Here is a 57,671-nt window from a genome sequence, read left to right on the forward strand (position 1 = left end):
CACCATCGTCAGCGTCGGACTCGACCGCCTCACCGAGGAGTTCGACGCCTCGGTCGCCGAGATCCAGTGGGTCTCCACCGCGTACCTGCTGGCGATCGTCGCCGCCGTCCCCGCGTCCGGCTGGCTGGCCGGCCGGTTCGGCGGCCGGCGGACCTGGATCGCGGCCGTGGGCCTGTTCCTGCTCGGTTCGCTGCTGTGCGCCTCGGCCTGGTCGGCGACCAGCCTCATCGTGTTCCGCGTGATCCAGGGCCTCGGCGGCGGACTGCTGCCCGCGACCGGGCAGGCGTTGCTGGCCCGGGTCGCGGGCCCCGGCCGCACCGGCAAGGTGATCAGTGTCGTCGCCGTGGTCCCGCTGCTCTCACCGGTGTTCGGGCCGCTGGCCGGGGGCTCGGTGCTCGCCGTGGCGTCCTGGCCCTGGCTGTTCCTGATCAACCTGCCGATCGGCATCGCGGCGGTGCTGCTGGCCCGCCGCTATGTCCCGGTGGTGCCGCCGGCGTCGCAGCGCACGGCCTTCGACCTTCGCGGGGCCCTGCTCCTGTCACCCGGCCTGGCGATGCTGGTGTACGGGCTGACCGAGGTCGCCCACCACCGCACGCTGCCGGCCACGGCCGGGGTGTCGGCCGGGGTCGTGATGCTCGCCGCCTTCACCGTGCACGGGCTGCGGACACGGAGCACCCCGCTCGTCGACCCCCGGCTGTTCGCCCGGCCGCCCTTCGGCGCCGCCGCCCTCGCGCTGTTGGTGCTCGGGGCCTCGGTGTTCGGCACGATGTTCCTGCTGCCGCTCTACTTCCAGTCGGGCCGGTCCATGTCGGCGTGGGAGGCCGGGCTGATGCTCGCCCCCCAGGGGCTGGGCGCGGCGGCGGGGTCGGTGCTCGTCAACCGGACGATCAGCAAGGTCGCCCCGAGGACCCTGGTGGTGGCCGGCATCGTGCTGATCCTCGCCGGGACGGCACCGTTCACCTTGCTCGGCCACGGCGTCCCGGACGCGGTGATCGTCGCGGCCCTGGTGGTCCGGGGCTTCGGGATGTCGATGATCGGCGCGCCGGTGATGAACATCGTCTACAGCCGGATCGAGCCGGAACAGCTGCCCCGGGCGGCCGGAGCGCTCAACCTGCTGAACACCGTGGGCGGTTCGGTCGGCACCGCGGCCCTGGCCGTGATCCTGCAGACCCGGCTCGCCGCCCGGGGCACGGACATCTCCGCGGCTTTCGGCGACACCTTCTGGTGGGTCCTGGGCTTCTGCCTGTTCGCCGCGGCGGCGGCGACGCGGCTTCCCCGTACCCAGCCGAAGACGGCATAGCGCGCGGTACGCGACGGAGCGGGGGCGGCCCAAGTGGCCGCTTCCGCTCCGTCGTTGCGCCCGCCGACGTACGTGTGCCCCGGCCGGAGCCGGGGCACACGTACGTCCGGGTCAGGGACGGCTGGTCAGGTAACCGCCCATGGAGGTGAAGTACTCCGTCGCGGGCAGCTCGCGGCCGTCCTCGGTACGGACCCGGGTGATGGCCAGGCCGTGGTTGCGGCCGGTGCGGGCGTCGGCGCCGGCGACGATCACCACACCCTCGCCCTCGCGGTAGAAGATCCGGCCGGGCGTCCCGCCGTAGCGGCCCTCGGACACCACGGCGGCGACCACCTCGATGCGCTTGCCGCGGTGGAAGGCGTAGGCGCTCGGGTACGGGGCCGACTGGGCGCGTACCAGGCGTTCCAGGTCCTCGGCAGGCCAGTTCCAGTCGATCCGGATGTCCTCCTCGGACCGCTTGTGGAAGAAGGTGGCCTGCGAGCGGTCCTGCGGGGTGAACTCGGTCTGCCCGTCCGCGATCAGCGCGAGCGCCTTCGTGGTGACGGGGGCGATGAGGTCGACGGTCTTGTGGAACAGGTCGGTGGCGGTGTCCTTCGGGCCGACCGGGACGGACTCCTGCCGGACGATGTCGCCGGCGTCGAGCTCGTCGTTCATCATGTGCGCGGTGACGCCGACTTCGGTCTCACCGTTGATGAGCGCCCAGATCAGCGGCGAGAAGCCCGCGTACTTCGGCAGCAGCGAGTCGTGCACGTTCAGGGTGCCCCGGCGCGGGAGCGCGAAGATCCGCGGCGGAATCCAGGTGCGCCAGTTGTTGGCGACGATGACGTCGGCGTCGGCGGCCTTGAGGCGCTCGTACAGCTCGTCGTCGTCGGGCCGGTTGCGGATGAGGACCGGGACGCCGTGCTCCTCGGCGAGATCGGCGACGGAGTCGCTCCAGATCTTCTCGTACGCGTGCTCGCTCCTGGGATGCGTCACGACCAGCACCACGTCGTGCTCGGAGTCCAGGAGGGCTTGCAGGGTGCGGTGCCCCCAGGTCTGGTAACCGAACATGACGACCCGCATGGGGTTCCTCCTCAAACCGAAAACAGAGCGGCCCCAGTAAAGCAAGGCTTACCTTATCTCGCAACGCGCTCGCGGAGTGCCGCAGTTGGAGCGCCCTGCCCGGGGGCTGTCCGGATCGCGCCGGTCGACAGCGCCGGAGGATTAGCTTAGGCTCACCTAAGTTATCGGGTCGCTCCGTCTGCGTGCCCGTATGACGCCCCTTCCCCACATCCGACAGGCGGCTTCCCCGCACGATGGGAGTGACATGTCACAGGCTCGTCCTGGCGACGCACCACCGGTCCACGACCTCATAGGCATCGGCTTCGGGCCGTCCAACGTGGCCATGGCCATCGCGATCAGTGAGCACAACGCGCGCTCCGGGACGCAGGAAGCGGTGACCGCACGGTTCTTCGAGCAGCAACCGCGCTTCGGCTGGCACCGGGGCATGCTGATCGACGACGCCACCATGCAGGTGTCCTTCCTGAAGGACCTGGTGACACTCAGGAATCCGGCCAGTGAGTTCAGCTTCCTCTGCTACCTGAAGAGCAAGGGACGCCTGATCGACTTCATCAATCACAAGAACCTCTTCCCGCTGCGGGTGGAGTTCCACGAGTACTTCGAGTGGGCCGCCGCCCAGGTCGCCGACCTGGTCTCCTACGACCACGAGGTGGTCGGCGTCACCCAGGTCGTCCGGGACGGCACCGTCGAGTTCCTGGACGTCACTGTCCGGTCGGGGGAGGGGCTCACGGTCCACCGCGCCCGCAACCTCGTCATCGGCACCGGACTGCGCCCGCTCGTGCCCGAGGGCGTCGAGCGTGGCGACCGCGTCTGGCACAACTCCGAACTGCTGACCCGGGTCGGCGAGCTGGACGGCACCTCGCCCACCCGCTTCGTCGTCGTGGGCGCCGGCCAGAGCGCCGCCGAGAACGTCGCCTATCTCCACCGCCGCTTCCCCGGCGCCGAGATCTGCGCGGTCTTCTCCCGCTACGGCTACAGCCCCGCCGACGACAGCAGCTTCGCCAACAAGATCTTCGACCCGGACGCGGTCGACGAGTTCTACGCGGCGCCCGAGAGCGTCAAGCGCCGGCTGATGGACTACCACGGCAACACCAACTACTCGGTCGTCGACATCGACCTGATCGACGACCTGTACCGGCAGATGTACCAGGAGAAGGTCCTCGGCACCGAGCGGCTGCGCTTCCTCAACGTGTCCCGGCTCACCGAGGTCAAGGAGACGCAGGACAAGGTACGCGCCACCGTCACGTCCCTCGTCACCGGCGAGGAGACCCTGCTCGACGCCGACGTCGTGGTGTTCGCCACCGGCTACAGCCCCGCCGACCCCCTGGGCCTCCTGGGCGAGGCGGCCGAGCTGTGCCTGCGCGACGAGGAGGGCCGGGTCCGCGTCGAGCGGGACTACCGCATCGCCGCGGACACCGCGCTCAACTGCGGCATCTACCTCCAGGGCGGTACGGAGCACACCCACGGCATCACCTCGGCCCTGCTGTCCAACACCGCGATCAGGGTCGGCGAGATCCTGGACTCGCTGCTGGACCGGAGCGTCAAGTCCGCCCCCGACGCCGCCCGTCCGGTCATCGACAAGAGTGGCGGCACCGCCCGCTAGGACGGCCGGTCGCGGGCACCGTCCCCCTCCCACGGAGGCGGTGCCCGACCGCTGTCCCGGCCCGGTGGATCAGAGAGATAACGTACGTCGACATGAGCACGACTGCAGTGGAGCGCCCCCTGCCCAAGGAATCGGCGCCGGCCCGCCGACGACGGGTCATGGGTCTGGGCGCGCTCGCGGTGACCGTCCTGGTCGTGGCCGCCCTGTCCCTGGCCGTCGGGGCGCGCGCGCTGACACCCTCCGAGGTGTGGCACGGCCTGTTCGCGGGCCCGGAGTCCGATCAGCGGCTCTCCGAGATCCGGCTCATCGTGCAGACCGTGCGCGTACCCCGCACGGTCCTCGGGATCGTGGCGGGTGTGGCGCTCGGGGTCGGCGGTGCGCTGATCCAGGGGTACACGCGCAACCCGATCGCCGACACCGGGCTTGTGGGGGTCAACGCCGGCGCCTCGTTCGCCGTGGTGTCGGTGATCGCCCTGTTCGGGTTCACCGACCCGCTCCAGTACGTCTGGTTCGGCTTCCTCGGATCGGCGGTCGCCGGCGTCGTCGTGTTCGGCCTCGCCAGCATCGGCCGCGGCGCGGGCAACCCGCTGACCCTTGCTCTGGCCGGACAGGGGGTCACGGTCTTCCTGGCGGCCATGACCACGGCCGTCGCCCTGTCCGACGTGAAATCGCTGAACGCGCTGAGGTTCTGGAACGCGGGCTCGGTGGCGGGCATCGGCTTCGACGTCATCTGGCCCGTCACCGCGTTCGTCGCGGTCGGGCTGGTACTGGCCCTGGTCATGCTGCCCTCGCTGAATCTGCTCAACCTCGGTGACGACGTGGCACGCGGACTCGGTGTCAACATCGCGCTGAGCCGGACGATCGGCATCGTCGCCATCACGCTGCTGGCCGGCGCGGCCACCGCTGCCTGCGGCCCCATCGCGTTCCTCGGACTGATGGTGGCCCACGTCGCGCGGTATCTGACCGGGCCCGACTACCGCTGGCTGGTGCCGTACGCGGGTCTGCTCGGCGCGGTCGTCCTGCTGGTGTGCGACATCGTCGGGCGCCTGGTGGTACGGCCGGGGGAGCTGGACGCGGGGGTCGTCGTCTCGCTGCTCGGCGCGCCGTTCTTCGCGGGCCTGGTGTGGCGAGGAAAGTTCAGGAGCGCATGAACGGCACGGAGTTGAAAGCATCGGTCACGGGGGGCGTCCGCGTCGGCGGTGTCTCGTTCGTCTGGCGGCCCTGGCTCGTCCTGGTCACCCTGCTGCTCGCCGCGGCGGCGTTCCTGGTGTTCTGCCTGTCCATCGGCGTCGGCGACTTCCCGATAGGCCTGTCCCGGGTGGTCGCCACCATCCTCGGCCGGGGCGAACAGGTCGACGAGTTCGTCATCATGGACCTGCGGATGCCGCGCGCCCTGGCCGGCGTCGTCGTGGGCGTCGCGCTCGGGGTGTCCGGTGCCATCACCCAGTCCGTCGCGCGCAACCCCCTCGCAAGCCCCGACATCCTCGGCATCACCGGGGGCGCCAGTGCGGTCGCCGTGTTCCTGGTGACGGTCTCGGGCGGGGCCGCCACGGCGGTCACGAACTCCGTGGGTCTGTCGGCGGCGGCGCTCCTGGGCGGTCTCGGCACGGGGCTGATGGTGTACTTCCTGGCCTGGCGGCGCGGGATCGACGGCTTCCGGCTCATCCTCATCGGCATCTCGGTGAGCGCGGCGATGGAGGCGATCACGACCTGGCTCCTGACGTCGGCCGACATCCGGGACGTGGCACGGGCCCAGGCCTGGCTGGTCGGTTCCCTGGACAACCGGTCGTGGGGCGAGGTCCGGGTGGCGCTCTGGTGCACCCTCGTCCTGCTGGCCTTGGTGGTCTGCCTCGCCTTCCAGTTCAAGCCGTTGCACCTCGGGGACGAGGTCGCGGCGGGGCTCGGCGTCCGGTTCAACAGGGTGCGGGCCGTCATGCTGCTGTGCGCGGTCCTGCTGGCCGCCTCCGCGGTGAGCGCGGCGGGCCCCGTGCCCTTCGTCGCGCTCGTCGCGCCGCAGGTGGCGATGCGTATCGCGAGACACCCGACGCCGCCGATGGCCGCCTCCGGCCTGGTGGGCGCGCTGCTGCTGACCGGTTCCGACCTGATCGCGCGCACGGCCCTGCCCGACGGCCTGCCGGTCGGTGTGGTGACCGCCGCGATCGGCGGACCCTTCCTGGTGTACCTGCTGGTCCGGGCGAACCTCAGCAAATGACAGACGAGTCGGACAACCCGAGCAGAGGGGGGCCAGTGGCCGCGCATCTCACCACCACCGGAACCAAGGCGGTGGGCGGCGACGCCCCACGGCTTGCCGCCAGGGGCATCAGGGTCGGCTACGGCGGCCGGACGGTCATCGACGGCCTCGACGTCGAGATCCCGTCCGGGGTGGTCACCACCATCATCGGCCCCAACGGCTGCGGTAAGTCGACGCTGTTGCGCACCCTGACCCGGCTGCTGAAGCCGGCCGGCGGCGCCGTCGTGCTGGACGGCGAGGACATCGCCTCGCTCCGGACCAGGGACGTGGCGAAGAAGCTCGGCCTGCTGCCCCAGACGCCCGTCGCGCCCGAGGGGCTGACGGTCTCGGACCTGGTCGCCCGGGGACGCCACCCGCACCAGAGCTGGCTGCGGCAGTGGTCGTCGGACGACGCCGACATCGTACGGCGCTCGCTCGCTCTGACCGGGGTCGCCGATCTCGCGGACCGGCCCGTCGACTCGCTCTCCGGCGGACAGCGCCAGCGCGTGTGGATATCGATGACCCTGGCTCAGGGCACCGACCTGCTGCTGCTGGACGAACCCACCACCTATCTGGATCTGGCGCACGCGATCGACGTGCTCGACCTGGTGGACGACCTGCACGAGTCCGGGTGCACGGTGGTGATGGTCCTGCACGACCTCAACCTGGCCACCCGTTACAGCGACAACCTGGTGGTGATGCGGGAGGGTTCGGTCCTGGCGCAGGGCCACCCGCGCGATGTGATCACCGCGGAGCTGCTGGACGAGGCGTTCGGGCTGCGGGCCATGGTGATCGACGACCCGGTGGGGGACCGGCCGCTCATCGTGCCCATCGGGCGTACCCACGTACAACTGAAGTAGTTTTGAGATCAATCAAACGGCAAGTAAGGCTAGGCTGCCCTCAGTGAGGCGGGGTAAGGTTTGCCTGCCCTTTGATCGGGCCTCAATGGACAGTGTGAAAGCAAGGGATTCGGATGCTCCTCGACAGAACCACGCCCACCAGGTCGCGGCGGCGGCTCGCAGCGGTCATCACCGCGGCGGCCCTCGGCGTCGGCCTCCTCGCGGGCTGCGGCTCCGACTCCGAGGACAAGGCGGCCGACAAGGCCCCGTCCGCCTCGGCGGGCGGCGCCTTCCCTGTCACCGTGGAGCACGCCTTCGGGTCCACGAAGATCACCAAGGCCCCGCAGCGGGTGGTCTCCGTCGGCTACACGGACGACCAGGACGTCCTGGCGTTCGGCATCAAGCCGGTCGGCATGGTCGACCAGTACCCGAACCCCGAGGGCAAGACCCCCGACATCAACACCCAGTGGCCCTGGACCAAGGACAAGTGGGGGGACGCCCGCCCCGAGGTCATCATGAAGAACGGTGACTCCGGCCCCAACTACGAGAAGATCGCGAGCCTTCGGCCCGACCTGATCGTCGCCGTCTACTCCGAGATCGACAAGGCCGCCTACGACAAGCTGTCGAAGATCGCCCCCACGGTCGCCCGCACCAAGGGCGAGAAGGAGCCCTTCAGCGCCCCGTGGCAGGACAACGCGGTGCACATCGCCAAGGCCCTCGGCAAGGAGAAGGAGGGCAAGGAGATGGTGGCCGGCATCCAGGAGAAGCTGGACGCCGCCAAGAAGGCGCACCTCGAGTTCGCGAAGCAGACCGCTGTCGCGCTGTCCTGGTACGACAACTCGGTGGCGCCGTTCACCACCACCGACGTACGCGGCCGACTGCTGACGGGCATCGGCTACCAGGGCGACACCGAGATCGACAAGATCGCCGGCGGCAAGTTCTACACCAAGCTGTCCCCGGAACGCATGGACCTCGTCGACGTCGACCGCGTCTTCGTCATCAACGACAAGGCCGACACGGAAGCCCTGAAGAAGTCCGAACTCTTCCGCAACCTGAAGGTGTTCAAGGAGGGCCGCGTGACCTACCTCCTCGACAGCGAGGGCCCTGCGGTCGGCGCCGCCATCTCGCAGGGCACGCTGCTGTCCATGCCGTACGCGGTCGACGAGCTGGTGAAGGCGGCGGCAGCCAAGTGACCGACGCCGCCCCCGCCCTCCACCGGCACGCCCCGGCGTCCGAGTGAGTACGACCGGCATCCGTGCCGCCTCCCCGTCGACGCTCCGTACGGCGACGGGCGGTGAGGCCACCCGCTGGCTCACCGCCCACTGCCGCGCGATGCCCTGGCTGACGGCCGCGACCCTCCTCACGACCGTGGCGGGCGCGGCGCTCCAGGTACTCCCTGTGCTGCTGCTCGGCCAGGTGGTCGACGGGGTTGTGGACGGCGAGTCGCGCACGGTGCTGGTCAGGGTCGGGGCGCTGATGGTCGCCGCCGCGCTGCTCGGCGCGGCGGCCACCGCGGCATCGACGTATCTGATCGGGCGTCTCGGCGCCGACCTGCTGGCGACGCTGCGGGAAGGCGCCGTCCGTGCGGTGCTGGGCATGCCGAGCGCCCGGCTGGAACAGGTCGGCCGCGGTGATGTGCTCTCCCGGGTCGGCGACGACGTCGCCGTGCTCTCCCGGGGCATCAGGAGCGCGATCCCCACCGTGTTCTCGGCGGGGGTGCTCGTCGCCATCGCCACCGTCGGCATGTTCGGCCTGGACTGGCGGCTCGGGCTCGCGGGCGCCGGGGCGCTGCCGGCGTACGCACTGGCGCTGCGCTGGTACCTGCCGCGCTCCGCCCCGCTCTACCGCGAACAGCGCACGGCCCAGGCCGACCGCGCCCAGGCGCTGATCAGCGGCCTCAACGGGATCGACACGGTCCGGGCGTACCGCCTGGAGGGCGCGTTCCGGGAGAAGGTCACCACCGAGTCCTGGCGGGTACGCGATCTGGGCGTCGACGTCTTCCGCTTCTTCGGCCGGTTCGTCGGCCGGGAGAACCGCGCCGAGTTCATCGGTCTGGTCCTCATCCTCCTGGTCGGCTACGCCCTGCTGGAGGGCGACGCGGCCACCCTCGGCGAGGTCGCGGCCGCACCGCTGATGTTCCACCGGCTGTTCACCCCGCTCGGCGCGATCATGTTCACCTTCGACGAGGCGCAGAAGTCGGGCGCGAGCCTGACCCGTCTGGTCGGGGTGCTGGGGGAGGACACCGACGACCGGCTCGTGGGAGACCCCTCCGTGGCACCCGCTCCCGACGTGCCGTATCCGGTGACGGTGGAGGGGCTGACGTATCGCTACCCCGGTTCCGACGAGCCGGTCCTGCGCGACGTGAGCCTGGCCATCCCGGCCGGCGGCTCCCTCGCGCTGGTCGGGGCCACCGGCGCCGGCAAGTCGACCCTGGCCGCGCTGATCGCCGGCATCGGCAGCCCCCAGTCGGGATCGGTGCGCATCGGCACGACCGATCTCGCGGACGTGGACGAGGCGGGCGCGCGGGCCCTGGTGAGCATCCTGACCCAGGAGACCCATGTGTTCTCGGGTCCGCTCGCCGACGACCTGCGGCTGTCCGCGCCGGGGTCGAGCGACGCCCAACTGCTGGACGCCCTGCGCACGGTCGGCGCCGCCGACTGGGTGGAGGCGCTTCCCGAGGGGCTCGACACCGCGGTCGGGGAGGGCGGTGAGCGGCTGGACGTCACCAAGGTGGCCCAGGTCGCCCTGGCCCGTCTGGTGCTGGCCCGTTCACCGGTCGTGGTGCTCGACGAGTCCACCGCCGAGGCGGGCAGCGAGGGCGCCGCGGAGCTGGAACGCGCCGTGCTGGCGGCCTGTGCGGGACGCACCACGCTGTTCGTGGCGCACCGGCTGACCCAGGCGATGGCGGCGGACCGCATCGCCGTCCTGGACGCCGGGCGTGTGGTCGAACAGGGCTCCCACCAGGAGCTGGTCGCTCTCGGCGGCCGTTACGCGCGTCTGTGGCGAGCGTGGCGGGAAGGAAGTTAGGCATGCCTGGTTAGGTTAGGCTCAGCTAACCATCTCGGAGAGAAGCGGAGTCCTCGATGTCGGAACCGAGCGGTCACCACGTACGGCTTTCTCCCCGGGGGCTGGCCGACCTGCGCCGGCGGACCGGCGACCGCGACGACCGGACCCTCACCGAAGCGTGCGCCATCGGCCTGGCGTACTGGGCGAGCGGCCGGAGCCCGGAGGGAATCGACCTGACTCCCGCCACCCTCTTCGCCGATGTGCTCGCCTGGGCCGACAACGGCGGTACGGCGCCCGCCGGCTGGCAGGTCGGCGCGGACGGCCGGAGCATCGCGCTCCCCGACGGTGTGGCGCGGGAGGACGCGCAGCTCGCCCTGGACGACCTCGCCGACTTCCCCGGCCGGCCGCTGGGCACCATCGCCCCGTCCGGGCCCGCCACCCGGACCGAGGAACTGGCCCGCTGGAACGACACCGGGGCGGACCGGGACCGCCCCACGATCGTGGAGATGTTCCGCGAGCAGGCGCGGTCGAGGCCGGACGCCGTCGCGATCGTCGACGAGCACCGCACCCTGACGTACCGCCAGGCAGCCGGACTCAGCGCCCAGCTGGCCCATCACCTCGTCGCGCGCGGCCTGACCGCCGAGCAGGTCGTCGGGATATCCCTCGGACGGTCCGCCGAGATGGTCATCGGCCTGCTCGGAGTGCTGCAGGCCGGGTGCGCGTTCGTCCCGCTGGATCCGCTGTGGCCCGCGGCCCGGCGTGCCGTCGTCGCGGAGGACGCCAGGATCGCGCTCCAGCTCAACACGTCGGGCGAGCAGACCACGGGAGAGCCCGAGGCCGTGGGCGTCGACCTCGACGACTGGGCCTTCGCCGCCCACCCCGCCGACCCGCCCGCCGTGGCCGTCGCCGGCGAAGCCCTCGCCTATGTGATCTTCACCTCCGGCTCGACCGGCCGGCCCAAGGGCGCCATGATCCGTCACGAGGCCATCAGCGAACGCCTGTTGTGGCAGTCCCGCGAGATCCTGGGCTTCGGCCACGACGACGCCTCGCTCTTCAAGGCCCCGCTCTCCTTCGACATCTCCGTCAACGAGATCTTCCTGCCGCTGGTCACCGGCGCCCGGCTGGTGGTCCTGCGGCCGGGCGGCGAGCGCGACCCGCACCACCTGCTGAGTGTGATCGCCGAACACCGCGTCACCTTCACCTACCTGGTCTCCTCCATGCTCGACGTCCTGCTGGAGATGACCGGGGAATCCGGCCGGCTCGACAGCCTGCGGCATGTGTGGTGCGGCGGTGAACTGCTGACCCCCGAGCTGTACGAGCGGTTCCGCACCCGCCTCGACATCCCGCTCTACCACGGCTACGGCCCCGCCGAGACGACGATCGGCGTCTCGCACGTCATCTACCGGGGCGAGGCGGAGCGCCTGTCCACCTCCATCGGCAGGGCCAACCCCAACACCCAGCTCTACGTTCTCGACGACGAACTGCGCCCGGTGCCCGTCGGAGTCGGCGGCGAACTGTACGCGGGCGGGCTCCTGCTGGGCCGGGGTTACGTCAACGCTCCGGGACTGACCGCGTCCCGCTTCGTGGCCAACCCCTTCGCGCAGGACGGCTCCCGGCTCTACCGCACGGGCGACCTCGCCCGGTTCCTGCCGGACGGCTCGCTGGACTTCCTCGGCCGCGCCGACAACCAGATCAAGATCCGCGGTATGCGGCTGGAGATCGAGGACGTGGAGGCCGGTCTCGCCGAGCACCCCCGCGTACGCCACACCTGCGTCGTCGCCCGGAAGAACACGGCCGGCGGGACCTACCTGGTGGCGTACGTGATCCCCGCCGCCGGACACGAGGAGCTGACCCCGGACGACGTCCGGGTGTGGGCCGAGGCGCACCTGGTGGAGTACATGGTGCCCACCCACACCGTCGTGCTGGACGCCTTCCCGCTCACCGCGAACGGCAAGACCGACCGGGCCGCGCTGCCCGAGCCGGTGCTCGCCGGCGGTCCGCTCACCGAGCCCGCCACCGACGACGAGCGCACCGTGTGCGCGGCGGCGGCGGAGGTGCTGCGGCTGGACGCGGTCGGTGTCGACCAGGACTTCTTCCGCCTCGGCGGGGACAGCATCCTGGCGATCTCCCTGCTCAGCGCCCTGCGCAGGTCCGGCCTCCACGTCACCGCGCGCCAGATCTTCACCCACAGCGTCATCGGCGAACTCGCGGCGGTGGCGAGCCGCGAGGACGTCCTCACGGCCCGCGACGACGACGAGCCCACCGGACCCGTCGTGGGCACGCCCATCGTGCGGTGGCTCGGCGAAACCACCGACGCGATCGACGGATTCGTGCAGTCCGTGGTGCTGAACACCCCCGCGGACCTGACCGCCGGAGCGCTGGACGACATCCTCACCGCCGTCGTCCGCCGGCACGACATGCTGCGCGCCCGGCTCGTACGCGGCGAGCACTGGGGCTTCGACATACCCGCGGCGAACGGCGCCGTCGCCGCCTGGGAGGAGAGCGACGAACCGCTCGACGCCTGTGTCGCCCGCGCCACCGCCGGTCTCGACCCGGACCACGGTGTGATGCTGCGCTCCGTCTGGCGCCGCGAGGCCCGCCAACTGGTCCTGGTCGCCCACCACGTGGTCGTCGACGGCGTCTCGTGGCGCGTCCTGACGGAGGACCTGGCCACCGCCTGGGAGCAGTCCGCCGCGGGCGCCCCGGTCCTGCTGCCCCGTGAGGGCACCTCGTTCCGCCGCTGGGCCGGACTGCTCGACCGCACCGGCTTCGACGCCGACCGGGACCACTACGCGCGCCCCCTGCCGGGCCCCGACGGACCGCTGGGCCGCCGGCCCCTGTCCGAGGACGACACGGTCGCCCGGGAGCACGAGCGGACCTTCACGCTCGGCCCCGCCACCACCTCCGCCCTGCTGGGCGAGATCCCCGCCAGGTTCCACGCCGGCGTCAACGACGTCCTGCTCACCGGTCTCGCCGTCGCCCTCGCCCGGTGGCGGCGCGACCGGGGCCGGGACCAGACCTTCGCGCACATCGAACTCGAAGGACACGGCCGCGAGGGCCAGGCGGTCGCGGACACCGCCGGATTCGAGCCCGACCTGTCGCGGACCGTGGGCTGGTTCACCACCCTCTTCCCCGTCACCGTGGATCCCGGCGCGGCGGCCGACCTCACCGACCCCCGCTACCTGGCCGCCGCGCTCAAGGCGGTGAAGGAAGACCTCGCCCGCGTCCCGCACAACGGCCTGTCCTACGGCACCCTGCGCCACCTGCACGGCACCGTCGCGTCCGCGCCCGCACCCCAGGTGCTCTTCAACTACCTGGGCCGGTTCGACGCGGGCACCGGCGGGGACTGGCAGTTTGCCGGAACCACCGGGCAGCTGGGCGAGAAGCGCGACCCGCGTATGCGGCTGCCGCGCGCCCTGGAGTTCAACGCCATCGCCGAACCCGACGCGAGCGGTGCCTACGGCCTCGCCACCACCGTCTCCTGGCCCGAAGGTGTGTTCACCGACGAGGACATCGACACCCTCGGCGGATACTTCCAGGACGCCCTGACCGCCCTGGCCGCGCTCGACGGCGGCGGGCACTCGCCCAGCGACTTCGCGCCCGTCCCGCTCACCCAGGCCGACGTCGACGCCCTGGACGGCCCCGCCCTGCGGGACATCCTGCCGCTGACCCCGCTGCAGGAGGGCCTGTACTTCCACTCGGTCTTCGACGACGACTCGGCGGGCAGCTACGTCGAGCAGCAACTCCTCACCCTGGAAGGCGAGGTGGACCCCGGACGGCTGGCGGCGGCCGCCACCCGGCTGCTTGCCCTGTACCCGAACCTGGCCGCACGCTTCGTGGCCCTCGCCGACGGCCGCGTCGTCTCCGTGCTGGAGAGCGGCACCGAAGCCCCCTTCACCGTCCTGGACCGGCCCGGCATCACCGACGAGGAGATCCGCGGCCTCGCCGAGCGCGACCGCCGCGCCGGCTTCGACCTGGCCGCGGGCCCGCTCATGCGGTACACGCTCGTCCGGGGCGGCCCCGGCCGCACCGTGCTCGTGCAGACCGTGCACCACATCGTCGCCGACGGCTGGTCCGTGCCGCCGATGCTCCGCGCGCTGCTGGCCGAGTACCACCGGCCCGGCGCCGCCTACCGGGCGGGCGGCTTCCCCGACTACGTACGCCTGCTCGCCGGACTCGACGACGAGGAGAGCGACCGGGTCTGGGGCGAACAACTCGCCGGGCTGCCCGGTCCGTCCCTGGTCGCCGAGGGCCACACCCCGTCGGACGGGTTCGCCGACACCGCCGTGGAACCCGCCCACGACATCGACTCGGCCGCCCGCGCGGCCGGGGTGCCGCTGAGCGTGGCCGTCCACAGCGCCTGGGCGGTGACGCTGGGCGGTCTGCTGCACCGCGACGACGTGGTCTTCGGCTCCACGGTCTCCGGCCGTGACGCCGAGGTGCCCGGCATCGCGGACATGGTGGGCCTCCTCATCAACACCATTCCGGTACGCGCCCGTTGGGACGCGTCCAGCACCGCCGGTGATCTGCTCGCCTCCGTACGCGATCACCAGAGCGCGGTCCTGGCGCACCAGCACGTCTCCCTGGCGCGGATCGGCCGGCTGGCGGGCGCCGCCGCCCGCTTCGACACCCTGGTGGTGTTCGACATCGCCACCGATGTGGCCGCCTTGCGCGGCCCCGACGACGAGCTGGTCGTCGCCGGCATCGTGAACGAGGGCGCCCCCCACTACCCGCTGACCCTGGTGGTGGAGCGCGCGTCCGACGGCCGCCCCCGCTTCAACCTGATCTACGACGGCGCACTCCTGCGGGAACCCGGCGCCCGGCGCATCCTCGACACGTTCACCCGCACCCTCACCGGCCTCCTCACCCGGCCCGGCACCCCGGTCGTTGAACTGGCGACCGAGGACACCGCGCCCCTCGCACCGTCCACCCCCACCACGCTGAGCGCCCTGTTCGACGCCGCCGCCCGACGCGACCCGGCCGCCACCGCCGTCACCCGGTGCGGCCTCGACGGCACCACCGATTCGCTGACCTACGGCGAACTCGCCGCCGCCAAGGACCGGTTGGCCGCGACCCTGCGCGCCGCCGGTGTCCGGCCGGGGCTGCGCGTCGCCGTCGCCGTCCCGCGCTCGCTGGAGCAGGTCACCGCGCTGATCGCCATCGTCTCGGCGGGCGGCGCCTACGTGCCGCTCGACCAGGCGTACCCGGACGAGCGGCTTGAGTACATCCTCGGCGACGCCGCCCCGCAGGCCGTCCTGGTCGGCCCCGACGAGCGTGAGCGCTTCACCGGGCTGCTCGAGCGGGCGGGCGTCCCGGCCCGGGTGCTCGTCCTCGGCGACGAGCCGGCCGAGACCGGCGGGACGCCGGAGGCCTCCGCCGGCCCCGCCCCGCACGATCCCGCGTACGTCATCTACACCTCGGGATCGACCGGCCGGCCCAAGGGCGTCGTCGTCCCCCACCTGAGCGTGGTCGCACTCCTCGCCCACACCCGCGCCGACATGGACTTCGGCCCCGACGACGTGTGGGTGCAGTTCCACTCGTACTCCTTCGACTTCGCCGTCTGGGAGCTGTGGGGCGCGCTGGCGCACGGCGGGCAGCTGCTGGTCCCGGACTACGGGCTGACCCGCTCCCCGGTCGACTTCCACCGGCTGGTGTGCGAGCGCGGGGTGACCGTGCTGAACCAGACCCCGTCGGCCTTCTACCAGTTCATCGAGGCCGACCGGCACGCCGGGGAACGGGCCACCGCGCTGCGCCGGATCATCTTCGGCGGCGAGGCGCTTGACCCCGTACGGCTGCGCGGCTGGGTGGAGCGGTACGGCACCGGGTCCCCCGAGCTGGTCAACATGTACGGGATCACCGAGACCACCGTCCACGTCACCCACCGGGTGCTCACCGATGAGGACTTCGGCGCCGACGTCAGCCCGATCGGCGGCCCGGTCCCGGGCCTGACCACGTATCTGCTCGACGACCGGCTCCGCCCTGTTCCGCCGGGCACGGTGGGCGCGATCTACGTGGCCGGCGACCAGGTGTCCCTCGGCTACCTGGGCCGGCCCGGTCTCACCGCCGGGCGCTTCGTCGCCAACCCCTTCGCCGACGACGGCTCCCGGATGTACCACACGGGCGATCTGGCCCGCCGCACGCTCGACGGCGAGCTGGAGTTCGCGGGCCGCGCCGACGACCAGGTGCAGCTCAAGGGTTTCCGGATCGAGCTGGGCGAGGTCGAGGCGGCGGTCCGCGAGCTGGACGGTGTGGTCGACGTGGCCGTCACCCCGTCGGCCGACGGCGACCAGCTCATCGCGCATGTCGTGGGCCGGGTCCCCGGCGACCTCGGCGCACTGCTCGCCGCGAAGCTGCCCGTGCACATGGTGCCCGGCCGGGTGCTGACGGTCGACGCGCTGCCGCTCACGGTCAACGGCAAGCTCGACCGCAAGGCGCTGACCGCACAGGCCGCCACGCAGCCGGACAGCGTCCCCGCGCCCGCGGCCGACTCCGCGGTCGCCGCGCTGACCGCGGTCTTCGCCGAGGTACTGCCGGGCGCCGCCGTCGACGAGGACACCGACTTCTTCATGGCGGGCGGTGACAGCATCGTCGCGATCACCGTCATCAACCGCGCCAGGGCGCTCGGACTGGCCATCGCGCCCCGGGACGTGTTCCTGTGCAAGACCCCGCGCGCCCTCGCCGAAGAGCTGCGCTCGCGCGCCCCGCGGACCGGCGCGCCCGATCGGTCCCGCCCGCAGGAGGGGCCGTTCGCACCGACGCCGATCATCCTGCGCCGACGCGAACTCGGCGGCACCCTCGACCGGTTCGCCCAGGCCCGGACGCTGGTGACGGACGAGGGGACCACGTTCGCCGGCATCGAGCGCGCCGCGAACGCCGTTGTGGCCGCCCACCCGGCCCTGCGCATGCGTCTGGACACCGCGCACGGCGTCTGGACACCGCACATCGGGCCTGCCCGCGAGATCACCGTCGTCCACGCGGACATCGGCGACGCCACACTCGCCGCCCACGACGCCGCCGCACACCTGAACGCCGAAACCGGCGAGGTCGTCGCGTTCACCTGGCCGGCCGCCACCCGGACCCTCGTCGTCACCGCGCACCACCTCGCGGTCGACACGGTGTCCTGGCTGATCCTCCTCGACGACCTGGCCACCGCTCTGCGCGGCGAGGACCTGCCGCCCGCGACCACCTCCTACGCCGAGTACGCCGACGCGCTCACCGCGCAAGCCGCGCACTCCACCGAGGGCCTGGGCGACTGGATCACCGTGCTCGAAGCCCCCGCCGCCCTGCCCGCCGCCGGGGAGCTGCGCGAGACGACCGTGGTCCTCGACCCCGAGGTGAGCGACCGGGTGACCCGTACCGCGCCCGCCGCACTGGGCATCGGCCTGACCGAACTGCTCTGCGGCGCCCTGCGTACGGCCCTGACGCACATCCAGCCCGAGCCCACCGACCTGGCGGTCGACCTGGAGCGCCACGGCCGGGTCCCGGCCCTCGACCACCACGACTACACCCGTACCGTCGGCTGGTTCACCTCCATCGCGCCCGTACGGCTCACCCCGCACACCGACCCCGTCGCGGCTGCCCGTGAGGTCGTGGCGCGCCAGCCCGACGAGCACGGGCACGTCGCCTACGGCCGGCTCCGGTACCTCAACCCGCAGACCGCGCCACTCCTGACCGCCCGCCCGCAGGTGCTGTTCAACTACCTCGGCCGGGGCGGCGAGTCCGACGCCCCGCAGATCACCGGCGGCGAGGGCGACAGCCCGTACGCCGTCGAGGTCAACGCCTGGACCGACGCCGCCACCGGCAGCCTGCACGCCGCGTTCATCCTCGCCGACGGCATCCCCGACGAGATCACCGGGCACTGGCGCGCCGCCCTGGAGCGCCTCGCGGACACCGCCGCGACCGCCGAACGCACGGCACCGGTCACCCCGCTCCAGCGCGGCCTGTACTTCCAGGCCCAGCTGACCGGCGCGACCGGGCACTACGTCGCCCAGAGCTACTTCACCCTCGACCGGCGCCTCGACACCGACGCACTGGCCGACGCGATGGCGTACGTCATCGCGCGGCACCCGGTCGTCGGCGCCGGGTTCACCACCGACGACGACGGCAACCCGGTCCAGATCCTCCGGGCCGGCACCCGCGTCGGCGTCCGCACGGTCGACGCCGGGTCCGAGGCGGAGGCCGACGCGCTGCGCGCCCGGGACCGCGACACCGGGTTCGACCCCGGTGAGCCGCCCCTGATCCGGCTCACCGTGCTCCGCCTGCCCGACGGCCGCGACGGGCTGCTGCTCAGCTACCACCTGCTGCTGTGGGACGGCTGGTCGCGGGAGATCCTGCTGCGGGACCTCTTCGACGCCTACGCGACCCTCGTCGCGGGCGAACCCCTGACCGACGCCACGCCCCGTACGCCCGGCTTCGAGGACTATGCCCGCGCGCTGGCCGCCAAGGACCCCGCCGTGTCGGAGCGGTTCTGGGCGGAGCACCTGAGCGGCCTCACCGGCCCGACGCTGCTCGCCGGCGCCCGGCCGCCCCGCACGGACGAGCTGCCGCACGCGCTCCTGCACACCCTGTCCGCCGAACTGTCCGACTTGCTGCGGGACTCCGCCAAGGCGCACGGCGTCACCCTCAACACCCTGCTCACCGGGGCGTTCGGCCTGCTGCTCGGGGCACACACCGGCCGCGGCGACGCGGTGTTCGGCGTGACCGTCTCCGGACGCGACGGCGACGAGGACCTGTCCGGCATCGTCGGGGTCCTCCTCAACACCGTCCCCATGTGGACCCGCGCCCGGCCGCAGGACACGGCGGGCGAGTACCTGGCGAGCGTCCAGGCCGCCCGGGTCGAGGCCATGGAGCACGAGCACCTGGGACTCGGCGAGATCCAGCGCGCCGGCGGCCACGACACCCTGTTCGACAACCTCTTCGTGCTCCAGAACTTCCTGGACCTGGACGCCCTCGCCGGGATCAACGCCCGGCACGGCATCACCTCGGTACGGGCCGACGACTCGACGCACTTCCCGTTCACCTGGGTCGTCACGCCCGGCGACCGGCTCACCGTCAAGTTGGAGCACCGCGACGACGACTCCGCCGGCGCCCGCCGCCTCCTGGACGGCTACGTACGGTTGCTTGAGGACCTGGCACGGGCCACCGGCCCGCTCGGCGCCCTGCCGGGACTCGAACCGGCGCCCGAGCCCGCCGCCCGCACGGACGTCGGCACGGACACCGTCGTCGACCGCTTCGACCGGGCGGCCGACCGCCACCCCGACCGCGTCGCGCTCGTCGCCGGCGGTGCGGCCATGACGTTCGGGCAGCTCCGGGACCGCAGCCGTGAGGTGGCCGGGGTTCTCGCGGGACGGGGCATCGGACCGGAGAAGGCGGTGGGCATCGCCGTCCCGCGCTCCCTGGACTCCATCGTGGCGCTGTTCGCCGTGCTGCGCACCGGCGCCGCTTACGTGCCGCTGGAACTGGACCACCCGGACGAGCGGATCGCGGCGATCGTCGCGGACGCCAGGCCCGAGGTGACCCTCACCGTGAGCGCCGTCGCGCCCCGCCTCACCGGCGAACTGATCGAGCTGGACCGCCCGTTGCCCGCCGCCGAGCCGTACACCACCTTCGCCCCCGGCGACCCGGACCGGCTGCGGCACCCCGCGTACACGATCTACACCTCCGGCTCGACCGGCCGGCCCAAGGGTGTGGTGACCGAGTACGCCGGGCTCACCAACATGCTGGTCAACCACCAGCGCCGGATCTTCGAACCGGTCCTGGCGGAGCACGGGCACCGCACCTTCCGGATCGCGCACACCGTGTCGTTCGCGTTCGACATGTCGTGGGAGGAACTGCTCTGGCTCGCCGACGGGCACGAGGTGCACATCTGCGACGAGGAACTGCGCCGCGACGCGCCCCGGCTCGTCGCGTACTGCCTCGGCCACGGCATCGACGTCATCAACGTGACCCCGACCTACGCGCAGCAACTGGTCGCCGAGGGGCTGCTCGACGACCCCGGGCGGCGGCCCGCGCTGGTGCTGCTCGGCGGCGAGGCCGTCACCCCGGGCCTGTGGCAGCGCCTCGCGGACACGGAGGGCACGGTCGGGTACAACCTCTACGGGCCCACCGAGTACACCATCAACACCCTCGGCGTCGGCACCTTCGAGTGCCAGGACCCGGTGGTGGGCGTGGCCATCGACAACACCGAGGTGTACGTCCTGGACCCGTGGCTGCGCCCGCTGCCCGACGGGGTCCCGGGGGAGCTGTACGTGGCAGGCGTCGGCATCGCGCGCGGCTACCTCGGACAGCCCGCCCAGACCTCCCACCGCTTCGTCGCCTGCCCGTTCGGCGCACCCGGCGAGCGCATGTACCGCACCGGCGACCTGGTCGTCCGGCGGCCCGACGGAAACCTCTCCTACCTCGGCCGCACCGACCAGCAGGTCAAGATCCGCGGGCACCGCGTCGAACCCGGCGAGGTCGAGGCCGCGTTCGCCGCGCACCCGGCGGTCCGGTTCGCCGCCGCTGTCGCCCAGCCGGACCCCCAGGTGGACGGGGCCCACCGGCTGGCCGCCTATCTGGTGCTCGACGGCGCCGATCTCGCGGCCGTCGCCGCCGAAGTGGGCGCCGCGCTCCCGGACTTCCTGCGCCCGTCCCACTACGCCGAGGTGGACAGCATCCCGCTCACCGTGAACGGCAAGGCCGACACCAAGGCCCTGCCGGAGCCCAAGCCGCTCGGTGTCCTGGCCGGGGCGGGGGAGCGCGCACCGGAGACGGAGACCGAGATCACGGTGTGCGAGTTCTTCGCCGAGGCGCTCGACCTGGACGACGACGAGGTGAGCGCGGTCAGCGACTTCGTCTCCCTCGGCGGACACTCCATGCTGGCGGTCCGGCTGATCGGACTGCTCCGGCGGGAGTACGGTCCAGTGATCACCATCCGCGACCTGCTCACCCTGCGAACCCCCGAAGCGATTGCCGGCCACCTCGATGAACACTCCTGACACCCCCCGGCCCCGCCAGGGCGCCGCCATCCTGCGCACCGCACTGCGGCGCAATGTCGGCGCCATGGCCTGGGGCACCGTTCTCATGGGCCTCTACCAGGCCGGGGAGACCGCGTTCCCGATCGCGCTCGGCCTGATCGTGGAACACACCCTGCAACACCGCAGCCCCACCGCGCTCGGCCTGTCGATCGGCGCGCTGGCCGTGATCATCACGACCGTCTCGCTGTCCTGGCGGTTCGGGATGCGCATCCTGCAGAAGGCCAACACGACCGAGGCGCACCGCTGGCGGGTGCTGGTCGCCGCCTGCGGTCTCCAGCCGGTCGCCCGCGACGTCGACCTGAAGTCCGGTGAGGTCCTGACCATCGCCACCGAGGACGCCGACCAGACCGCCGACATCATCGAGGTGGTGCCGCTGCTGATCAGTTCGCTGGTCGCGGTCCTGGTCGCTGCCGTCGCGCTCGGGCTCGCCGACGTACGGCTCGGGCTGCTGGTGATCGTGGGTACCGTGGCGATCCTGTCCGTGCTGAGCGTGATGTCCCGGCGGATCGGCGCCAGTACGCAGGAGCAGCAGGCCAGGGTCGCGCGCGCCGGTGCCAAGGTCGCGGATCTGATCACCGGTCTGCGCCCGCTGCACGGTTTCGGCGGCAACCACGCCGCGTTCCGCTCCTACCGCCGGGTCAGCACCGAGGCCAAGGAGCAGTCGGTCACCGTCGCCCGGGTGAACGGGGTGTACGCGGGCACCGCGCTGGCCCTCAACGCGGGCCTTGCCACCGCTGTCTCCCTGACGGCCGGGTACCTGGCCTTCGCCGGGCACATCAACATCGGCGAGCTCGTCATGGCCGTGGGCCTGGCGCAGTTCATCATGGAACCGCTCAAGCTGTTCTCGGAGATGCCCAAGTACGTGATGATGGCGCGCGCTTCGGCCGAGCGCATGGCTCTGGTGCTGTCCGCGCCGCCGGTCACCACGCCCGGGACCGGGCGCCCCGAGCCGGGCGGGTCGCTGAAGATCGACGGCCTCCGCCACGGGGTGCTGCGCGGCGTCACGTTCGAGGTGGGCGCCGGGGAGTTCGTGGCCGTCGCCGCCTACCAGCCGCGCGCGGCGGCCGACTTCGCCTCGGTCCTCGCCCTGGGCGTCCCGCCGGAGGCGTACGAGGGAGTGGTGCGGGTCGGCGGGCAGGACCTCGCGGAGCTGTCGGCCGAGGCCGTCCGGGAACACCTGTTGGTGAACCCGTACGACGGGGAGATCTTCGCCGGCACCCTCCGTACGAACATCGACCCGACGGGCACCAGCACCCTGCTGCCCGAAGCCGTCGAGGCGTCCATGCTGACCGACGTGGTCGCCCTCCACCGCGAGGGCCTCGACTACGCCATCCGCGACCGCGGCGCGAACCTCTCCGGGGGCCAGCGTCAGCGCCTCTCGCTGGCCCGCGCCCTGGCCGCCGACTCCGAGATCCTGGTGCTCCACAACCCGACCACGGCCGTCGACGCGGTGACCGAACAGCTCATCGCCCGCAACATCGCGAAGCTGCGCCGGGGCCGGACCACCGTGGTCATCACCAGCAGCCCGGCCGTCCTGGACGCCGCCGACCGGGTCCTAGTCCTGGACGACGGCGTCATCACGGGGGAGGACACCCACCGCAACCTGCTGTCCACGGACGAGGCGTACTGCCTGGCCGTGGCGCGCTGACTCAGGCGAGCGCCCAGGCGACGTCCCGGAGCATCGCGTGCCGCCAGCCCGCGCGGTCGTGATCCGAGGCGGAACGCGACACGCGTACGGCCGCCCCGGCCTGCTCGGTCAGGGCCTCGACCGCCGCGCAGTGGGGGAGCATCCGCGTCTCGTGCTCCCCCACGTCGAACGCGATCCGCAGCCCCGACAGGTCGGGGCGCTCCCGCAGCCGGCCGGCGAGGGCGCCGCCCAGCGGGCCGTCCAGCAGGTCCGTACGGGCCGCGCAGTCGGGGGCCCACCAGAAGGAGCCCGACTGGCAGGCGACCCGGGACACCAGCTCCGGGAACTCCAACGCGGCGTACAGGGCGCTGAGTCCGCCGAGGCTCTGCCCCGCGACCACCAGCGTGCCCGGGTCGGCGGGCACCCCGGAATCCGCCACCAGCGGCAGGAGTTCGTCGCGGACCGCCTCCCACAGTTCCGGCCGGCACGTGAACTCGCCCACGCGGTCCTTGGCCGGCAGGAAGACGAGCGTCACCGGCGGCAGCGCCCCGTCGGCGACGGCCGCCTCGAACGCGGTCATGGCCGGGTGCAGATACAGCCAGTCGTCCCCGTCGAGCAGCAGCACCACGGGCCCGCCGCCGGCCACCGGGTGGACGCGCACCGTGCGGCGCCCGCCGAGCCGCGCGGACGCCCAGCGCAGCCGGGTGCTGGGGACGGGCAGCACGTCGTCCGCGCCGACCAGGGGCCAGTAGGGCTGTGCCGGTGCGTCCGGGGTGACCGCGATCGAGCGGTCGCCACCGGCGGCGGACGGGTTGAACGGGTCGGCGTATGCCCCCTCGTCCGTGATGAACCGGTAGGTCACCCGCAGCCGCGCGGGCATCGCCACCTCCGCGTACCAGCAGTCAGTGACGCCCCACCGGCGCAGCGGCGACGGCTCCCGCGACCAGCTCTCGAAGGCCAGGTCCGCCGGGCCGCCGCGCCGGAGGAACAGCGTCACCCAGCCGCCGTCCTCGCCGGGCCGGGACGCGGGCGTCCTGGCCGCCGCCCAGAACGCCTCGGTACCCGGTTCGCCGGGCAGCCCGAAGGCGGCGAAGGGGCTCTCGGTGGCGGCCACGAGCTGATCCTTGCGATCACCGGGGGGCATGAGGGGTCTCCTTGTGCAGAGGGAAAGGAAAAGGCTAAGCTCACGATCGGTTAGGGGAGCCTAACCTAAGCTTGTTTTTCCTTGATGAGGAGGCCCTGCCCGCATGAGCACCAACCCGTTCGACGACCCCGAAGGCCGTTTCCTGGTCCTGGCGAACGACGAGGGCCAGCACTCCCTGTGGCCGTCCTTCGCCGAGGTGCCCGGGGGCTGGACGGTCGCCTTCGAGGAGAACACACGCGAGGCGTGCCTGGAGTACGTAGAGGCCAACTGGACCGATCTGCGGCCCCGTTCGCTCGCCGCGTCGATGGACGCCTGACCTCCGTAACGACAGCTCCGGCGGGACGGCCCGCCGGAACGTTCCTGCCCTGTGGCACCGAGGAAGGACCGTCTTGACCACGGCCGCGCCGCGCCCCGTACCCCTGCCCTCCCCTTCGCTCCAGCGGGCGCCGCGCGTCCGGACCGCCGGGTCCGGCGACGCGGCCGCGCTCGCGGAGCTGTCCCGGCCGTTCGCACGCGCCGGCGCCCTGCGCGAGCGGCCCGATTCCCTCTACGCGGCCCGCGCCGCCGAATTCCTGGTGGCGGTGGGGCGGGACGGCGGCSCGGAGGGCTGTGTGGGAATGCGGGTGTACGCGGGGGAGGGGATGCCCATGGGCGTCCTGTACAACTTCTGTGTCGCCGGGCACCGGCAGGGGCGCGGGACGGGGGCCGCGCTCCTGCGGACCGCGCTGGCCGTGGCGCGCGCCCAGTCGCTCGGCGCCCTCTTCACCGCGACCACCGGGGACGGCCGGCTGTTCCGCCGGTACGGCTTCGCCCCCGCGACGGCCCGTCGGGCGCCGCGCGCCTGGGCCGAGTCCCTGGACCCCCGGCGCAACGCGCTGATCCTCACCCGCACCCTCTGAACCGGGCGCCGGGCCGCATGTGAGCCCGGCCCGGCGCCCTCCTCCACGTCAGACCGGGCTCACCACGTGGTCCTCGTCCGGCACCACCGTGGTCCCCGCGACGTTCCCGTCCAGGACGCCCCGCAGTACCGCGTGCGGCACTCGGCCGTCCAGCACGTCGGCCCGGCCCACCCCGCCCCGTACGGCCCGCAGGCAGCCCTCCATCTTCGGCAGCATCCCGCTCGCCAGGTCCGGCAGCAGCCCGTCCAGCGCGCCGGCCGTCAGACGGGTGATCACCTCGGTGCTGTGCGGCCAGTCCGCGTACAGCCCCGCCACGTCGGTGAGGACCACCAGCCGTTCCGCGCCGAGTGCCACGGCCAGGGCGGAGGCGGCGAGATCCGCGTTGACGTTGTAGACCTGCCCGTCCTCGCCCCGGGCCACGGGGGAGACCACCGGTATGTGACCCTGTGTCAGGAGGGTGTGCACCATGTCGGGGTTGACCTCGGCGATGTCCCCGACCTGGCCGATGTCCACCGCCACGCCGTCCACCCACGCGGGCCGCCGTACGGCCGTCATCGTGTGCGCGTCCTCGCCGGTCAGGCCGACGGCGTACGGGCCGTGGCTGTTGATGTGGCCCACCAGTTCGCGCTGCACGCGGCCGGACAGCACCATGCGGACGACCTCCATGGTCTCCGCCGTCGTCACCCGCAGGCCCGCCTCGAAGCGGCTCTCCAGTCCCAGCCGGTCCAGCATCGCGCTGATCTGCGGTCCGCCGCCGTGCACGACGACCGGGCGCAGCCCCGTCCGGCGCAGCTCCACGACGTCCTCGGCGAAGGCCTGTTGCAGCTGTGCGTCGACCATGGCGTTGCCGCCGAACTTGATGACGACGACCGGTCCCGAATCCTCTTCCATTTAGCTTAGCCTAACCTTAATTGGCCCGGTCGTGGTCAAGAGGAAGCCCGTCGGCGGAGGACGTCCCCTCCGCCGACGGGCGGTACCCCGTGGGCGTCAGCCGATCTCGATGAGGAGGTCGCCCGCCTCCACCTGCTGGACCCGGCCGATCGCCAGGCGGCGCACCACTCCGGCCGACTGCGCGGTGATCGACGCCTCCATCTTCATCGCCTCGATCGTGGCGACCGTCTGGCCCGCCGAGACCGACGCGCCCTCCTCCACCTGGAGTGTCACCACCCCCGCGAACGGCGCCGCCACATGGCCGGCGTCGGAACGGTCCGCCTTCTCCGCCGCCTTCACCTCGGTCGCCACCGACTTGTCCCGCACCGACACCGGCCGCAACTGCCCGTTGAGCGTAGTCAGTACGCTGCGGAAGCCGCGCTCGTCCGCCTCGGAGATGGCCTCCAGCTCGATCAGCAGGGTGACCCCGGGTTCGAGCGTCACCGGGTGCTCGGTCTCCGGCTCCAGCCCATACAGGAAGTCCGGCGTCGGCAGCACCGAGGTGTCGCCGTACGCCTCGCGGTGGGCGGTGAACTCCTTGGTCGGGCCGGGGAACAGCAGCCGGTTCAACGTCGCGCGCGGGGACTCGCGCAGCGCCTCGCGGTCCTCGTCCGACAGGTGCGGCGTCTGCGCCTTCTCCGGGCGGCCGTGGAGCGCCCGGGTGCGGAACGGCTCGGGCCAGCCGCCGGGCGGGTCGCCCAGCTCACCGCGGAGGAACCCGATCACCGAGTCCGGCACGTCGAACTTGCCCGGGTCCGACTCGAAGTCGGCCGCCTCCACGCCCGCGCCCACCAGGTGCAGCGCCAGGTCACCGACCACCTTCGAGGACGGCGTCACCTTCACCAGCCGGCCCAGCATCCGGTCGGCCGCCGCGTAGCAGTCCTCGATCAGCTCGAAGCGGTCGCCGAGGCCCAGCGCGATGGCCTGCTGCCGCAGGTTGGACAGCTGGCCGCCCGGGATCTCGTGGTGGTAGATCCGGCCGGTCGGCGAGGCCAGCCCCGACTCGAACGGGGCGTACACCTTGCGGGTCGCCTCCCAGTACGGCTCCAGATCGCCGACCGCCTGGAGGGACAGGCCCGTCGCGCGCTCCGTGTGGTCGGTCGCGGCCACCAGCGCGGACAGCGGGGGCTGGCTGGTGGTGCCGGCCATCGACGCGACGGCCGCGTCCACCGCGTCCACCCCGGCGTCGATCGCGGCGATCAGCGTGCCCAGCTGGCCACCCGCCGTGTCATGGGTGTGCAGGTGCACCGGCAGGTCGAACCGCTCGCGCAGGGCGGTGACCAGGGTGCGCGCGGCCGGCGGACGCAGCAGCCCCGCCATGTCCTTGATGGCGAGCACATGGGCGCCCGCCTCCACGATCTGCTCGGCCAGCCGCAGGTAGTAGTCCAGCGTGTACAGCGTCTCGCCCGGGTCCGACAGGTCGGCGGTGTAGCACAGTGCCACCTCCGCGAGCGAGGTCCCCGTGGCGCGTACCGCGTCGATCGCCGGACGCATCTGTGAGACGTCGTTGAGGGCGTCGAAGATACGGAAGATGTCCATTCCGGCCGAGGCGGCCTCGGAGACGAACGCCTCGGTGACCTCGGTCGGGTACGGCGTGTACCCCACCGTGTTGCGGCCGCGCAGCAGCATCTGCGTACAGATGTTGGGCACCGCCTCACGGATCTTGACCAGCCGCTCCCACGGATCCTCCGCGAGGAACCGCAGCGCCACGTCGTAGGTCGCGCCGCCCCAGCACTCAAGGCTCAGCAACTGCGGGACGGTGTGCGCGACATGTGGCGCGACGGCCAGCAGGTCCCGGGTGCGGACCCGGGTGGCGAGCAGCGACTGATGGGCGTCGCGGAACGTGGTGTCGGTGACGGCCACGGCCGACTGCGCCCGCAGTTCGGCGGCGAACGCCTCGGGACCCAGCTCGGCGAGACGCTGGCGCGAACCGGGCGGCGGCGTCCCCGGCGGCAGGGCGGGCAGCTTGTCCGCCGGGTCGATGACCGAAGGACGCGGCCCGTACGGGCGGTTGACGGTGGTCTCCGCCAGGTAGCTGAGCATCCGGCTGCCGCGGTCGGCCGAAGGGCGGGCCCGGATCAGCTCCGGGTGCTCGTCGATGAAGGAGGTCGTGATCCGTCCCGCCCGGAACTCCGGATGGTCCAGCACCGCCCCCAGGAACGGCAGGTTCGTCGCCACCCCGCGGATACGGAACTCGGCGATGGCCCGGCGCGCCCGGCGCGCCGCGTTGGCGAAGTCGTGGCCGTGACAGGTGAGTTTCACCAGCATCGAGTCGAAGTGCGCCGACACCTCCGCACCCGTGTGGACGGTCCCGCCGTCCAGCCGGACGCCGGGCCCGCCGGGGGAGCGGTACGCGGAGATGGTGCCGGTGTCCGGACGGAAGCCGTTGACCGGGTCCTCCGTCGTGATGCGGCACTGCATCGCGGTCCCGTTGAGCGTGATGTCCTCCTGGGACAGCCGCAGTTCGGGCAGCGTCATGCCCGCCGCGATCCGCAGCTGCGCGATCACCAGGTCGCGCCCGGTGACCTGCTCCGTCACCGTGTGCTCCACCTGGATGCGCGGGTTCATCTCGATGAAGACATGGTGGCCGCGCTCGTCGACGAGGAACTCGACGGTGCCCGCGTTCACGTACCCGATGTGCCGGGCGAAGGCGACCGCGTCCGCGCAGATCCGCTCCCGCAGCTCCGGATCCAGATTCGGGGCCGGTGCGATCTCGACGACCTTCTGGTGGCGGCGCTGGAGCGAGCAGTCCCGCTCGTACAGGTGCACCACGTTGCCCTCGGCATCGGCCAGGATCTGCACCTCGATGTGGCGGGGGTTGATCACCGCCTGCTCCAGGAACACCGTCGCGTCCCCGAACGCGGACCGCGCCTCGCGCATCGCCGCGTCGATCGACTCGCGCAGCTCGCCCGGCTCCGCCACCCGGCGCATGCCGCGCCCTCCGCCACCGGCGACCGCCTTCACGAAGACCGGGAAGCCGATCTCCTCCGAGGCCGCGACGAGGGCGTCCACGTCCTCCGACGGCTCGGACGACTTCAGCACCGGCACACCCGCGTCCCGGGCCGCCGCCACCGCACGGGACTTGTTGCCCGTCAGGTTCAGCACCGAGGCGGGCGGCCCGACGAAGGTGATGCCCGCCTCCGCACACGCCGCCGCCAGGTCGGGGTTCTCCGACAGGAAGCCGTATCCGGGGTAGATGGCGTCCGCACCCGCCTTGCGGGCCGCCTTCACCACCTCGTCCACCGACAGGTACGCCCGCACGGGATGCCCCGGCTCACCGATCCGGTAGGCCTCGTCCGCCTTGGCCCGGTGCAGGGAGTTGCGGTCCTCGTGCGGATACACGGCCACGGTGGAGATGCCGAGCTCGAACGCCGCGCGGAACGCGCGGATCGCGATCTCCCCGCGGTTGGCGACCAATACCTTGTCGAACATCAAACTCCCCAGTCGTGTCACGAGCGTGTGGCGTCAAGGACGGGCGGTACGGCACGGACACGCTGCGCGTCGGAGACCGTACGGCGGTGGCGAGGTGCTCCGTGAACCCCTGGGACCGGAGCGTTCGACACCGTACCGGAGACTTCCCCCGAGATCGCGAGCGCAAAAGATGGCTTGCGTCACGCCCCAAAACGTCCCCCGGCTGCAGTCCCCAACAAGGATGTTTTGCCGGTTCTTGGGAGCGGGGCCATGCTGGGGGTCATGGCCGACCATGCCGGCCCCGAACCCGTCGCCGCGGTGCGGCGCGCTCTCCGCCTGCTGGAGGCCGCCGGCGCGCACGGGCACGAGGCCACCGCGCAGCAGCTGGCCCGGGAAGCGGGGCTTTCCCCGGCCGCGGTGGACGAACTGCTGCCCATGCTGGTCGGCGACGGCTACCTGAAGGAGCTGGAGGACCACACCTTCGTCCTCGCCGACACCGCCCCCGGCGGCGGCCCCGGCGCGCAGCCGGTGCCCGTGCGGGTACGGCCCGCCCTCGCCGCCCTGCGCAACGATCTGGGGGCCGCCGCCTATCTGACGCTCTACGTGGACGGCGAGATCCGGGTCGTGGAGATCGTCGACAGCGCGCGCACCCCGCGGGTGGACCTCTGGGTGGGTCTCGACGAGGCCGGGCACGCCACGGCCCTCGGCAAGAGCGTGCTGCGGGAGCTCGACGAGGAGGCGCGCGCCGACTACTTCTCCCGGCACGATCTGACCGGGCTCACGCCCCGCACCATCACGCACAAGGACGAGCTGTTCGAGCAGCTCGACGGCTCGCGCGCCCCGGTGGTCATGGACCGTGAGGAGTACGTGCGCGGCACCACCTGCGTGGCGGTGCCGGTCTACAGCGGCGAACAGGTGGGCTCCCTCGGCATCTCGTTCCGGTCCGACCGGATGTACCGCACCTCGCAGGTCCGCGAGGGCCTGTTGTCGGCCGCCGTCCACATCTCCCGGAAGCTCACGCTGCCCGGCTGACGGGCGGCCCTCAGTCCAGCCGGGTCAGGTCCGGCCGAAGCCGCTGCCACACCGGGTGGCGCAGCCGGCCCGCCGCCGTCCACTGCGAGGCGCTGACCTCCGCGACCAGCCGCGGCTCCACCCAGTGCGCGCCGGCCACGTCGACCGGGCCGGTGAACGGGGATCCCGGGCACGCGAGCACCTTCAGGTACTCCCTCAGGTCGCCCAGCTCCTGATCGGACAGCCCCGACCCCACGGAGCCCGCATACCGCAGCCCCGCCGGCTCGTCCACCCCCACCAGCACCGCCCCCGGCACACCGGCGGGCGCACCCCTGCGCTGGGTCCAGCCGCCGATGACCACGTCCAGCGTCTCGACCCGCTTCGTCTTGCGCCAGTCGGGTGAACGGAGCCCCGGCGTGTACGGGGAGGAGAGCCGTTTGGCGACCACTCCCTCCAGGCCGCCGCGCTCGACGGTCTCCCACGCCTTCGCACCGTGACCGCGCACATAGGACGGCACCGACCAGTGCGGCCCCGCGGACAGCACCCCGGACAGGACCGCGCGCCGCTCCTCGTAGGCCAGGGCGGTCAGCGGGCGGCCGTCGAGGAACATCACGTCGAAGACCACCAGGTACGCGGGGAAGTCCAGTGCGAGGCGGGCCGCGCGGCGCGCGTTCATGATGCCCATCCGGCGCTGGAGCAGCCCGAAGTCCGACCGCCCCGCCGCGTCCAGGGCCACGATCTCGCCGTCCAGGACCACGCTGCGCCCCCGCAGCACATCACCGAGGGCGTGCAGCTCCGGGTAGGTCGGCGTGACGTCGTTGCGCGCCCGTGAGGTCAGCCGCAGCGAGCCGTCCCCCGGCGTCGAGACGACACAGCGGGCGCCGTCCCACTTGGCCTCGAACGCCCACTCCGCGTCCGGCACGGGCAGCGGGCCCGGCACGGCCAGCATGGGGGCGATCGTGGGGGGTGCCCCGGAGGAGTCCCAGGGGGTGGCGGCCATAGCCTCCATGATCGAGCGGCCGGCCGGTCCCCGCAGTCCGGGAGTGTCAGGCCGCCCAGGCGGACACCGTCAGGGTGGCGGCGAGGACCCGCCACAGCGCCCAGGCGCCCGCCCGGCTCGCCGCTCCGCACGGCACGCTCCTGGTGCAGGAGGTCTCCCGGTCCTGCCACGCGGCGACGTCCAGGTAGTGGAAGCCCAGGGAACGCGTGAAGGTGAACCGGATATGCAGCCCCGCGCCCAGGTCGTGGCCCGGGAGCGTGGCGATCTGGAGGTGGGCGCCCGCGGCGGACTCCACGCGCACCGGATTGCCACCGAGCAGGTCGCAGACGTCACCCGAACGGACGCGGTCGGGGCAGCCGCCGCTCACCGGGAACAGCCAGAAGTGGCTCGTCAGCTGCCGGCGCACGGCCTCCGGCGTGGTGAACGGGTGTACGCCGAGCCCGTAGTCGAACCAGTACAGCAGCCGTTCGGCGTCGAGGCAGCGCTCGCGGCCGGGGTCACACGCACCGGCGGTGTGCGACGGCCCGCGCGGGGGAGCCGCCCGCCGGGGTCCGGCGTCCGCGCGGGCCGCAGGGGCGGCGAGCACCAGCGCGAGACAGGGCGCCACCGCGAGCGCCAGGGCGCGCCGGGCGCCCCGGCGCTCACGGGGCACCTCTCAGCCCGGTGACTCGTCCGGCACCGGATGTTCCGGGTGCACGCCGGCGTTGCGGGCCTCGCCACGTCCGGACCCGGACTCGTCCGGATCGGGCAGGTCGCGGCCGTCGTCCTCGTCACGCCCGGCGCGCGGCGGCGCCGGCACGTCCATCGGGTCCTCGCCGTCCTGGACCTGCTGGTCGGGCAGGTCCGCGGGCACCGGAGGGGGACTCGGGGACGCTCCCTCGTGGACGGGTCCCTCTGGTCTGCGGTCGGTCATGAAGATCCTCCGTCGTCGTCCCCGCGGGCAGGCGGCGGGGCATCGGTCGCCTCGCGGCGCCGGGTACCCGCAGCGCGCCCGCCAATTCATTGTGGTCCGGCCGGGAGCGCACGGCATGTCCGCCGGACCCGGGACGACGGGGCCCGTTCCCGGCTCAGCGGCGGGCGAGCAGGAACATCTGCGGTTCGGGCACGGCCGCAGGGACGGCGGGGACGAACATGGTGCTCTTCCGCGACAGGACGGTGAACCCGGCCTCCTCCACCAGCGCCGTGAACGCGTCCTCACCGAAGCTGGTGACCTCCACCGGCTGACCCATGAACGTGCCGCTGACCCCTTCCACGTCCAGCGGCACCGTCGCGACCGCCAGATGACCCCCCGGCCGCAGCACCCGTGCGGCCAGGCGCAGCACGTCCCCCTGGTCCGCGCGTGGCATCTGGAGCAGTGCGAAGTACAGGCACACCGCGTCGAAGGCGCCGTCCTCCAGCGGGAGGGTGCGGACATCGGCGCACCGGAATTCGGCGGCCGGGACCTGGCGCGAGGCGATGTCCACCATCACGGGGGAGACGTCGACCCCCAGCACCTCGTGTCCGGCGTCGACGAGGGTCTGAGCCGTCGGCCGGCCCGTGCCGCTGCCGATGTCCAGCACCCGGCCATGGGCGGGCAGTACGGCCAGGAGCTGTTCCAGCGAGGCGAGGTGCGCGGCCGAACCGGCGAACGCCTCCTCGTACATGGTGCCGAGGGCGTCGAACACCGCCGCCGCGGTGCGAGGTTGTCCCGCTGACATGGCAGACCCCTTTCTGCTCCGGTCCTGTTCCGGTGCTCCTCCACTTCTACTGCAACGCGCGCACCGCCGCCGCGAAAACCGCCGGGGCCCGGTGTGCCGCCGGCACCACCAGCCGCGCCGTGGCAGGGCGCCTGGCCGCCGCCAGCAGCCCCGCCGTCAGTAGCCGGTGACGCAGGGTCAGCCGCTGCCAGTGGGCGGGGTACGCCCGCGGCCGGCCGGCGGCCAGCGCGTCCACCGCCGCGCCCGCCGTCGCCACGGCCAGCGCGACGCCCTCACCGGTCAGCGCGTCCAGGTAGCCCGCCGCGTCCCCCACCAGCAGCACCCGACCGGCCCGCCGCGCCCGCGCCCGCTGGTGCAGCGGCCCGGCACCGCGTACGGGCCCCGCCTCGCGGCCGAGCAGCGAGGCGGCGAGCCGGGGGAACGCGGCCAGCTGACGCCCGTACGGCAGGCGCTCACGGCTGAGCACCGCCACGCCGACCGAGCCGTCACCGAGCGGAGTCACGTACGCCTCGCCGTGCCGCGACCAGTGCACCTCCACGAAGTCCGTCCACGCGTCCACGCGGTAGTGGCGCCGCAGCCCGTAGCGGCGCACCGGTGTCGCGGGCCCGTCGAGCCCCAGTTCCCGGCGCAGCGGCGAGTGCAGCCCGTCGGCGGCGATCAGCCAGCGGGCCGTCAGCCCGCACGCCGTCACCCGGTCCGTCTGCTGCCGGACACCGGCGACCTTGCCGGGGACGATCCGGACGCCGAGCTCCAGCGCCCTCCGGTGCAGTGCGGCGTGCAGCACGGTGCGCCGGACCCCGAGCCCCGGCCCGCCGCGGAACGGGGCGACCGCGCTGCGCGGGCCCGCCACATACCGGATGCCGCGCAGCGGCTGCCCGTCGACCGCGACGCCCAGGGCGGCCAGGGCGGCCGCGCCGCTGGGCATGATGCCCTCGCCGCACGCCTTGTCGACGGGCGCGGTCCGAGGCTCCACGACCACCGTCTCCATGCCGAGAGCGGCGGCCCGGATCGCCGCCGCGAGTCCCGCCGGGCCGCCTCCCGCGACCAGCAGGTCGATCACGCCGCTGCGCCCGGCGCGGAGGCGAGTGCGGCCTCCTCGCACCGCACCCGTACGGCCATCAGCCCGGCGTTGCACACGGTGAACACCACGGCCGTCACCCACGCGCCGTGCACCAGTGGCAGCGTGATCCCCTCGGCCGCGACGGCCACGTAGTTGGGGTGGCGCAGCAGCCGGTAGGGGCCGCCCGTCACCAGCGGCAGGCCCGGCACCACGACGACGCGGGTGTTCCAGCGGTGCCCGAGCGTACGGATGCACCACCAGCGCAGCGCCTGTGCGGCGGCGACCGCCGCCACCATCGCCCAGCCGAGGAGCGGCACGAACGGCCGGTCCGCCACCGCCGCCTCGGCCAGGCAGCCGGCCAGCAGCGCCGTGTGCAGGGCGACCATCGCCGGGTAGTGGCCCCGGCCGGACTCGACACCGCCCCTCGCCCGCGCCCAGCGGGTGTTCCGCAGGGCGACGGCGAGTTCGGCGACGCGCTCACCGGCCACGGCCAGTACCAGCACGGCGTACCAGAACATGTCTCCTCCGACCTACCAGCGCAGCAGCACCAGTTCGCAGCAGAATCCGGGCCCCATGGCCATCAGCAGACCGGGGAAGCCCCGCTCCGGACGGCGTTGCTCCAGGGTGTCGCGCAGCACATGGAGCACGGAGGCCGAGGAGAGGTTGCCCACCTCGGCGAGCGACCGCCAGGTGACGTCGAGCGCCCCGTCGGGCAGCGAGAGGACGTCGGACACGGCCTCCAGGACCTTCGGGCCGCCCGGGTGGCACACCCAGTGCGCCACGTCCTTCGGCTTCAGCCCGTGCTCCGCCAGGAAGTCGCGCACATCGTCCGCCAGATAGCGGCGCACCACGTCCGGCACCCCGGGGTCGAGCCTCACTTTGAAACCGGAGTCGCGGATGTCCCAGCCCATGACGTGCGCGGTGTCCGGGTACATACGGCTGCGTGTGGCCACCACCTCGGGGCCCTCACCCCGTCCCCGGTCCGCCCCGAGCGCCACGACGGCCGCCGCCCCGTCACCGAACAGCGCGGTCGCCACCAGATTCGCCGGGGTCGCGTCCCACCGCTGGAACGTCAGCGAGCACAGCTCCACCGACAGCAGCACCGCCACGTCCTCGGGCCGCCCCAGCAGATAGTCGTGCAACCGCGCCACCCCGGCCGCCCCCGCGACACAGCCGAGCCCGAACACCGGCAGCCGCTTCACATCGGGGCGCAGGCCGAGCCGCCCCACGAGCCGGGCGTCCACCGAAGGCGCCGCCACCCCCGTGACGGAGGTGAACATCAGCAGGTCCACGTCCTTCGGCCGCAGCCCCGCCGTCCGCAGCGCCCCGCGCAGCGCCTCGGCGCCCAGGTCGACCGCAGCCCCGATGAACACGTCGTTGGCGTCCCCGAATCCGCGCAGCTCCCCGTACTGCTCCAGGGGCAGCACCATGGTGCGGGCGCGCACCCGGGCGTTCTCGTGCAGCCGGTCCAGGACACGCCGGTCCGCTCCCGGCGGCAGGCAGGTCCGGGCCACCATGTCGGTGACCTCCCGCTGCGTGTGCCGGTACGGGGCCAGGGCGCCGTGCACGGCCGCGATCCGGGTCATCGCGGGTCCCGCTGAGCATGCGTCATGCGCTCATCCCTGCCCCACGAGGGGGATGAACCACCGCAAACAACCCTTGCGGGTGCCACTCCGGGCCGTGCCGGATGCCTACGATCACGCCATGGGCACCCCGGAACCCCCGCGCTCCTGCGCCGCACCGACGTGGCCCCTCCACCGCACGGCCGCGCTGGCCCGCTCCTGCCACCCGGGCCCGGTGGCCGCGGTGACCGTGATCGCCGCCCTCCTCGGCACGGGGGCGGGTCTGAGCGGTGCGCGCACCACCCTGCTCGTCGCCGCCGTGCTGACCGGTCAGCTATCGGTGGGCTGGTGCAACGACGCGTTCGACGCCCGGCGGGACGCGACGGCGGGCCGTCGCGGCAAACCGGTGGCCGACGGGGCGGTGAGCGCCCGGACGGTATGGACGGCGGCCCTCACCGCGGCGCTGCTCTGCGTCCCGCTCTCCCTGGCCTGCGGCTCGCTCGCCGGAACCCTGCACCTCGCGGCGGTCGCCGCGGCCTGGGCGTACAACCTGGGAGTGAAGGCGACCCCCCTGTCCTGGCTCCCGTACGCGACCGGCTTCGCCGCCCTCCCGGCGATGGCCGCCCTGTCGGTGCCCGACGGCCCGCCCCCGCCCTGGTGGCTGGTGACCGCCGGCGCCCTGCTCGGCGTCGCCGCGCACCTGGGCGACGTCCTCCCCGACATCGAGGACGACCTGCGCGCCGGCGTGCGCGGCCTGCCCCAACGCCTCGGCCCCACCAGGACGGCCGCCCTGCTTCCCCTGCCGCTCCTGGCAGCCTCCGCGACCCTGGCTCTCGGCCCTCCGGGTCCGCCCGGCCCCTGGGGAACGGCGACCCTGGCCATCGCAGCCCTCACAGCCCTCACCGGCCTCTTCCTCGCCCGCACCTGGCGCAAGGCACCCCTGGCCGCCGCCGTGATCGTGGCAGCGGCGGACGCGGTGCTCCTGGTGGTACGGGGAGTGGGCCCGGGGTGAGCGGCGGCGTCCTGCGCGGGCGGCCTCAGCCCGATGCCGCGGGTGCCGCGTCCTCCAGGTGGCGGTAGAACTCCCGCCACTCCTCGAAGGCCCCCTCGAACCAAGGGACTCCCGCGGCGAGGGGTACCGCGTACCGGCACGTCTCGCGGTAGTAGGAGCGCTGCTTCTCGGCCCGCGGGTGCGTGCCGAGCCGCTGCACGTTGCTGAACCGGTCCGCCAGCTTGAGCGCCAGGACCTCCGGCGGGGCGGAACGCAGGCCCAGAAGGTAGCGGTCACGCACCTCCGCAGGATCCTCGTGGGCTTCGGGGTCCGGCTTCGTCACCCAGCTCACCCACTCCTCGACCCGGGGGCCGAACCGCTCACCGACCTCCCCGGCGGTGCGGTCGGTGTCCTCGACGACGTCGTGGAGTACGGCGGCGACCAGCAGGTCCTCGTCGCGGACACCCGCGCCCGAGACGAGGATCTCGACCACCTCCAGAAGGTGCTCCAGGTACGGCTCACCGGCAGGTCTCTTCTGCTCCCCGTGTGCCGCTTCGGCGAATGCGACGGCCTCCCCGAGGCGCTGCGCCGACACCTCCGGAGCGAGCACCACCAGCTCCCGGCGGGCGGTGTCCCAGTCGTGCCACGCCCCGAACACCCGATGAGTCAAGACAACTCCGCGTCCGCGGCTTCCAGCTGCCTCTTGTATTGCGCCCATCGAGGCAGCGTCGACGGCGGCTCGCCGGCCTTCGCCCTGCGGGTCTCGAATTCTCCGGCGATGCGTCGCCGCTGTATCTCGGCGAGGGCTTCGGTCCTGATCGACTTCATTTCCGCGGCGGACTCGCACTCCCTCTCGTCGATGACGAAAGTCGCGAGATCGAATCCGTCCGCAGTCCTCCTGCGGAATGTCGAGATCATGACGAACTCCGGCCCTGTCTCATCTGTCACGGGTGCCTCCTGCGAGTCTCTTCCCGAAAATCCTGGCGGGCCGTCCGCAGAGGACGCGCGTCCGGGGCGGTCGTGCCGCACCGTACGGGTGGCTACCGGCCGCCCGCCACCCTGAGCACCGTCCCCGTCGTGTACGACGCGTCCGGGGAGAGCAGCCAGGAGACGGCGGCGGCGATCTCCTCCGGGATGCCGGGGCGGCCCAGGGGGATGCCGGGGCCGAGCTTGTCGGGGCGCTCCGGGTCCGCATGGAAGCCGGTGCGGATGACGCCGGGGGCGACCGCGTTGACGCGGATGCCGGCCGGGCCGACCTCCTTGGACAGGCCGACGGTCATCGTGTCGACGGCCCCCTTGGCGGCGGCGTAGTGCACGTACTCGCCGGGGCTGCCCAGCGTGGCGGCGGCCGAGGAGACGTTGACGATCGCCCCGCCGCCGGTGTGCGTCATGTCGCGCACCGCACGCCGCGCGCAGAGCAGGTACCCGAGGACGTTGACCTCCAGGGCACGCCGCATCCCCGCGGCATCGGCGTCCGCCAGGGGGCCGACCGGGCCGCTCATGCCCGCGTTGTTGACCAGGCCGGTGACCGGGCCCAGCTCGGCGGCCGCGGTGTCGAAGAGGCGGTCGACGTCCGCCTCGTCGGCGGTGTCCGCCCGGACCGTCACACAGCGCCGGCCCGTCGCACGTACCGCGTCGGCGACGGACTCGGCCGCCGCGGAGTCCGCGTGGTAGGCCAGCGCGATGTCATGGCCCTCGCCCGCCAGCCGTACACACACCGCCGCACCGATGCCGCGGCTCCCGCCGGTGACCACGGTGACCGGTTGACCGTTCATGGCAGACCCCACCTTCCGTCGTACTCGTTCGCGGGGCCATCGTAGGCGGGGGTGATCAACAGCCCGAGCGACGGGGGCCGGGGTCACCGGCCCGCGCACGCGACGGTGGACTGCCACCCACTCATGGAAGAGTGACAGTCCACCGGTCTGTGTGCCGTGTCGTCACACGGGGAGGCCGTTGTTCTCGCGGCCGTCCTGCTGGTCGCTCTGCTCCCGCAGCTTCCGGGCCTTCTCCTGGAGCCGGCGACGCTGCTCCGGGTCCTTGGTGCGCTCCGCGGCCTCGGTCATGTGCTGGGCCTTCTCGCGCATCTGCTGGGCTCGGTTCGCCTCTCGTGCAACGCTCATCGTCACTCCTCGGGGACGGTAGGGGAGAGCGGGCCCCTTCAGGGAAGCAGCGCGCCGTCACCAACGCACGCCGAAGCATCACACACCGTGATGGCCGCAGGTGGGGGCGGGCGGGACGGACCGGGCTCCGGCGCTGGCATGATCGAGGGTATGAACGAGCGCATGATCGCCGCGTGTGACGGGGCGTCGAAGGGTAATCCGGGGCCCGCCGCCTGGGCCTATGTGGTGGCCGACGCCGGGGGCCGGCCCCAGCGGTGGGAGGCGGGGCCGCTCGGCACCGCCACCAACAACGTCGCCGAGCTGACCGCCCTCCAGGAGCTCCTGGAGTCGGTCGGCCCCGCCGTGGCGCTCGAAGTCCGGATGGACTCGCAGTACGCGATGAACGCGGTCACCAAGTGGCTGCCCGGCTGGAAGCGCAACGGCTGGAAGACCTCGGCCGGCAAGCCCGTCGCCAACCGCGAGCTGGTGACCCGCATCGACGAACTCCTCGCCGGGCGGGCCGTGACCTTCGTGTACGTACCGGCCCACCAGGTGGACGGTGATCCGCTCAACGCCCTCGCCGACCAGGCCGCCAGCGAGGTGGCCGTCACCCAGAGCGCCGCCGGCACCTCGCTGGCGGCCTGGTCGGCGAGGGCGTTGAGCGGATCACCGTCCACCTGGTGGGCCGGTACGTACACGAAGGTGGCGTCGGCAAGACGACCCTCGCCGTGCACGTCGCCCACCAGGCCCGCAGACACTTCCCCGACGGCCAGCTCTACGTCGACCTCCAGGGCGCCGGAGCACGCGCCGCCGAGCCGGAAACCGTCCTCGGCGCCTTCCTCCGAGCCCTCGGCACCGCCGACTCCGCCATCCCCGACACCCTCGACGAACGCGCCGCCCTCTACCGCTCCACCCTCGACGGCCGCCGCGTCCTGGTCCTCCTCGACAACGCCCACGACGCCGCCCAGATACGCCCACTGCTCCCCGGCACGGAAGGCTGCGCCGCCATCGTCACCAGCCGGATGCAGATGGTCGACCTGGCCGGCGCGCACCTCGTCGACCTCGACGAAATGTCCTCGGCGGAATCCTTCGAGTTCCTCACCCGGATCGTCGGCGAGGAACGCATCCACTCCGAGTGGGAGGCCGCGCTCGACGTGGTCGCCGCCTGCGGGTTCCTCCCCCTCGCGATCCGGATTGCAGGCTCACGCCTTGCCGCCCGCCGTAGCTGGACGGTCTCGGCCCTGGCCGCCAAGCTCTCCGACGAGCGTCAACGGCTGCAAGAACTACAAGCTGGAGACCTGGCCGTACGTGCCACGTTGGACCTGAGCTTCCGGAACCTCACGAAAGTGCAAGCCCGGGTCTTCAGGATGCTCGGGGCGCAATCTTCACCGGCAATCTCAGCGGAAGAGGTGCGAACCATGCTCAGGGTCGGTGCCGTCGAGGCGGAGAGAGTCCTTGAGGAACTGGCAAGTGCCGGCATCTGTATTCCGCTGGAGTCCGGTAGGTATCGGCTGCATGATCTTGCACGGCTCTACGCCAGAACGGCGACCTACTAGAGCGAACTCGTCCTCAAGTAGCCTGCCCCTCACGCACGCAGGATTGAACCGGTCACGGACAACCGGGGCGGGGGAGGGGCGAGCTACCGTGGTTGACGCAGATGCACGGCTGCGCGCGGGCGGTACGTATGGACCGCCTCGCCACTGTTCCGACACGGAAGCCGGATAGGACGTCACACGGTGGGCTGGAAGCGGCTCGACAGCGAGCGCCTGCACCTGGGGCCGGTTGTGTCCCTGCGCAGGGACCGGGTTGTGCGGCCGGACGGAAGCACCGGCGTCTACGACCATGTCGTCGTCCACGACATGGTCAGGATCGTGGCCCTGGACAGCCGGAGACGGCATGTGCTGCTGGTCGAGGACGACTTCTACCTCCAAGAGTGCCGGATGCTGCATCTGCCCGGCGGCGGCACCGACGGTGAGGCTTCGGTGGCGGCCGCGCAGCGCGAGCTCGCCGAGGAGACGGGATTCGTCGCCGATCGGATCGCCCCTCTGGCGACGCTGGACCTGCTGCCGGGCGTGACGGCCGCGCGTCTCCACCTGTTCGCGGCGACGGGCCTCACTCCGAGCCGGGACACTGCCCGCAGGGACGCCACCGAGGCCGGACTGACAGTGGCGTGGTGGCCCCTTGAGGAGGCGGTAGCGGCAGCGAGTACGGGCAGGATCACCGATGCCGGGAGCGTGGCCGGGCTGCTGCTGGCCGTCAAGGAAAGGTGACAGCCCGCACACGGGACATCCAGTGCCCGGGGTGGAGGCTGTGTACCCCGGTCCCGGCCGAGACGGAGTTCTGGCAGTCGGACACGCACCGCCTCCACCGCCGTCGCCGGTACGAGCGCGTCGTGGCCGGCATGCTCCTCGGGAGCGACACCCGCTTCGGCCGCAGCACGCGGTCGGCCGCCCCGGCCGGCCGCGTCCGGCCCGCCTCACAGACCGGCCGCACCGGCAGTGAACAGCCCGTGACGCGGAAGGAACCCCGAGCGCGGCGTCCGGTAAGGCGGCGGTGTCAGCGTGGGCTCCATGACCATCCTCGCCGCCTCGGCCCCGCCGCCCGCCTCCTGCCGCGACGTTCCATGGACGAGCGCACGCGAACGCGCTCACGCGGCCCCCGCCCCGTTGCCCGCCACGCGGGCTCCCCTCGCCGACGCGGCCGGATCCGCCCTCGCCGAGGCGCTGCGCAGCCCCCAGCCGATACCGGCATTCGACACGGCTGCCATGGACGGCTACGCCGTCGGCCCAGGCATCGGTCCCTGGCGGGTACTGGGCGTGGTGCCGGCCGGCGGCATCTGGGCGGGTGGGACGCTGCACGCCGGTGAGGCAGTCGGGATCTCCACGGGAGCGCCGGTCCCGGCGGGAGCGCGCGCGGTGGTTCCGCTGGAGCAGGCCGGACGGTCCGGGGACCTCGTGCACGGTCCGTTCCTGGCCGAGGACCGGCACATCCGCCGTGCCGGGGAGGACGCGCCGGCCGGATCGGTCCTGGCCGCGGCCGGAACCCGTGCCGGCCCCGCTCTGCTCGGCCTGGCCGCGGCATGCGGCTACGACACCCTTCCCGTACGCCCCCGTCCACGCGTCCGGATACTCGTCACCGGCGATGAAGTCACGCGTACGGGCCGCCCCGCGACAGGCCGGGTACGCGATGCGATCGGACCGTTCCTGCCGCCCCTCGTCAGAGCGCTCGGAGGGGAAACCACGGATGTCCGTCACGTGCCGGACCGCCCCGCCGGCTCGCTGCGCGCGCTGGTACGCGCCGCGTCCGACGAGGGCGCGGACGTGACGGTGATGACCGGGTCCACCTCGGTCGGCGCCACCGATCAGTTGCGGAGGCTGCTCACGGAGGCGGACGCGCGGTGGGTGGTCGACACGGTGGCCTGCCGCCCCGGCCACCCCCAGCTCCTGGCCCGGTTGCCCGACGAGCACTGGGTGGTGGGCCTGCCCGGAAACCCGTACGCCGCCCTGGTCGCCGCTCACACCCTGCTGGCGCCGTTGCTGTCGGGGCTCACCGGCCGTCCGCTGCCCGCCTTGCCGCGCATCCCGCTCGCCGGCGACATCCGTACCGTCCCCGGCCGCACCCGCCTGATCCCGGTGGCCTGGGACGGCGCCACCGCACACCCTGTCGGCGGTCATGGCCCCGCGTTCCTGCGCGGAGCGGCCCTCGCAGACGCCCTCGCCGCCGTGGCGCCGGACTGGCGGCCCGGACAGCCCGCACCCCTGATCCTCCACCCCTGAGACGGAGGGCCCGCAGGCCGGCGGCGCGTAGTATCCATTGCCGGTGGCGCGGAGCCACCCCTGATGTCCGCTGCGGCATATCCGGGTCTCCGCGGCCGGCAGGCCATGTGGTGTACGTGCCGCGTCGCGGGCATCGCGCCCTTCTGACGCTGCCCGGGAACGAAGTGAGGTAGGGCAGTGATCTGCGTCGGCGGCATGATCGGAATCGGCAAGACCAGTGTGGCCGAGCTGATCGCCAAGGAGCTGGGAAGCAAGGTCTTCTACGAGAGCGTGGAGGACAACCCGATCCTGCCGCTCTTCTACACGGCCGGCCCCGAGGAGATAGCGGCGAAGCGCTACCCCTTCCTCCTCCAGCTCTACTTCCTGCAGACGCGATTCGCCGCGATCAAGGAGGCGTACCGGCAGGACGACAACGTCCTCGACCGGTCGATCTATGAGGACTGGTACTTCGCCAAGGTCAACCACGACCTCGGCAGGATCAGTTCCCTGGAGATGCGGGTGTACGAGGGGCTGCTCACCGAGATGATGCGTGAGATCGACGGCCTGCCCTACCGCAAGGCGCCGGACCTCATGGTCTACCTCAGAGCGGACTTCGAGACGGTGCTGCACCGCATCGGTCTGCGGGGGCGCGCATTCGAGCAGGATGAGGGTCTCGTCGAGTACTACCGGATGCTGTGGTCCGGATACGACGACTGGGTGCGCGAGCACTATCGCGCCAGTGACGTCCTCGTGATCGACATGAACCGCACCGACGTCGTGAACAGCCCCGAAGACGCTGAGCGCGTCGTCCGGGAGGTGGCGGACGCCCTGTCCGTCGCAAGGGCCCGGCGTTCCTGACGCGGAGGTACGTGGTGGCGGGGGATCTGGGTGACGGCCTCATGAACAGCGGTCCGGGCGCGGCGGACGAAGCACCGGTGGACGAGATCGTCGAAGCGCTGCGCGGTGTCGCGCAGCTGGGAGGCTTCTTCGCCCTCGGCACGGTCCGGGGGCCCGGGTCCGGCGGAGGGCACCTCACGTGGGAGGGGTTCTCGGCGCGGGCCAGGACCGTCAACGAACGCCTCGCCACCGCCGAGACCCGTATCGGTGTCTCCATCGCCCACCTCGGACTCGCGGCACGCCTGTGGTCGCCGGTGCTCGCCTGCGCCCTCGTCCACGGGATCGTGCCAGTGATGACCACCGTGGAATGGGCCGACGACGGCTCGTCCCTTCGGCTGGCGGGGCCGCGGGGCAGCCGCGCACCGCGATCGGCTGCGGCACTGGCGGACGCCGTGGCCGCGCAGGCCGACGGCGTCCTCCAGCGCGTGGAGAGCCACCTGCCCGCCCGGGTGGCGCCGCGGCTGCTCGCGGGGAACTCCGCTTCCGCGCTGGTCGGCTCGGCGGCGCAGCTGCTGAGGCTGCGGCCCGGCCTGCGAGGGCCGCTCACCGAGCTGACGCGGGACCTCCTGGAGACGGGACGGCTGCGCGGGACCGGCCGGATCACCGGCCCCGAGCTGAGCTTCCGCCGCCGCAGCTGCTGCCTGTACTACCGGGTGCCGAACGGCTCGACGTGCGGTGACTGCTGCCTGGTCCGGTGACCGGGCACTCCCCACCAGAGGGACCGGGCCCTTCCAGCGGGAGAGGCCCCTGGAAGACTGTCCGCATGAGTACGGAACAGCGCGCGGTCCTCGTCATCGGCATCGGGGCCGGGGACCCCGACCACCTGACCCTCCAGGCGGTGAAGGCGATCCGGCGTACCGACGTCTTCTTCATCGTCGGCAAGGGCCTCCACAAGGCGTCCCTGACCGACCTGCGCCACCAAATGATCGAGGAGCACGCGCAGGGCCCGTACCGCGTGGTGGAGGTCGAGGACCCCAGCCGCGACCGGCGCCCGATGGACCGCTCGGACTACACGGCGGCCGTCCACGACTGGCGTGAGCGGCGCGGTGAGATCTTCGAGAGGGCGATGCGCGAGGAGATGACAGCCGGCGAGACGGGGGCCTTCCTCGTCTGGGGCGACCCGTCCCTGTACGACAGCACGCTCGGCATCCTCGGGGACATCGAGGACCGTGGCGCGCTCTCCGTGAGCGTCGAAGTGATCCCCGGCATCACGAGCGTCGCCACCCTGACCGCCCGGCACCGCATCCCGCTCAACCAGGTGGGCCGACCGGTGCACATCACCCCGGCCCGCCGCCTCACCGACGTCGGCCGGAACGACGACGGCGACATCGTCGTCATGCTCGACGCCCACGAGTCGTTCACCCGGGCCGTGGGCGACGACGTGTGGATCTACTGGGGCGCCTACCTCGGCACCCCGGACGAACTTCTGGTCGCCGGGCCGCTCCACGAGGTCTCCGACCGCATCCGGCGGGTCCGCGCCGAGGCACGCGAGCGGCACGGCTGGATCATGGACACGTATCTTCTGCGGATGAGGGAAGACCTGTCGCGGGGAGCCGCCGCGCCCGCGGAGGCCGTCTAGCAGTGCCGCTGCCACGGGCCGAGGTACGAGCTGTCGATCTCGTACAAGCCGGATGCCGGCACCTTGAGGCGCACCCACTCGCCGTCACGTTCGATGCAGCCGCCGTTGGTGCGCAGCCAGGGGGAGTAGGCGATACGCAGGCTCACCGTCCCCGCACTCCGGGTGCGGACGGTGACCTCGGCATGGTCGCTGCTGACCACGGACGCGCCGGCGCCGGTCACCATGGGGCGGGCGTTCTCGACCGCGTAGATCTTCCAGTGGGCGTCATGCCACACCGGCTTCAACCAGTGGGGCTCGCGCTCGACGAGTCCGGCCTCGTCCTTCGCCGCGAAGTCGGGCTCCCCTTCCAGGAGAACGACGTACTTCACTGCCCAATTGTCGAGCCAGGAACGGTACTTCGCAGTTGAGAACCGGCCCTCGTAGAAAAGGTCACCGCGCTCCACGTCCACCTGACGATTCCATCCGCGGGCGAGATTCACCTGGCTGCCGAGCACGGTGGTCTCCCGGTGGCTGACCGCCGGTACGACCTCCACACGGGCCCGGTCCGCACCCAGCCGGTCCAGCGCCGCCCGTACGCCGCGCGTTTCCGTGGCCCACGCCGGCACGGGCGTAGACATCCTCGTCACGTGAAGGGTGTGCGTCGTGACCCACTGGGCGGAGATCGCGAGCGCGACGGCGAGCGCCGCCCTCTGCGGCAGGCGGGCCCTGCCGGTGAGCACCGCGGCGAGCAGCACCGGGCCGCCGAACAGCTCGGCCAGCCGCACGACATTGGCTCCCACAGGGGTGGGGATCACCGCCGACAGGATGACGCCGAGCGCGTACACCGCGGCGCCGTAGCGGAGCACCCGCCACTCCGGTGGCGCACACGCGGCGAGCAGAACGCCGAAGAGGACCGGCTTCCACAGATCGCTCGTGGAGATGGGCATCACGCCGCTGAAGGGGAAGAGCAGCGTCGTCAGACCCACCACCGCGATGGGGGGAGCGCACAGAGCGAGGGCCTTGCCCACGTCCCGGTCGAGGAGCCGGCCCGCGCCGCACACGAGGAGGAACAGCCCTGCCACCGGACTGGCCATGGTGGCCAGGGCGCTCAACACACCGGCCATGACAAGGCGCTTGCTCTCCCCCGTCAGCACCAGGCACGAGGCCAGGGCCGGAACGACGCCCAGCGCGAAGGTGGACCGGCCCGAGGCGACGTTTCCCCACAGGAACAGCACGGCCAGGAGCGTGGGCCACATCGGGTGGCGGACTCCGCCGCGGACGAACAAGCAGCCCACGAGCCATGAGGCGGCCATACCCGAGGCCACGGTGACGGTTCGCACGCCGAGCAGAGCCATCAACTGCGGGGCGAGGACGCTGTAGTTGCCCACATGGACGCCGCCGTACCAGGCAAGGTTGTAGGGCGATCCGGGGTGGTCGGCGACGAATCGCGTCCAGGAGATCTGTGCGGCGAGGTCGCCGCCTCCGGTGGCGAGAAACAGGGCCCAGAGAACGTATGCGGGCAGGGCGACGACGCAGGCGGTGAGGGGTACGCGATAGCGCTCCAGGAATGGCCGCGGCTCTCGCGGCCCACCGGTACGGGTGTTCTTTCTCTGGGCGGGAAGTCCGGCCTTGACATCGGATACCGCGGTCGCGGTTCGCCGTTGTGCCGGATCGCTCCCGGCGACCACTGCCCAGCCGTCTTCAAGGTCGTTGTCGGTCAAAGCCAGTTGCTTTCCTTGAGGCGCTCCACCGGGCGGCGGCTTTTCGGACGCCATGACCGCTTCGGGCTGCGTCGAATGTACTCGACTTGGGGCCGTCGGACTTCGCGGAGCAAGCCGGCGGGCCGACAACCGGTCGTGCCATGAGCGTTCATGTCCCGTTCACCCTCTCGGATCGATCATTCGATCAATAGGTCATGCTATTGAACGAATCTCTTGACCTGATCAATCGTGACCTCTACTTTCGGGCCACCCACCCCAGGAGGTTCTCGCATGAGTATCCGAGCCGGTCATGCGCTCTTCGCCGCGTCCGTCGCCCTCATCGGCACCGCTGTCCTGCCGGCCCAGTCGGCCCTGGCGGACGGCTCCACGACCTACGTCGACTGTTCGCGATCCACCGCGGGGACCGGCACCCAGGCCAGTCCGTTCAACAGCATCGCCCAGGCCAACGGGAAGACTTATGGGGCCGGCGACACCCTCGCCTTCGCGTCCGGCACCACGTGCAAGGGTGCCCTCGCCCCGAAAGGCAGCGGCACCGCGAGCCGGCCCGTCACACTCACCCGCTACGGCTCGGGTGCACTGCCGGTCCTGAACGGCGACGGAGCCACGGACGCGGTCTCGCTGACCAACCAGGACCACTGGACGATCAGTCACCTCAAGCTCACCAACCCGGCCGGTTCCCTCGCCCGGCGCACCGGCCTGCGCATATCCGCCACCGACGGCAAGGCTCACACCGGGTTCGACATCGGCAACCTCGTCATCGACCGTGTGGCCGGCCAGACCGACAAGACCGGTTCGGTCACCGAGGACTACGTCCAGTCGGGAAGCGTCGTCACCGGCGCCACCGGGACGAACTCCACACTCGGCGACGTACACGTGCACCACAACACCGTGAGCAATTCGGGTGGAGGCGGCCTGAAGATCCGTACCGGCTCCATGGCCACCAAGGGCGACGGCGTTCTCGTGGAGTACAACACCGTCAAGGACGTCGGCGGAGACGGCATCATCGTCAGCTACGCCGACTCCCCGCTGATCCAGTACAACGACGCGTCCGGCGTCGGCAATGGCGTCTACCCGTTCTCCGGCGGCAACTTCGCCGGTATCTGGGTGCTCGGCGACCACAACCCGACCATCCAGAAGAACGCCGTGTACGACATCACCAGGATGTCCGTCGCCGACAGCCAGGCGTTCGACTGCGACTGGGGCAACACCGGCTACTGCACGATCCAGTACAACTACAGCCGCGACAACATCGGCGGCTTCTTCCTGGACTGCGACGGCTGCGGCACGATCGGTGGCGCCAAGCAGGTCATCCGCTACAACATCTCCGAGAACGACTGCCGGATGAGCAGCAACAGTGCGGGCCGGTCGGCGCTGCACCTGTACAACAACGTCCTCTACTGCACGGACAAGAAGTTCGATGTCACGCTCCCGGACGAGAGCGTCGTCGAGAACAACATCTTCGTCGGCACGTCCGACTCCCGGCTTCCCGCCACGTCGGGTATCCAGTGGTACTGGAACGTCTTCCAGGGTGTACCCCGGCCCACGGCCAACGGCATCGCCGGTGACCCGCAGTTCGTCGCACCCGGGACCGGCGGCAGCTCGATCCACGAGGTGGACGGCTACCAGTTGAAGTCCACCTCGCCCGCGCTCGGCAACGGTGCCGTCATCACCGACAACGGTGGCCGCGACTACTGGGGCAACGCGCTCTCGGCGACGGCGAAGCCCAACCGGGGTGCCTACCAGGGCCCGGGTCTGTAGCCGACGGCCGATACCGACCTTTCAGGAGTGTCATGCGCAAGCCAAATCGACGCGACTTCATCGCGCTCACCGCAGCGACGGCGGCGGCCGCGGCAGGGGTGAGCGGTCCCCAGGCGGGCCGTGCGGCCGCCGCCGGGGCCCGGAAGGCCCCGGCGGGGGAGACGGCCGCGACCGGGACGCTGAAGGACGCGAAGCACATCGTGATCCTCATGCAGGAGAACCGCAGTTTCGACCACTACTTCGGGCTGCTCAAGGGCGTACGGGGCTTCTCCGACCGCAGCACCGTCGAACTGGCGGGCGGCCACGGCGTCTTCGACCAGCCGAACGGCACCGCCCGCCACTACCCCTGGCAGCTCAGTGCGACGCAGCCGGCCGGGGGTGCCGACCCCGAACGCCTCGCCCAGTGCAGCGGGGACCTCGCCCATGACTGGGCCAGCCAGCACGCGGCGTGGAACCACGGCAAGATGGACTCCTGGGTCTCCGCGAAGGGTCTGCGCTCCCTGGGCTACCTGACCCGCGAGGACATCCCCTTCCACTACGCCCTGGCCGACACCTGGACCGTCTGCGACGCCTATCACGCGTCGGGGATGAGCGCGACCGGTCCCAACCGCACCTACCTGTGGAGCGGAAGGATCAGCGAGGCATCCAAGGACGGCGGCAGCGAGTCCGGGCTGACCTGGGAGACCTACGCGGAGGCGCTGGAGAAGGCAGCTGTCAGCTGGAAGGTCTACCAGGCGGCGGACAACTACGGCGACAACGCGCTCGCGTACTTCGCGCAGTTCGCCTCGGCCCCGGCCGGCAGCCCCCTGCGGAGCAAGGGCATGTCCACGGTCCCCCGGGGCACCACCGAGCCGGGCGATGTGGCCGCCGACATCTGTGACGCGATAGCCGCCGACGTACGGGCGGGCACGCTGCCGCAGGTGTCATGGATCGTCCCCGACCAGAACTACTCCGAGCACCCCATGGCGACACCGGCCAACGGCGCCCACTTCGTCCACCAGGTCATCGACGCGCTCAACGCCGACCCCGACGTCTTCAACTCCACCATCCTCTTCCTCAACTACGACGAGAACGACGGCTACTTCGATCACGTACCGCCACCCACCCCGCCGGCGGGCACGGCCGACGAGTTCATCGGCGGGACGAGCATCGGCCTCGGCTTCCGTGTACCGCTGATCGCGATCTCCCCCTGGAGCCGGGGCGGCTATGTCAACTCCCGGACCAGCGACCACACATCGGTACTGCGGTTCCTGGAGAAGTGGACGGCCGCGATCGGCAGACCGGCCACCTGCCCCCACATCAGCGCCTGGAGACGTGCGGTGTGCGGCGACCTCACCAGCATGTTCGACTTCACCAGCCCGGTGTACGGCCTGCCCGCCCTGCCGGCCACCGCGACCACCGTCGACATGGGCCAGTGCTCCGGCCTGCCCAACCCCGTACCGGTCGACAACAAGCTGCCCACCCAGGAGGCGGGCACCCGCAAGGCACGGGCCCTGCCCTACCAGCCGACGGCCGACCTGGCCGCCTTCACCACTTCCGGCAGTTCCGTCCAGGCCAACATCACGATGGCCAACGGGGGCAGTGCGGCCTGCCATTTCGCCGTGTACACCAACGGCACGCAGCGCTCGGGAGGCCCCTGGCCGTACACGGTCGCGCCGGGCGGCAGCGCCGGTGACTTCTACAACTGCGGCCCCGGCTACGGGGACGGCCTCTACGACCTCACCGTCCTCGGCCCCAACCGTTTCATGCGCCGTTTCAAGGGCAACGCCACCAAGGCCGGCAAGGACCTTCTCGTGGCCGCGTCCGTCGTCGGCGTCTCCGGGACCGTCAAGCTCCGTTTCACCCTGACCAACAACAGCGCGGCCGCCGTGACGTTCACCATCAAGGCGAACGCGTATCGCACCGGCGGGCCCTGGACGTACACCGTGCCGGCCGGGAAGACCGTCACGGACGACTTCTCGGTGCTCACCTACGGCTCCGGCTGGTACGACCACACCGTCACCGTGTCCTCGGACACCACCTGGTCGCAGCGGTTCGTCGGCCACCTGGAGAACGGCCTGCCCAGCGTCAGCGGCTGACGCCGGTGCTGCCCCGGCGAGGAGGGCCACTCAGTCGCGCCACCACGGTTCGCGCACGTAGAGGCTCTCCTCGCCGACGCATCCCGCGCCGTTGGAGATCTCCCGGGTGTCCAGGTTCCAGCCCACGACACCGTTGCCCTTGCGGCTCAGCTCGATCAGCCGTTCGCTCGCGGTGTGTGTGCCGGCGGTGACCTCGCAGCGGACGATCCCGGTCCATGCCTGCCCGTTCAGGGCGGCGGCGAAGGCCAGCACCGGCAGTGCGAGGACGGTCAGGCCGAGGACGGCCCACTGCTCCAGGGCAGCCGCGCGACGCAGCAGGGGCGACGGCCGGTAGCTGTCGTCGACGTGCGATCCGGACGCCTCCCGGCCGCGGCCGGAGTGCCGGTGAGGGTGGCGTCTGCCGGTGCGGTACTCCACGACGACGCCCTTGCGCAGCGCATAGGCGGCGAGCCCGGTACCCAGTCCCCACCAAAGGCCGAAGAAGCACGCGACCACCACGGCCATCGAGGCCGGGCTGACGACGGTGAGGGCCGCGCGCTGGAGCGCCCGGAGGAAGCCGCCTTTCACCGGGACCGCGCCGCGCGCCGCGAACAGGGCGAAGACGACGCGGGAGACGACGACAGCCAGCACGGACGCGAGCAGCGCGTCGGTGAGCACCATGCCGATCAGGACGTCCGGCCAGTTGGCGGGTTCCATACCGATGAACACATCACGGGCCGCGGTGCCGCCCCCGACCGTGTACGCGACCTTCGTGACCGGCACGGCGAAGGCCACCGCCAGCAGCACGGTGTGCCCGGGGCCGCCCTTGCGGTCGGCCGACCGGGCTTCTGCCTCCGGGTCCTTGCAGTCCGTCTCCGCCATGGCGCCTACAGCGGGACGTGAATTGGCGCGACACGGGGCATCGATGTGGCTGCGGCCTGCCGCTCGTCGGTACGGGCGGGACGGACGACGCTCATGAGTGTGCTCCCGGCTTCTGAAGGGCGAGCGCGTGGAGACGCCGCGCTGCCCCGCAGCCTTACCCCGCCGCCGCACCCCGGCCACCGGCGTTACGCCGCCTGGGGCAACGCAGGCGCGAATCCGGCCCCCGGACCGGCAGTGCCGGCATCACACCGATCCCTGCGGGCGCTCGCGTTCCGGAAGATCAGCAGAGCAGCGCCGTGCGCAGGTCGAGCCGGTTGTCCAGGCGGGACAGGTCGCGGCCCGAGAGGAGTTCGATGCGCCGGACGCGGTAGTGGACGGTGTTGACGTGGATGTGCAGGGCCTCCGCCGTGCGGGCCCAGGAGCAGTCGTGGGAGAGGAAGGCTCGCAGGGTCTCCAGGAGCATGGGGCCCGACTTCGGACCGGCGTCCAGCAGGGGGCCCAGAACCGTGTCGCGGTAGATCGCGCGTACCTCGGACGGGACCCCGGCCAACAGCAGAGCCACCCCGCTGAGTTCACCCTGCACGACGACCGGTGTGCTGCCCGGGGCGGCGGAGCGGGCCGCCGCCAGGGCGTAACGGGCTTGCGTCAATGCCCCGTTGAGGCCGGCGGGGGTGCCGACCGGTCCGCTGACACCGGCATGCCAGGCGCTCTGCGGGCGGCAGTCCTGGATCAGGGGCCACACCTCGCGCAGCCGTTCCCCCACCCCGGCCGCCGCCTCCAGGGGATGCCCGACGACCGCCGTCACCTCGTCACCCGCGCCCCGCGCCACGGCGAACACGGCCCCGGGCAGATGGGCCAGCGCCTCGCCGAGGGCGGCGATGCCGTCCTCCCCGTGCTCCAGCACCGCCGTCACCACGGTGTACGCGGACCCGCCGGCCAGTCCGCACGACTCCAGTGCGCCCCTCAGGCGTTCCGGGTCCGGGCGCAGGGCGCCGGCGGCGGCCACGAGACGGCCGGCGGCGGGCTCGCGCGACGCCCGGTGCCGGTCGCTGCGGCGCCGGTACCTGCCGAGCAGGCCGGATATCTCCTCCAGGACCCGAGGCGGCACCCGTGCCCCCTCGGGGAGGTGCAGGTACCAGGTGTCGAAGGCCGTGCTCTCGGACTCGACGCGCATGGTCGTGCCCCGTCCGCCGCGCAACTCGTCCGCGGCCCGGGGCGCGGGCAGACGCGCCGCGCCGCCGGTACGGGCGACGGTCCGGCCACTGCTGGTGAGCAGGTGGCAGGCGGGCGCCCCGAGATGGGCGAAGGCGCGGTGGAGCAGTTCCCCGGCCCCCGCTCCGCCCTCCAGGGCCCGGTCCAGGTCCTCGCGTACGTTCTCCGGCAGGGCGTGATGGCTGGTGGGCCGGCCGCTGAGGTCGCCCCACTGGCGCAGGTAGACCGCCTCGGTCACGGCCCGGAAGCTGGTCTGCGGCGGTACGGCGATGAGGGCCACGCGGTGCTTGCGACAGGCGTCGACGAGTTCGCGCGGCACCTCGCCGTGCGTCTCCTCACCGGCCAGCAGGGCGACGGCTCCCGCCTGCCGCAGCGCCGACACGAACCGGTTCGTCCGGCCCGGCCCCCCGTCCGGACTCCACCACACCAGACCGCTCAGCACCACCTCTCCCGGCTGGAGGAAGCGGGCCGGGTCCTCCAGATCCGTCGCGGTGACCCCGGCGATCTCCTGGCCGAGCAACGTCTCGTCGCCCCAGACGAGAGCCAGGTCCAGGCGGTCCAGCCGGAGGAGGTGGTCGACGTGCATACGAGCTCCTTGCGCGGTCACGGGGCGAGCCCGCACTTGCATTCACGAGGCGAATGCGAGTCATCGCATCGTAGATGCAAAGCCTCAGGCGTAAAACGTCTCTTGTTTGATCCTCCAGGTACCGGGGTCCGGAGGTGGACGTTTTCCGGGTTCGCGTCCAGTCGTACCCGGGCGTCCCGGCCGCTTCACTGGCTCGGAGACATCGGTCGGAGGGCTGGGTGGGATGGATCTGAACACGATCACCGACGTGAGGGACGCGCGCCTGCGGGAGCCGTGGCGGACCGGGGACGCCTGGCTGGGAGGAGGCACGTACCTGTTCTCCGAGCCCCAGCCGCACCTGCGCCGCCTGGTCGACCTGAGCCGGCTGGGCTGGGAGCCGCTGACGCGCCACGCGGACGGTTCGCTGGAGATCTCCGCGACCTGCACGATCGCTCAGCTGTCCCGCTACGGCCGCCGCTCGCTGCACGCGCCGGCCGCCCCGCTCTTCGAACAGTGTTGCCGGGCCTTCCTCGCCTCGTTCAAGATCTGGAACATGGCGACCGTCGGCGGGAACCTGTGCAACGGCCTGCCGGCCGGGCCGATGATCTCGCTGACGGCCGCGCTCGACGGCACCTGCCTGCTCCGCGCCCAGGACGGTTCCGTGCGCGAGGCCAAAGTGGCCGACTTCATCCGGGGCGCGGGCCGGAAGGACCTCGCGGAGGGCGAGCTGCTGCGTTCGGTGACGCTCCCCGGGCGGGCGCTGGAATGCCGTACGGCCTTCCGGCAGGCCTCGCTGTACGGACTCGGCCGCTCCGGCGCACTTGTCATCGGCACGCTCGACCCGGTGGACGGCTCGCTCGCCGTGACGGTCACCGCCGCCACGGTCCGGCCCTTCCGCTTCTGGTTCCCGTTGCCGCCGACGGCCGGGCGGCTGCGGTCGGCCATCGACACGGCGGTGTCCGGAGCCGAGTGGTTCGACGACATCCACGGACTGCCCGAGTGGCGCCGGCACATGGGGCTGCGCCTCGCCGAAGAGGTCCGCCGCGAGCTGGCCGAAGCAGCCGGAAAGGACGACCGATGAGTTACGAACTCCATGTCAACGGGCGGACGTTCGAGGAGGAGCCGCGCGGCGGCCAGTGCCTGCGGACCTATCTGCGCGAACGCGGCTGGTTCGGCGTGAAGAAGGGCTGCGACGCCGGGGACTGCGGCGCCTGCACCGTCCACGTCGACGGCGAACCCGTGCACAGCTGCCTCTACCCGGCGGCCCGCGCCGAAGGCCGTACGGTGACAACCGTCGAGGGCCTGTCCACGGCGGACGACGAACTCCACCCCGTACAGCGCAAGTCCCTCGACGCGCAGGGCTATCAGTGCGGGTTCTGCACCGCCGGGTTCCTGATGACCACGGCGGCCCTGGAGGCGGAACGCGGCACCGAGCACGACGACGGCAAACTGGACGACCTGCCGCGCGCGTTCAAGGGCAATCTCTGCCGCTGCACCGGCTACCGGGCGATCGAGGACGCCGTCCGGGGCGTCAAGCACACCGAACGCCCGTGTGCGGGGCAGGCGGTGGGGCGCAACGTCGGCGCACCGGCCGGGCCGCAGGTCGTCACCGGCACCGCCCGCTACACCTTCGACATCGAGGTGCCCGGCCTGCTCACATGAAGCTGCTGCGCTCACCGCACCCGCACGCCCGCATCCTCGCGATCGGCACGGCCGCCGCTCTGCGCGTGCCGGGGGTCGTCGCCGTGCTCACCCACGAGGACGCGCCGGACACGCTGTACTCGTCCGCCCGGCACGAGCACCCCACCGAGGACCCCGACGACACCCGGGTCCTGGACGACGTCGTCCGGTATGTGGGCCAGCGGGTCGCGGCTGTCGTCGCGGACAGCGAACAGGCCGCCGAGGAGGGGTGCCGGCGGATCGAGGTGACGTACGAGGTCCTGCCCCATGTCACGGACCCGGAGGAGGCGATGCGCCCCGGCGCGCCCGTCATCCACGCCGGGAAGGGGCCCGACGCCCGCATCGCCCGGGTTGCGGAGAACGTGGCGGGAGAGGTGCACGGCGAGACCGGCTCGGTCGAGGACGGCTTCGCCGAGGCCGACCTCGTCCACGAGGAGACCTTCCGTACCCAGCGGGTGCAGCACGCCAGCCTGGAGACCCACGGCTGTGTCGCGTACTTCGAACCCAAGGAGGACGGCACGGGGGAGCGGCTGACCGTACGCTCCTCGACCCAGACGCCGTTCCTGACCCGGCGGGCACTCTGCGCGCTGTACGGGCTGCCCGAGGACGAGGTGCGGGTGGTCGCGGGCCGGGTCGGCGGCGGCTTCGGCGGCAAGCAGGAGATGCTCACCGAGGACATCGTCACCCTCGCCGCACTGAGGCTGCGGCGCCCGGTGAAGCTGGAGTACACCCGCGCCGAGCAGTTCTACGGCGCCACCACCCGCCACCCGTTCACCATCGCCGTCAAGGCCGGGGTCCGCAGGGACGGCACGCTTACCGCCCTGCGGATGTGGGTGGTGTCGAACACCGGTGCGTACGGCAACCACGGTCCGGCGGTGATGTTCCACAGCGTCGGCGAGTCGTTCGCCGTCTACCGGGCGCCGCACAAGAAGGTCGACGCGTACTCCGTCTACACCAACGTCGTCCCGGCGGGCGCCTTCCGGGGCTACGGCCTCGGCCAGGTCACGTTCGCCGTCGAATCCGTCATGGACGAACTCGCGCGGCGCCTCGGCATGGACCCGCTGGTCCTCCGCGAGAAGAACATCATCGGTCCCGGCGAACCCATGATCAGCCCGATCGGTGAGGAGGAGGACCTGCACATCGCGTCCTACGGACTCGACCAGTGTCTGTCCGTGGTGCGGAAGGCCATCGCCGAGGACCGCAGCGCCGACGACGCCCCCGAGGGGTGGCTGACCGGGCAGGGCACGGGAATGGCCATGATCGCCACCGGGCCGCCCGGCGGCCACTACGCCGACGCCCGGGTCTCGCTCCTGCCGGACGGGACGTACGACATCGCCGTCGGCACCGCGGAGTTCGGCAACGGCACCACCACCGTCCACAAACAGCTCACCGCCGGCGCCCTCAACACCACCGCGGACCGGATCGCGATCCGCCAGTCCGACACGGACGTCGTCCGCCACGACACCGGCGCCTTCGGCTCGGCCGGCACGGTCGTCGCGGGCAAGGCGGTGCTGCTCGCCGCGACCTCCCTGGAGCAGCGCCTGCGCACTCTGGCCGCGCGTCACACGGGGGTGGCCCGGCACCTGTGCGTGCTCGGCGCGGAGTCCGTCGACTGCGCCGGACGGCTCGTCACGCTCAAGGAGCTGTACGAGGCGGGGCACGCTGTGGGCGCGGCGGACGAGCTGGCGGCCGACGGGCACTGGGGCGGGTCGCCGCGCTCGGTCGCGTTCAACGCCCAGTGGTTCCGGGTCGCCGTCGATCCGGGCACCGGCGAGATCCGTATCCTGCGCAGCGTCCACGCCGCCGACGCCGGGAAGGTCATGAACCCGATGCAGTGCCGCGGCCAGGTCGAGGGCGGCGTCGCCCAGGCCCTGGGCGCGACGCTCTTCGAGACCGTCCGGGTCGACGACCGGGGCGAGGTCACCACGGCGGCGTTCCGCCGCTACCGGCTGCCCCAGTACGCGGACGTGCCCCGCACCGAGGTCACCTTCACGGAGACCTCCGACTCGATCGGCCCGCTCGGCGCCAAGTCGATGAGCGAGAGCCCCTTCAACCCGGTCGCGCCCGCGCTCGCCAACGCGCTGCGGGACGCCACGGGCATCCGGTTCACGGAACTCCCGGTGACCCGCGACCGCGTGTGGCTCGCACTGGACCGGCGGGCGGGGGACCTCGGCCGATAGACCAGGGTCCCGCCAGGCTCGTACTCGTGTATAGCTCAGAAATGCGAGCTGAAAAGGCGACACGGCATCGCAAACGCGGTTCACCGCTCCGGCGGTCGGGTATCACTGCGCGCAGCCGCCGCACCGACCGCCGCGAGGGGACCGACCATGAGCCGACGTAGCACCGCCCCGCGTCCCACACCCACGGGCACGTTCGCGCTCTGGGGCGACCTGGCCGATCCCGTCACCCTGTCCGTCGCGCGCCTGCGGCGGGACTGGGAGCAGCACCGGGCCGAGGTCGTCTTCGACTGCGCGACCTCGGGACCGCAGCGCCATACCTTCGCCGGTCCTCTGCTGCGCGAGGTGGTGGCCGCGACGTTGCCCGGCTTCGCCCCGCTCCGCCGCAAGGAGCGCTCCCGCTTTCTGCTCGCGGTGAGCGGCGGCGACGGCCACCACACCGTCATGTCCTGGGCGGAGATCGACGCGGACTTCGGCAACGCGCCGGTCCTGCTCGCCACCCGCATGGACGACGACGACCTCGACGCGTCCGGCACCCAGCTGGTCGTCCCGTCCGACCGGTGCGGCGCGCGCTACGTCAGCGCGGTCACCGGCATCTGGCTCGGCTGCCACGCTCACGACGGCGCGCTTCCCCTCGGCGTGTGACGGGAGCGCGGGCCTCGGACGTGGGCCGTTGCGGGGCCCATGAGACGATGACCGGCGATTTGGGCGACGGGAATCCGAGGAAGCCGGTGTGAATCCGGCGCGGTACCGCCACTGTGACCGGTGTTCCGGGAGCCAGAGACTCACACCGTCGCCCCCTCCATGGACTCCGGGGCGGATCTCCCCGGTGAGAGGCGGGTTGCGGGATGGCGCGAACAGCGGCCGATACGGCGGTGGGCCGGGGCGTGACGGAGGGGCCGGCGCCCAGCAGGGTGGTGGTCTGCCGG

The 57,671-nt window shown here is 72.3% G+C and carries 40 protein-coding genes, 5 pseudogenes and 1 riboswitch (2 of these 46 cut by a window edge); of the genes and pseudogenes, 27 read left to right on the top strand and 18 right to left on the bottom strand.

The features are described 5' to 3' along the window. A protein-coding gene (locus EAO73_RS15190) for an MDR family MFS transporter (RefSeq protein WP_147972076.1) crosses the window boundary here: on the top strand, positions 1–1,300 show its 3' portion. 104 nt of this gene lie to the left of the window's left edge; 1,300 of the gene's 1,404 nt are visible here — the last part of the coding sequence; its start codon lies beyond the left edge, outside the window; it ends in the stop codon at positions 1,298–1,300. Between the two features lie 111 nt (positions 1,301–1,411). Here EAO73_RS15190 and EAO73_RS15195 read toward each other — a convergent pair whose 3' ends face one another. Continuing rightward, positions 1,412–2,359, bottom strand: a complete 948-nt coding sequence (locus tag EAO73_RS15195; protein ID WP_147972077.1) for a methionyl-tRNA formyltransferase — start codon at positions 2,357–2,359, stop codon at positions 1,412–1,414. 244 nt (positions 2,360–2,603) lie between these two features. Here EAO73_RS15195 and EAO73_RS15200 point away from each other — a divergent pair, with 244 nt between their 5' ends. From EAO73_RS15200 to EAO73_RS15235, 8 genes are all read left to right on the top strand, one after another. Then, positions 2,604–3,959: a lysine N(6)-hydroxylase/L-ornithine N(5)-oxygenase family protein gene (locus EAO73_RS15200; protein ID WP_147972078.1), complete on the top strand. Its 1,356-nt coding sequence runs from the start codon at positions 2,604–2,606 to the stop codon at positions 3,957–3,959. Positions 3,960–4,051: 92 nt separating this feature from the next. Beyond that, positions 4,052–5,110: a FecCD family ABC transporter permease gene (locus tag EAO73_RS15205; RefSeq protein WP_147972079.1), complete on the top strand. Its 1,059-nt coding sequence runs from the start codon at positions 4,052–4,054 to the stop codon at positions 5,108–5,110. Further along, positions 5,107–6,171 (top strand): FecCD family ABC transporter permease, encoded by a 1,065-nt coding sequence (locus EAO73_RS15210; RefSeq protein ID WP_147972080.1) that lies wholly within the window; start codon positions 5,107–5,109, stop codon positions 6,169–6,171. The genes EAO73_RS15205 and EAO73_RS15210 overlap by 4 nt, the downstream gene beginning before the upstream one ends. Positions 6,172–6,206: 35 nt before the next feature. Further along, entirely contained in the window at positions 6,207–7,049 is an 843-nt protein-coding gene (locus EAO73_RS15215; RefSeq protein WP_147972081.1) for an ABC transporter ATP-binding protein, read from the top strand. A 113-nt stretch (positions 7,050–7,162) separates the two neighbouring features. Beyond that, positions 7,163–8,221 carry an iron-siderophore ABC transporter substrate-binding protein gene (locus EAO73_RS15220; protein ID WP_147972082.1) on the top strand — a complete coding sequence of 353 codons (1,059 nt, stop codon included), beginning with the start codon at positions 7,163–7,165 and terminating at the stop codon, positions 8,219–8,221. A gap of 43 nt (positions 8,222–8,264) precedes the next feature. Next, entirely contained in the window at positions 8,265–10,055 is a 1,791-nt protein-coding gene (locus EAO73_RS15225; RefSeq protein WP_147972083.1) for an ABC transporter ATP-binding protein, read from the top strand. Positions 10,056–10,111: 56 nt separating this feature from the next. Then, the gene (locus EAO73_RS15230) at positions 10,112–21,010 is read left to right on the top strand and encodes a non-ribosomal peptide synthetase (RefSeq protein ID WP_147972084.1); all 10,899 of its coding nucleotides are present in this window, start codon (positions 10,112–10,114) and stop codon (positions 21,008–21,010) included. Then, positions 20,997–22,697 carry an ABC transporter ATP-binding protein gene (locus tag EAO73_RS15235; protein ID WP_147972085.1) on the top strand — a complete coding sequence of 567 codons (1,701 nt, stop codon included), beginning with the start codon at positions 20,997–20,999 and terminating at the stop codon, positions 22,695–22,697. Before EAO73_RS15230 ends, EAO73_RS15235 begins: the two co-directional genes overlap by 14 nt. A 1-nt stretch (position 22,698) precedes the next feature. On the opposite strand, the gene EAO73_RS15240 is transcribed toward EAO73_RS15235, so the two are convergent. Next, positions 22,699–23,820, bottom strand: coding sequence for an alpha/beta hydrolase-fold protein (locus EAO73_RS15240; protein WP_147972086.1), 1,122 nt, complete (start codon positions 23,818–23,820; stop codon positions 22,699–22,701). Positions 23,821–23,923: 103 nt separating this feature from the next. Between EAO73_RS15240 and EAO73_RS15245 the strand changes: the two genes are divergently transcribed. Next, positions 23,924–24,136 (top strand): MbtH family protein, encoded by a 213-nt coding sequence (locus EAO73_RS15245; RefSeq protein WP_147972087.1) that lies wholly within the window; start codon positions 23,924–23,926, stop codon positions 24,134–24,136. A 73-nt stretch (positions 24,137–24,209) separates the two neighbouring features. Then, positions 24,210–24,719: a GNAT family N-acetyltransferase gene (locus EAO73_RS15250; protein WP_147972088.1), complete on the top strand. Its 510-nt coding sequence runs from the start codon at positions 24,210–24,212 to the stop codon at positions 24,717–24,719. Positions 24,720–24,767: 48 nt separating this feature from the next. Here EAO73_RS15250 and argB read toward each other — a convergent pair whose 3' ends face one another. Both argB and EAO73_RS15260 read right to left on the bottom strand, forming a co-directional pair. Then, positions 24,768–25,610, bottom strand: coding sequence for an acetylglutamate kinase (gene argB / locus EAO73_RS15255; protein WP_147972089.1), 843 nt, complete (start codon positions 25,608–25,610; stop codon positions 24,768–24,770). Between the two features lie 96 nt (positions 25,611–25,706). Next, entirely contained in the window at positions 25,707–29,081 is a 3,375-nt protein-coding gene (locus EAO73_RS15260) for a pyruvate carboxylase (protein ID WP_147972090.1), read from the bottom strand. A gap of 261 nt (positions 29,082–29,342) precedes the next feature. On the opposite strand from EAO73_RS15260, the gene EAO73_RS15265 reads away from it, so the two are divergent. After that, positions 29,343–30,092 (top strand): IclR family transcriptional regulator, encoded by a 750-nt coding sequence (locus tag EAO73_RS15265; RefSeq protein WP_224756325.1) that lies wholly within the window; start codon positions 29,343–29,345, stop codon positions 30,090–30,092. Between the two features lie 10 nt (positions 30,093–30,102). Here the strand turns inward: EAO73_RS15265 and ligD are convergent, their stop codons facing one another. The 7 genes and pseudogenes from ligD to EAO73_RS15300 all read right to left on the bottom strand — a co-directional run. After that, complete coding sequence (gene ligD, locus EAO73_RS15270) at positions 30,103–31,071, bottom strand: non-homologous end-joining DNA ligase (RefSeq protein ID WP_147972092.1); 969 nt, start codon at positions 31,069–31,071, stop codon at positions 30,103–30,105. A 46-nt stretch (positions 31,072–31,117) separates the two neighbouring features. Continuing rightward, positions 31,118–31,723 carry a hypothetical protein gene (locus EAO73_RS15275; RefSeq protein ID WP_147972093.1) on the bottom strand — a complete coding sequence of 202 codons (606 nt, stop codon included), beginning with the start codon at positions 31,721–31,723 and terminating at the stop codon, positions 31,118–31,120. 3 nt (positions 31,724–31,726) lie between these two features. After that, positions 31,727–31,984, bottom strand: coding sequence for a hypothetical protein (locus tag EAO73_RS15280; RefSeq protein ID WP_191134085.1), 258 nt, complete (start codon positions 31,982–31,984; stop codon positions 31,727–31,729). A 154-nt stretch (positions 31,985–32,138) separates the two neighbouring features. Continuing rightward, complete coding sequence (locus EAO73_RS15285; RefSeq protein ID WP_191134086.1) at positions 32,139–32,768, bottom strand: class I SAM-dependent methyltransferase; 630 nt, start codon at positions 32,766–32,768, stop codon at positions 32,139–32,141. A gap of 46 nt (positions 32,769–32,814) precedes the next feature. Beyond that, positions 32,815–33,828: an NAD(P)/FAD-dependent oxidoreductase gene (locus tag EAO73_RS15290; protein ID WP_147972094.1), complete on the bottom strand. Its 1,014-nt coding sequence runs from the start codon at positions 33,826–33,828 to the stop codon at positions 32,815–32,817. Further along, the gene (locus EAO73_RS15295) at positions 33,825–34,346 is read right to left on the bottom strand and encodes an isoprenylcysteine carboxyl methyltransferase family protein (RefSeq protein ID WP_147972095.1); all 522 of its coding nucleotides are present in this window, start codon (positions 34,344–34,346) and stop codon (positions 33,825–33,827) included. The genes EAO73_RS15290 and EAO73_RS15295 overlap by 4 nt, the downstream gene beginning before the upstream one ends. Before the next feature lie 12 nt (positions 34,347–34,358). Beyond that, positions 34,359–35,420 (bottom strand): annotated as a pseudogene (locus tag EAO73_RS15300) (type III polyketide synthase); the annotation flags it as partial. 112 nt (positions 35,421–35,532) lie between these two features. On the opposite strand from EAO73_RS15300, the gene EAO73_RS15305 reads away from it, so the two are divergent. Continuing rightward, complete coding sequence (locus EAO73_RS15305) at positions 35,533–36,402, top strand: UbiA family prenyltransferase (protein ID WP_147972097.1); 870 nt, start codon at positions 35,533–35,535, stop codon at positions 36,400–36,402. A gap of 25 nt (positions 36,403–36,427) precedes the next feature. On the opposite strand, the gene EAO73_RS15310 is transcribed toward EAO73_RS15305, so the two are convergent. From EAO73_RS15310 to EAO73_RS15325, 4 genes are all read right to left on the bottom strand, one after another. Then, positions 36,428–37,051, bottom strand: coding sequence for an HD domain-containing protein (locus EAO73_RS15310; RefSeq protein ID WP_224756326.1), 624 nt, complete (start codon positions 37,049–37,051; stop codon positions 36,428–36,430). Further along, on the bottom strand, positions 37,048–37,329 hold the full coding sequence (locus EAO73_RS15315; protein WP_147972098.1) for a hypothetical protein: 282 nt from the start codon (positions 37,327–37,329) through the stop codon (positions 37,048–37,050). Before EAO73_RS15315 ends, EAO73_RS15310 begins: the two co-directional genes overlap by 4 nt. A 92-nt stretch (positions 37,330–37,421) precedes the next feature. Continuing rightward, complete coding sequence (locus EAO73_RS15320; RefSeq protein WP_147972099.1) at positions 37,422–38,156, bottom strand: SDR family NAD(P)-dependent oxidoreductase; 735 nt, start codon at positions 38,154–38,156, stop codon at positions 37,422–37,424. 162 nt (positions 38,157–38,318) lie between these two features. Beyond that, complete coding sequence (locus EAO73_RS15325) at positions 38,319–38,501, bottom strand: DUF6381 family protein (RefSeq protein ID WP_147972100.1); 183 nt, start codon at positions 38,499–38,501, stop codon at positions 38,319–38,321. A gap of 150 nt (positions 38,502–38,651) precedes the next feature. On the opposite strand from EAO73_RS15325, the pseudogene EAO73_RS15330 reads away from it, so the two are divergent. From EAO73_RS15330 to cobF, 8 genes and pseudogenes are all read left to right on the top strand, one after another. Further along, positions 38,652–39,114: pseudogene (locus EAO73_RS15330) on the top strand (ribonuclease H family protein); the annotation flags it as partial. 67 nt (positions 39,115–39,181) lie between these two features. Continuing rightward, positions 39,182–39,857 (top strand): annotated as a pseudogene (locus tag EAO73_RS15335) (NB-ARC domain-containing protein); the annotation flags it as partial. A gap of 359 nt (positions 39,858–40,216) precedes the next feature. After that, positions 40,217–40,750, top strand: a complete 534-nt coding sequence (locus tag EAO73_RS15340; RefSeq protein WP_147972101.1) for an NUDIX domain-containing protein — start codon at positions 40,217–40,219, stop codon at positions 40,748–40,750. Further along, positions 40,747–40,863: pseudogene (locus tag EAO73_RS36590) on the top strand (pyridoxine 5'-phosphate oxidase C-terminal domain-containing protein); the annotation flags it as partial. The gene EAO73_RS15340 and the pseudogene EAO73_RS36590, both read left to right, overlap by 4 nt. A gap of 187 nt (positions 40,864–41,050) precedes the next feature. After that, positions 41,051–42,256 (top strand): molybdopterin molybdotransferase MoeA, encoded by a 1,206-nt coding sequence (locus EAO73_RS15350; protein WP_147972102.1) that lies wholly within the window; start codon positions 41,051–41,053, stop codon positions 42,254–42,256. Between the two features lie 177 nt (positions 42,257–42,433). After that, positions 42,434–43,093 (top strand): deoxynucleoside kinase, encoded by a 660-nt coding sequence (locus tag EAO73_RS15355; RefSeq protein ID WP_263576304.1) that lies wholly within the window; start codon positions 42,434–42,436, stop codon positions 43,091–43,093. A 41-nt stretch (positions 43,094–43,134) separates the two neighbouring features. Then, complete coding sequence (locus EAO73_RS15360; RefSeq protein ID WP_147972104.1) at positions 43,135–43,830, top strand: (2Fe-2S)-binding protein; 696 nt, start codon at positions 43,135–43,137, stop codon at positions 43,828–43,830. A gap of 65 nt (positions 43,831–43,895) precedes the next feature. Then, positions 43,896–44,711, top strand: a complete 816-nt coding sequence (gene cobF, locus EAO73_RS15365; RefSeq protein WP_147972105.1) for a precorrin-6A synthase (deacetylating) — start codon at positions 43,896–43,898, stop codon at positions 44,709–44,711. Here the strand turns inward: cobF and EAO73_RS15370 are convergent. Further along, a complete protein-coding gene (locus EAO73_RS15370) occupies positions 44,708–46,255 on the bottom strand; it encodes a hypothetical protein (RefSeq protein WP_147972128.1) in 1,548 nt (515 codons plus the stop codon). The two genes, cobF and EAO73_RS15370, sit on opposite strands and share 4 nt — an antisense overlap. 426 nt (positions 46,256–46,681) lie before the next feature. On the opposite strand from EAO73_RS15370, the gene EAO73_RS15375 reads away from it, so the two are divergent. Together EAO73_RS15375 and EAO73_RS15380 are read left to right on the top strand one after the other, a co-directional pair. Further along, positions 46,682–48,169, top strand: a complete 1,488-nt coding sequence (locus tag EAO73_RS15375) for a right-handed parallel beta-helix repeat-containing protein (protein WP_147972106.1) — start codon at positions 46,682–46,684, stop codon at positions 48,167–48,169. 32 nt (positions 48,170–48,201) lie between these two features. Beyond that, complete coding sequence (locus EAO73_RS15380) at positions 48,202–50,247, top strand: phosphocholine-specific phospholipase C (RefSeq protein WP_147972107.1); 2,046 nt, start codon at positions 48,202–48,204, stop codon at positions 50,245–50,247. A 30-nt stretch (positions 50,248–50,277) separates the two neighbouring features. Here the strand turns inward: EAO73_RS15380 and EAO73_RS15385 are convergent, their stop codons facing one another. Then, the gene (locus tag EAO73_RS15385; protein WP_147972108.1) at positions 50,278–51,108 is read right to left on the bottom strand and encodes a hypothetical protein; all 831 of its coding nucleotides are present in this window, start codon (positions 51,106–51,108) and stop codon (positions 50,278–50,280) included. Positions 51,109–51,388: 280 nt separating this feature from the next. Next, positions 51,389–52,906 (bottom strand): PucR family transcriptional regulator, encoded by a 1,518-nt coding sequence (locus tag EAO73_RS15390; RefSeq protein WP_147972109.1) that lies wholly within the window; start codon positions 52,904–52,906, stop codon positions 51,389–51,391. Between the two features lie 223 nt (positions 52,907–53,129). Here EAO73_RS15390 and EAO73_RS15395 point away from each other — a divergent pair, with 223 nt between their 5' ends. The 4 genes and pseudogenes from EAO73_RS15395 to EAO73_RS15410 all read left to right on the top strand — a co-directional run. Continuing rightward, the gene (locus EAO73_RS15395; RefSeq protein WP_147972110.1) at positions 53,130–53,966 is read left to right on the top strand and encodes an FAD binding domain-containing protein; all 837 of its coding nucleotides are present in this window, start codon (positions 53,130–53,132) and stop codon (positions 53,964–53,966) included. Further along, positions 53,963–56,745: pseudogene (locus tag EAO73_RS15400) on the top strand (molybdopterin-dependent oxidoreductase). The gene EAO73_RS15395 and the pseudogene EAO73_RS15400 overlap by 4 nt, the downstream one beginning before the upstream one ends. A gap of 147 nt (positions 56,746–56,892) precedes the next feature. Continuing rightward, positions 56,893–57,387: a molybdopterin-dependent oxidoreductase gene (locus EAO73_RS15405; RefSeq protein ID WP_147972111.1), complete on the top strand. Its 495-nt coding sequence runs from the start codon at positions 56,893–56,895 to the stop codon at positions 57,385–57,387. A 76-nt stretch (positions 57,388–57,463) separates the two neighbouring features. Further along, positions 57,464–57,529: riboswitch (cobalamin riboswitch) on the top strand. 61 nt (positions 57,530–57,590) lie between these two features. Further along, positions 57,591–57,671 carry the 5' portion of a hypothetical protein gene (locus tag EAO73_RS15410; protein ID WP_191134088.1) on the top strand. Its footprint extends 312 nt past the window's final position, so only the first 81 of its 393 coding nucleotides appear in the window; the start codon lies at positions 57,591–57,593; its stop codon lies beyond the right edge, outside the window.

The sequence above is a fragment of the Streptomyces sp. col6 genome (genome assembly GCF_008042035.1).
In the GTDB taxonomy this organism is placed as follows: Bacteria; Actinomycetota; Actinomycetes; order Streptomycetales; family Streptomycetaceae; genus Streptomyces.

Excerpts from the sequence above, each read along its gene's own strand:
- EAO73_RS15195 (WP_147972077.1), bottom strand. The coding sequence starts at position 2,359 with ATGCGGGTCGTCATGTTCGGTTACCAGACCTGGGGGCACCGCACCCTG.
- EAO73_RS15200 (WP_147972078.1), top strand. The coding sequence starts at position 2,604 with ATGTCACAGGCTCGTCCTGGCGACGCACCACCGGTCCACGACCTCATA.
- EAO73_RS15205 (WP_147972079.1), top strand. The coding sequence starts at position 4,052 with ATGAGCACGACTGCAGTGGAGCGCCCCCTGCCCAAGGAATCGGCGCCG.
- EAO73_RS15210 (WP_147972080.1), top strand. The coding sequence starts at position 5,107 with ATGAACGGCACGGAGTTGAAAGCATCGGTCACGGGGGGCGTCCGCGTC.
- EAO73_RS15220 (WP_147972082.1), top strand. The coding sequence starts at position 7,163 with ATGCTCCTCGACAGAACCACGCCCACCAGGTCGCGGCGGCGGCTCGCA.
- EAO73_RS15230 (WP_147972084.1), top strand. The coding sequence starts at position 10,112 with ATGTCGGAACCGAGCGGTCACCACGTACGGCTTTCTCCCCGGGGGCTG.
- EAO73_RS15235 (WP_147972085.1), top strand. The coding sequence starts at position 20,997 with ATGAACACTCCTGACACCCCCCGGCCCCGCCAGGGCGCCGCCATCCTG.
- EAO73_RS15240 (WP_147972086.1), bottom strand. The coding sequence starts at position 23,820 with ATGCCCCCCGGTGATCGCAAGGATCAGCTCGTGGCCGCCACCGAGAGC.
- EAO73_RS15245 (WP_147972087.1), top strand. The coding sequence starts at position 23,924 with ATGAGCACCAACCCGTTCGACGACCCCGAAGGCCGTTTCCTGGTCCTG.
- argB (WP_147972089.1), bottom strand. The coding sequence starts at position 25,610 with ATGGAAGAGGATTCGGGACCGGTCGTCGTCATCAAGTTCGGCGGCAAC.
- EAO73_RS15260 (WP_147972090.1), bottom strand. The coding sequence starts at position 29,081 with ATGTTCGACAAGGTATTGGTCGCCAACCGCGGGGAGATCGCGATCCGC.
- EAO73_RS15265 (WP_224756325.1), top strand. The coding sequence starts at position 29,343 with ATGGCCGACCATGCCGGCCCCGAACCCGTCGCCGCGGTGCGGCGCGCT.
- ligD (WP_147972092.1), bottom strand. The coding sequence starts at position 31,071 with ATGGCCGCCACCCCCTGGGACTCCTCCGGGGCACCCCCCACGATCGCC.
- EAO73_RS15280 (WP_191134085.1), bottom strand. The coding sequence starts at position 31,984 with ATGACCGACCGCAGACCAGAGGGACCCGTCCACGAGGGAGCGTCCCCG.
- EAO73_RS15285 (WP_191134086.1), bottom strand. The coding sequence starts at position 32,768 with ATGTCAGCGGGACAACCTCGCACCGCGGCGGCGGTGTTCGACGCCCTC.
- EAO73_RS15295 (WP_147972095.1), bottom strand. The coding sequence starts at position 34,346 with ATGTTCTGGTACGCCGTGCTGGTACTGGCCGTGGCCGGTGAGCGCGTC.
- EAO73_RS15305 (WP_147972097.1), top strand. The coding sequence starts at position 35,533 with ATGGGCACCCCGGAACCCCCGCGCTCCTGCGCCGCACCGACGTGGCCC.
- EAO73_RS15320 (WP_147972099.1), bottom strand. The coding sequence starts at position 38,156 with ATGAACGGTCAACCGGTCACCGTGGTCACCGGCGGGAGCCGCGGCATC.
- EAO73_RS15325 (WP_147972100.1), bottom strand. The coding sequence starts at position 38,501 with ATGAGCGTTGCACGAGAGGCGAACCGAGCCCAGCAGATGCGCGAGAAG.
- EAO73_RS15350 (WP_147972102.1), top strand. The coding sequence starts at position 41,051 with ATGACCATCCTCGCCGCCTCGGCCCCGCCGCCCGCCTCCTGCCGCGAC.
- EAO73_RS15360 (WP_147972104.1), top strand. The coding sequence starts at position 43,135 with ATGAACAGCGGTCCGGGCGCGGCGGACGAAGCACCGGTGGACGAGATC.
- cobF (WP_147972105.1), top strand. The coding sequence starts at position 43,896 with ATGAGTACGGAACAGCGCGCGGTCCTCGTCATCGGCATCGGGGCCGGG.
- EAO73_RS15375 (WP_147972106.1), top strand. The coding sequence starts at position 46,682 with ATGAGTATCCGAGCCGGTCATGCGCTCTTCGCCGCGTCCGTCGCCCTC.
- EAO73_RS15380 (WP_147972107.1), top strand. The coding sequence starts at position 48,202 with ATGCGCAAGCCAAATCGACGCGACTTCATCGCGCTCACCGCAGCGACG.
- EAO73_RS15385 (WP_147972108.1), bottom strand. The coding sequence starts at position 51,108 with ATGGCGGAGACGGACTGCAAGGACCCGGAGGCAGAAGCCCGGTCGGCC.
- EAO73_RS15390 (WP_147972109.1), bottom strand. The coding sequence starts at position 52,906 with ATGCACGTCGACCACCTCCTCCGGCTGGACCGCCTGGACCTGGCTCTC.
- EAO73_RS15395 (WP_147972110.1), top strand. The coding sequence starts at position 53,130 with ATGGATCTGAACACGATCACCGACGTGAGGGACGCGCGCCTGCGGGAG.
- EAO73_RS15405 (WP_147972111.1), top strand. The coding sequence starts at position 56,893 with ATGAGCCGACGTAGCACCGCCCCGCGTCCCACACCCACGGGCACGTTC.